This window comes from Streptomyces sp. NPDC047014 (assembly GCF_040644195.1).
GTDB lineage: Bacteria > Actinomycetota > Actinomycetes > Streptomycetales > Streptomycetaceae > Streptomyces.
Genome location: NZ_JBEYVX010000017.1, coordinates 57,672 through 106,540, shown reverse-complemented (window position 1 = coordinate 106,540; position 48,869 = coordinate 57,672). Strand labels below are relative to the sequence as shown.

Sequence of the window (48,869 nt, the reverse complement as noted above, 5' to 3'; positions counted from 1 at the left end):
CCGGCCTGCTTCACCTCGCCGCCCAGCGTCGTCCAGGCGACCCGCTCGTCGGGGATCTGCTCGGTGATCTCCGCCTCGAACTCCTTGGTCACGCCGCCGATCTTCGCCACCCAGTGCGTCATGGTGTCGGTGCGCTGCTCGATGCGCTCCACACCGTCCATGAAGTGCGGGAACGACTCGAACTGCGTCCACTGGTTGTAGACCGTGCGCACCGGAACGTCGACCTCGACGGACTCTTCGACCTGCGACATGCTGGCACCCTTCCTCTGCGCCGGCGAGGCCCTGTGCCCGGCCGTGCGGGAAATCCCTTCCCCTGCCCGCCCCTGTGCCCGCGATCTTCCGCCCGATGCCCCCGAACAGACGCAGCGGCCAGGACGTGAGCGCCGACCGCTTGGGTCAGGCTCTCCCCGCTTTGGGCACCGGTACCAGGGCAACCACCAGCTCTGTCGTACTCGCGTGCGAGGGTTGCTCACTACCCTGCCCGTATAGCCACCCGGGAGAACAGACGGCAGACGCCTTGGAAGAGCTCAAGAAACTGCTTGGCGAGCCGAATTGCTGGGGCTGGGCGCGCCCGCGTCTCTGGGACGCCGCCGAGAGGCACCTCGGCATCAGTCTGCCCACCGACTACAAAGCGTTCCTCGACCTGTACGGGCCTGGTGCCTTTGACGGCTTCCTCCACATGGACCGGCCAGTCGACGGCACGGCGGACGAGCTGGAACGGCTCTGGCCCTCGGCGGGTGGAAAGTGCGGCCTGCACCTCACCGATCCGGGCCGGTACCCCTTTCCCTTCCACCCCGATCCGGGCGGACTGATCGAGTGGGGCGGGGTCGAGGGCGGCCCCGTCTACTACTTCCTTCCCGAGGAACCGGACCCGGCCGACTGGCGAGTGGTGGTCGAAACAGAGGACGGAGACTGGCACGAGGCCCCAGGGCCCGTCACGGAGTTCCTGCTCACCCTCGCCCAGGGAAGCCACAGCCCCACCGGTCTGGGGCGCTATCGTCCCGGCCCGAACGTCCGCTACCACCAGACCCTGTGAGCGGCGTCGCGGGGCAGCTCTGCCTGTTCGAGGCACACGCCGGACGGAGCGGGAACCTCCACGGGCTGGCCGGTGCGCATGCCACGGGCGTGTGCGGCGAGGTCCTCCAGCGCGGTCAGCAGGGTGCCCGCGCTCTTGGCGTCGTCGGCGTGGGTCAGCTGGGCGCTGATGCGGCGGTGGTCGGCGAGGTGGAGATTTGATGCAGTGGTGCTCGCGCAGCCAGTCCGCCGCACGGTAGCCGGTGACCTGCCGGTCGCTGATGTCGACGATGATCTGGAGGGGGCCATGTCGTTGGCCTTGCCGGGGCCGCAGAAGTCCTCGCCGCCGTGGACCCGCATGCCGTCGATGGCGGAGATCCTGGTGCGCACCCGCTCGGCGAGGGCGAGCGCGTCGTCGTAGAGGGCGCGACCGTGCTCGACCATCTGGCGGCGCCAGCCGTCGAGGGCCGCGTAGACGAGGACCGAGGGCTGGTGGTGCCGAGGAGGTCCTCCCGGCTCTTGAGGACCTCGGGCGCGACGAGGTCGCCCTGCAGGTGGATGACCGAGCTCTGCTCCAGGCCGGAGCCCATCTTGTGCACGGAGGTCACGCATACGTCCGCCCCCGCGGGCGTCGGGATGCGCCGCGAAGGCCGCCTCGAAGGCTTCCGCCGTGGGCGGGTGGGCGAGGTGCCGCTCGGCGTCCCACTGCGGGTCGACCCAGACCGGCTGGATGCCGCACAGGACAGACGGGCACGACCTCGTCCACGTACGCCGTGTCGAGCAGCTGCGGACGGATGCCGGAGCCTCGCCGTCGGCAAGCACGTCCACGACGAGATCCACCCCGCCGGCGGGCTCCACGTGATCGAGGACTTCCTCCACGAACGCCACCGGTGAAGCCCCCGGCCGCAGGCCCGCCGCCCGTGCTCAGAACGTCAGCCGGAACAGCGCGCCCCCGCCCGGGGCCGCCTCCGCCGTCAGCTCGGCCGCGTGTGCCCGCGCGATCTGACGGGCCATGGCCAGACCCAGCCCCGAGCCCGGCAGGGCGCGCGCCGCCCCGGCCCGGTAGAAGCGGTCGAAGACGTACGGAAGATCCTCCCGCGCGATCCCCGGACCGTGGTCCCGCACGGTCAACTCCGGCCCCCGGCCCGGCACGTCCGCCGCCAGTTCCACCTCCACGGGCAGGCCGCCGCTCCCGCTGAACTTCGCCGCGTTGTCCAGCAGATTGCCCACCAGCCGGCTGAGCCGTGCCGGCACCCCCGCCACCACCACGGGCTCCGCCGGCACCCGTACATGGAAGGGCACGGCCGGCCAGTGCGTGCGCGCCGCCTGTACGCAGTGCTCCACCAGCGCGTCCAGCCGTACCTGCTCCACCAGCGGCTGCGGCTCCTCGTCCCGCGCGAGCTCGATCAGGTCGTTGACCAGCCCCGTCACCTCCCGCAGCTGCCGGCCCAGCGCAACCGTGGCCCGCCCACGCTGCTCCGGAGTGAGCCGGTCGGCCCGCGCCAGCAGCTCGGCATTCGTACGCAACGCCGTGAGCGGGGTGCGCAGTTCGTGCGAGGCGTCCGCGACCAGGCGGCGCTGCGCGGTGACGGACTGCTCCAGCTCGCCCAGCATGGTGTTGAAGCTCGTTGCCAGCCGCGTGATCTCGTCCTCCCGCCCCGGAGGCGGCAGTTCGATGCGGTGCCGGGCGTCACGGGTCGCGGCGATCCGCTCGGCGGTCGCGGTGAGCCGGGCCACCGGTGCCAGACCCGTACGCGAGACCCCGTAGCCGAGGAGGGCGGCCAGCAGTACACCGGTCGCCGCCGTCAGGACCAGCCATCCCGTGGCCTCCGCGATCCCGTCCTGCACGGTGTCCGAGCGCAGCGCGACCTGCAGCGCGCGCCCCTTCGCGTAGTCGGTGGTGAGCATCCGGGCGGGATGCCCGGCCACCGTGATGTTCGTGTAGTACGGCGCCCGCTCGCCCGCCGCCACCTCCCGCGCGGCCGGAGCCACCGGCAGCAGCCCCGGCGTCCCCGGGTCCTTCGCCGGGTCGGCGGACACCACCTCCGCGCACGCCGGAGCCGCCAGGAACCGGCACTCGCCCGCCAGGGTGCCGGGCGCGGCCCCCGGATTGCGCTGCGCCGCGAGCCGCGCCGACTGGGTGAGGCTGAGGTCCAGCTGCTCGTACAGCGCGGACCGGACCACCAGGAACGCCGCCCCGCACACCCCCAGTGCTACGAGCGCCACCGCGGCGGTGACCGACAGCGCCAGCCTGGTCCGCAGCGGGCCGCGCCGTCGCCAGACCCTGCCGAGCCGCCGGCGGCCGCCGCTCACGCCGCGTCCAGCCGGTAGCCGACCCCGTGGACCGTGTGCACCAGCCGGGGCTCGCCCGCGGCCTCCAGCTTCCGGCGCAGGTAACCGACGTACACCGCGAGGGAGTTGGAGTCCGGCCCGAAGTCCCGCCCCCACACCAGCTCCAGGATCAGCTCGCGGGGGAGCACCTGCCGGGGATGGCGCAGCAGCAGCTCCAGCAGAGCCGCTTCCGTGCGGCTGAACTCCAGCGGGCGCGCACCCCGGCGCCCGGTCCGGGTCGCGGGATCGAGCACGAGGTCCGCGAAGCCGAGCGGGACCGCGCCCGCCGGTCCGGGCGCGGCCCGGCGCAGCAGCGCGCGCACGCGCGCGACCAGCTCGTCCAGGGCGAAGGGCTTGACGAGGTAGTCGTCCGCGCCCGCCTCCAGCCCGTCGACCCGCTCGCTGACGGAGTCCAGCGCGGTCAGGACGAGCACGGGCGTACGGTCGCCCAGCGCGCGGAGCTGCCGGCACACGCCGAGCCCGTCCAGCACCGGCATCATCACGTCGAGCACGACCGCGTCGGGCTCCCAGGCGGCGATCTGCGAGAGCGCCGCGAGCCCGTCCGGGGCGCCCCGCACCTCGTACCCCTCGACCGCGAGCCCGTCCTCGACGGCCGCCCGCACCTCGGGCTCGTCGTCCACGACGAGGATGCGCCGCCGGTCCGCGCCGCCCCCGCCGCCGGGGTCACCGCCGTCACCCGTGCCGTCCGTACCGCTCATGCCGCCGCTGTTCCTGGAGCTCATGGGACAAAGCCTGCCAAAGGCTTCTGAGAGAACCTCTTAGAACGTTCTTAGGGCGCACCGGGAGTGTGCCGCACATGACCACCACCACACCCCACACGTCCGCGGCACTCTCCGTCGTGATCGGTGCGGGCGGCACCGGCGGGCACATCTATCCCGGTCTCGCCCTCGCGGAGGCGCTGCGCGCCGCCGTGCCCACCGCCGTGGTCTCGTTCATCGGGACCGAGCGGGGCCTGGAGACCGAGCTGATCCCCGGCGCGGGCCACCGCCTCCACACCGTCGACATGATCCCCTTCGATCCCGCACTGGGCGCGAAACGCTACTTGCTGCCCGCGGCGCTGCTGCGCTCCGCGCACCAGGCGCGCGCGGTGATCCGGGCGCAGGGAGCGCACGTCGTCGTGGGCATGGGCGGCTACCCGAGCGCGCCCGCCGTGCTCGGGGCCCGGCTGGCCGGGCTGCCCGCCGTGATCCACGAGTCGAACGCCGTCCCCGGCCGCGCCAACCAGTTCGCGGCCCGGCTCACCCCGCACATCGCGGTGGCCTTCGACCGCAGCCGCCCCCACCTGGCCGGCGGCGACCGGGCGCTCACCACCGGAATGCCGATCTCCGCGGCCTTGTCCGGCCTCGCCGAGCTGCCCGGACCGGACCGGGCCGCGCTGCGCGCCGAGGCCCGGCGCGCGCTCGGTGTGCCCGCGGGGCGCCGCCTGATCGTCTTCAACGGCGGCAGCCTGGGCGCCGTACGCCTCACCCGGGCGGCCGCCGCGCTGGCCGGCCTCTGGCAGTACCGGGACGACGTACAGCTCCTCGTCAAGACCGGTCCCGCCGCGCTGCCCGACACCGTGGCCGACCTGGCGGCCTCCGGCGGCGGGCGGATCGCGCGGGCCCTGCCCTACCTGGACCGCATGGACCTCGTCTACGCGGCGGCCGACCTCGTGGTGTGCCGCGCGGGCTCCGCCACCGTCGCGGAACTGGCCGCGACCGGGGTACCGGCGGTCCTCGTGCCCTACCCCTACGCCCCCGGCGACCACCAGACCCACAACGCGCGGGTGCTGTCCGACGCGGGCGCCGGACTGCTGCTGCCCGACGCCGAGACCACCGCCGAACGCCTCGCCGGTCTCATCGGACCGCTGCTGGCCGACCCCGCCCGGCTCGCCGCCATGGCCGGCGCCGCCGACCCCGGGCCGCACGCGCGGGCCGCCGAACTGCTGGCCGCGCAGGTCCTCCGCGTCGCCGGTGTCACCCCGACCACCCGTCCCACCCCTCGCCTGGAGCGCATATGAACAGCTGGACCGACCGCACCGTCCTCGTCACCGGAGCGGAGGGCTTCATCGGCTCCACCGTGGTCGACCTGCTCGTGGCGCGCGGCGCCCGCGTCCGCGCCTTCGTCCACTACAAGCCGTACGCCGAGAAGGGGAACCTGGCCCGCTACCTCGCCGACCCGGACGGCCCGGTGGAGATGTGGGCGGGCGACGTCCGCGACGCGGGCCGGGTCAGCGACGCGGTGGCGGGCTGCGACACCGTCCTGCACCTCGCGGCGCTGATCGGCATCCCGTACAGCTACGACTCGCCGGGCGCGTACGTCCAGACCAACGTCACCGGTACGCAGAACATCGCGGAGGCATGCCGGAGGCACGCCGTCCGCCGCCTCGTGCACACCTCCACCAGCGAGGTCTACGGAACCGCGCTGACCGCCCCGATCTCCGAGAGCCACCCGCTCCAGCCGCAGTCCCCGTACTCCGCCTCGAAGATCGGCGCCGACATGATGGCGCTCTCCTTCCACCACGCCTTCGAACTCCCGGTGACGGTGGTGCGCCCCTTCAACACCTACGGGCCGCGCCAGTCGGCCCGCGCGGTCATCCCGACGATCCTGGCCCAACTGCACGCCGGATCCCGGGAGATCCGCCTGGGCTCGCTCACGCCGACGCGCGACTTCACGTACGTCACGGACACCGCGGAGGGCTTCCTCGCGGTGGCGGAGTGCGAGCGGGCGGTGGGCGAGGTGGTCAACCTCGGCACGGGTGAGGAGATCTCGGTCGGGGAGCTGGCCCGCGCCCTGATCACGGCCTCCGGCCGGGAGGCGGAGGTGGTGGTGGACCCGACGCGGCTCCGCCCGGCGGGCAGCGAAGTGCAGCGGCTGCTGTCGGACAACTCCCGGGCCCGTGAATGGGCCGGCTGGCGGCCCCGGGTGGGGCTGGAGGAGGGCCTGCGCCGGACCTCGGAGTGGATCGCGGCGAATCCGGCGCTGTTCGCGCCGGAGCGGTACGCGGTCTGAGGGATGCCGCGGCTACCGCGTTGTCCTGTTCTGCGTGGTCCTGTCCCGCGCGGTCAGGCCAGGCCCGCCGCTATGGCGAGACGGGCCGCTTCCACGCGGTCGCGGAGGCCCGCCTTCGCGAACAGGTTGTTGATGTGGGTCTTCACGGTGGCCTCGCTGATGAACAGCCGTTCCGCGATCGCCCGGTTGGGCAGCCCCTGCCCGATCAGCGACAGCACCTCGCGCTCCCGCTGGGTGAGATCGGCCGGCAGGGCCTGCGCCCGCGGCGGCTCCTCCTCGGGGGCCGGGGCCGCCGCCGTGCGCGGGGCCCGGGCAGCCGCCAGCAGCCGGGCCTGGACCTCGCGGTCCAGCACCGACTGGCCCGCCGCGGCGGCGCGGATGGCCCGCGCGATGTCCTGGCGGCCCGCGTTCTTCGTGAGGTAGCCGCGGGCCCCGGCGGTCAGCGCGGCCATCACCGAGTCGTCGTCCGCGAAGGTGGTCAGCACCACCACCGCGACCTCGGGATGCTCCGCGCTCAGCCGGCGGGTGGCCTCGGTGCCGTCCATGCCGGGCATCCGCAGGTCCATCAGGACCACGTCCACGGGGCCCGCGGCGACGGCGGCCAGCACCTCGTGCCCGTCGGCGGCCGCCGCGACGACCTCCAGGTCCGGCAGGAGTTCCAGGACGGCCGCGAGGGGTTCGCGTACGGCGGCCTGGTCGTCGGCGACGACGACCCTGACGGGCCGCGTCCCCTCGGTCGGTTCGTTCATCGGGGTACCTCCGCCCGTACCTGCCAGCCGCCCCGGTGCGGCCCCTCCAGCAGGGGGCCGGTGGCGACGGTTCCGCCCAGGAGCGCGATGCGCTCGCGCATGCCGATCAGCCCCAGCCCACTGCCGGGGGCCGCCGCGACCGGCCGGGTGGGCGGGCCGTTGGTGACGGTCAGGACGGTCTGCTCGCCGGCACAGTCCAGCCGGACGGCCACGGAGGCCCCCGGGGCATACCGGGCGGCGTTGGTCAGGGCCTCCTGGGCGACCCGTAGCAGCCCCTGGGTCACCCGGACGGGCAGCGTGCCGGCCTCGCCCTCGACGGTGAGGGCGTCGCGGTGGCCCGAGGACTCCAGCATGGCCGTCAGGCTTTCCAGCAGCGGAAGGGAGTCCTCGCGCAGGGAGTGCACGGTCCACTGGGCCTGTTTCAGGCTCTCGCGGACCAGGTCGTGGGCCTTGGCGTTGGCCGCCCTGACCTTGTCCAGGTCACCGGTGTCGATGAGCGCGTCGACCAGTTCCAGCTGCATGTTGATCCCGGCCAGCGAGTGGGCGAGGACGTCGTGCACGTCCCGGGCGATACGGGTGCGCTCCGCGAGCACGGCCGTACGGGCCTCCGCGCGCGCCGCCTTCCCGGCGGACTCCGCGGCTTCGATCGCGGCCCGGGTGGCCTCGGCGCGGCTGCGGCCCGCCATACCGGCCAGGACCGCGGCGCCGGTGGCGAGGCCGAGCAGCAGGGCCGCGGTCCGCTCGTCGGGTTCGGCCCGCAGCAGGAGGGCGGCCGCGCAGAGCAGGCTGCTGAGCGCGGCGAGGGCGAGCGCGGGGCGGGTGTCGAGGCGGCTGCCGATGAGGGCGACGAGGAAGAAGGCGAAGAGGTACGAGGAACCGGAGTCCGCGGCGGCGATCAGGGCCGCCGCCGCGAGGATCCCGAGGGCCGGCCAGACCAGCCGGAACCGGTGCTGCAGGAGGCGTGCGGGCAGCCGGTCCTCGGGCACCACCCGGAAGGCCAGCACCGCGCAGTTGAGGACGAAGAGCAGGGCGACGAGGAGCCCTTGGCCGCTGAGCCCCATCGGACGGATGGTCGCGATGCCCACGGCGGTCACGACGACGGTGACCACCCACTGGGTCCGCGTACCGCGGCCCCCGGCCGCCGGATGTACGGGGGGACGCGCGGCTGTTCCCGCGGTCCCTACCGCGTCCGGTTCTGGCATGGCGCGACCATAACCCATGATCAGCTCGCCCCGCCGACGGCCACGGGCTTCGGGGCGGTGCCGGGCAGCGCGGCGCCGGGCACCCTGCGGCTGCGGACGTAGATGGTGGCCAGCCGCGTCACGACCTCGGTCAGCGCCATCAGGACCAGCGCGGCCACCCAGGCGTCGGAGGTCGTGATCCGGTGATCCATGCTGAACCGCGCGACGGCCTCGGCGCCGCCGTGGTCGACCCACACCTCGAAGCCGAGCCGGGCCCCCATACCGAGCACCCACAGGGCCGCGGAGACCGCCCCGGCCTTGATCAGGATCTGCCCCTCGGAGCGCCGCATACGGGTGAACACGCCACCGGCGATCCCGAGGGCCGCGCCGACGCCGACGAGGGCGCCGATGAGCACGAGGTCGTTGCCGCCGGTGGGGACGGTGTCGAGGTAGCTGAATCCGACGACGGTGACGATGCCGAGGGGCAGCAGGTAGGACCGGGGTCCGAGGGGGCCTTCGCGCAGCTGGCGGAAGACGATCAGGATGAGGGCGATGTCGGTGATCCAGGCGGTGATGTCCATGCCCCAAGCCTGCTGTGACCAGGCACGGAACGCCTGCACCCAGGGGTGGAGACGGGGGTGGAGATCACCCGGTCCCGCTCGGCGGGTCCCTCCCTTTTCGGGCGAGGGGTCGTTCAGCGGGTGGTGTAGCCGCCGTTGAGGAAGAGGGTCTGGCCGTTGGCCCACCAGCCGTCCGTGAGGAGGTGGCGGATCCAGGGGGCGATGTCCTCGATCTTGGTGAGGTCCCCGTTCATGGCGGAGGACTTGTGGTAGGCGACGGAGTCGTCGTCCTCGGCGGGGTAGAAGAACGAGGTGTCCATGGGGCCGGGGGCGATGGTGTTGACGGAGATGTTGCGGCCGAAGAGCTCCTTGGACAGGGCGCGCGTGAAGTGCTCGACCGGGGCCTTGCTGCCGGCGTAGGAGGAGTAGAGGCCCGTGTAGGCGGCGAGGAGGGAGGTGACGATGGTGATGATCTTTCCTCCGTCCTCGATGCGGCGGGCGGCCTCGCGCATCACGAAGAACGCGGCCTTGGAGTTGACCGCGAACATGCGGTCGTACTCCTCCTCGGTGATCTCGGTGAGGGGCTTCTTCAGCACCATGCCGGCGGTGTTGACGCTGTAGTCCAGCCGGCCGTAGCGGGAGAGGACCTCGTCGAAGGCGCGTTCCACCTCCGCGACCCGGGTGAGGTCGGCCTGCAGGATGAAGGCTTCGCCGGGGCCGGTGTTGATCTGCGCGGCGACGTCCTCGGCCTTGGCGCGCGAGGAGTCGCTGTTGTAGTGGACGGCGACCTTCGCGCCCTCGGCGCCGAGGGTGGTGCTGATCAGGCCGCCGAGGTTGCGGGAGGCGCCGCCGACAAAAGCGACCTTGCCGGCGAGAGTCCTGTCCGGGGTGTTCACCATGACTGTCTCCTTGGAGGGGAAGGGAACGGCGCACGCGCCTTCCGGCGGCCGGCGCCTTCCGGCAGCATGCGATGCGGCCGCGGGCGGCTTCTAGGACGATCCGTGCGGGCGCGTTGGACGATCCGCGCATCGCCCCAGCAACGTAACCCGCCGGAGCCATCCGCGCGCGTACGGTGACTTCGCTCGCAAGGGCGACGGGCGCCGGGCAGAATCACAAGCGTGGTCGGTTCCTACGTCAAACCAGGTCTGCGCTGTCTCAGCAGCAGCGCCCAGGACATGCGGCACGCCGTGGTCGAACGCACGGTGGAGCGCCCCGCGGACCGGCTCGGCACCCCGGGCACGCACGTACTCGTGGTGCACACCGGCGCCTCCGCGCGCCTGTCCTGGAACGCGGACGGGACGGCCCGCCGGGCCCGCTTCCACTCCGGGGAAGCCCTGGTCAATCCCGCGGGCTACGCCTCTCTGCCCCGCTGGGAGGACGACGTCGAGCTGATGCTGCTCTCCATGGACCCGCGCTGGCTCGACGAGCAGGCCCAGGGCAGCGGGGTCCGGGTGCGCGGTGAGCTGGAGCTCGCGCCGGACTTCCACTTCACCGACCCGCTGCTGACCCTGCTCGTGCAACGCCTGGTCGCGGAGTACGAGGCTCCGGGCCCGGTCGACTCGCTGTACACGGAGTCCCTGGTGCAGACGGCCGCCGCGCTCGTACTGCGGCGCTGTGCCGGTGCGGGCGGTCCGCGCCCGAGGGGTGGCGGTATGCCCGCGCGTCGGCTCGCGGAGCTGCGGGACTACATCCATCTGAACCTCGGCCGGCGCATCACCCTCGCCGAGCTGTCCGCCGTCGCCGGGATCAGCGCCGCGCACCTGAACCGCCAGTTCCGGGCCTCGCTGGGGGAGAGCCCGCACCAGTACGTGCTGCGGCAGCGGGTCGAGCGGGCCCAGAACGCCCTGCTCCACACGGACGACGCCATCGCCGATATCGCGGTGGCACACGGCTTCGCCGACCAGAGCCACCTGACGCGCGTGCTGCGCCGGGCCACGGGGCTGACGCCGGGCGTACTGCGCGCGGATGCGGTACGGAGGCCGGCCGACGGCTGAGGCAGCTTCGCTCGCTGCGCCGGCGTGGCGCGGGGGAGTGGGGCGGTCAGAGGTTGAGGGCGATGGCGTGGCGGATCAGGTCGGCGGTGGTGTGCGCGTCGAGCTTGGCGCGGATGCGGCGCAGGTAGGCGTCGACGGTGTGCTTCGAGAGGCCCATGGAGCGGGCGGTCTGGAGGTAGGTGAGGCCCGCCGCGATGTGGCGGAGCGTCTCCTGCTCCCGGGGGGCCAGGGTGACCTGGGCGGACGCGGTGGCGAGGGCGAGACTCATGGGATGTCCTCCGACGTATCGGGTGGGTCATCACTGCTCACGTCCTCGGAAGCAGTAGGAACATCCGGGGGAATGTCCCTTTTGGGTGGTTATTAAGAGCTTGGCCGCGGGACTTCGCGGGGGTGTCCGTCGTCTGTCACAGGCGTGTGACAGACGACGGGGGCGAGGCGGGAAAGCGCCGCAGGCCCCTGGCGCACGGAGCCGGAGCTGCGCGTGCCAGGGGCCTGCGGTTGTGGCGGGAGTGGTGGCTACGGTGTGGGTGCCGCGGCGGGGCCGCGCGTGGCGGCGGAGGCGAAGCCCAGCCAGGTGTGGCGGTTGCCCCACCAGCACCAGCCGACCTTCGGGGCGCCCCGGCGCTCCTTGCCGTCGCGGCCGGTGCCGTTGCTGATCCAGATCGCGGGGGTGCGGGCGTCCAGGGCGCCGTTGTCCTTGCGGAGCCGCGAGCCGATGGTCATGAAGCAGTGATTGCGCTCCAGGACGTCCGGCTGCTGGAGCAGCCAGTGGATGCCCTCGGTGAGCAGCAGCGGGGTGCGGTCCTGCGCGCTGAGCGCGGGCAGGGCCTCTTCGGGGCTCCAGTTCGCCATGTGGTCGCCGCGGTCGACGCCGGTGAGGAGGTACAGCGGCCCGTCCGGCAGCGTATCGGTCTGTGGGGTGAAGCGGTCGACGTCGGGCATGTCCACGACGACGAACCCGGGCCTGCCCTCGCGGCGCAGCAGGGGAGCGAGGGTGGAGGCGGGGACGCGATCGGGATGGACGGCGAGCAGCACGTCACCGCCCCCTTCGCCCCCGGCGGCGAAAGCCCGCAGCTCCGCGGCGGATACTCCGGCGAGCTCGTGCACGCCGAGCTCGATGAGGCGTTCCGCCTGGTCGGCGAGCGCGGGCAGAGAGGGCACGGTGGTGGTCGCGGTCTCGGTCTCGGGCAAGGGCGCTCCTCGGTTCACGGTGCGGGCCAGGCGGGTGATCAACGCGGGGGAGCGCGGGGATGTTCCCGTACCGCCACCCGCATCTGCGGCGGCACCTGAGTACGAACGCGGATGCGGGCCGCTGGGCGGGGAGGGTTCACTGACCGGCATGGAGAGTTCTGCCGTGCCGCCCGCCGAGTCCGACCTGTACGCCGAGCCGGACCTCAAGGTGCCCGCGCGGGCACCGCGTACGGGAGCGCTCGCGCTGCTGCTGGGGATCCTGGCGGTGGCCATGGGTGCATGCCCCTGGCTGCCGGAGAGCTTTCCGCCGGGGGTGCGCTTCTTCCCGCTCTACCTGGTCGTGCCGGTGGGCATCTGCGCGGTGGTCGCCGGCTTCGGCGCCCTGCGCGACCTGCGGCGCGTCCCGGAGGCGGGGCGCGGCCGGGCGCGGGCCGCGATCGCCCTCGGGGCGGTGGCCGTCGTGGTGCCGGTCGGCCTGGCCGTCTGGGGGATCTCCGTACTCGGCCCCTGACCGCAGGCGGCCCTAGGCCGTCTCTTCCGGATCTTGCCGGGCCCGCGCTGCCCGGCACCGCACCTCATCCCCCAGACTCCGTCCGGGGGGACCCCCAGGTTGTCGGGGCACCCGAGTGCGTCCAGTACACGGGAGCCCCTCCGCCTTGCGATGCACGGCACCGGACAACGCGGGCCCAACAAGATCCGGAAGAGACGGCCTAGACCTCACGCCGTGCCGTGACGCGGCCTGTGCCGGGAGAGCAGCCGCCCGTGATGGGGATACGGCGGACCCGTTTCGTGGGGGCGTCGGCCTGCGGCTGCTGGGCGGTGGGGCCCTGGCCGCACCGGAGCCTGCTGAGCGGCCCGGCTCCCGCAGGGACAGCGGCCCGGCGGGAGATACGCCCCCGGCTGGCCCAAGTCAGCAGCAGGACCGCTGCCACCTCACGCGTGGGCGAACCGCCCCCTCGCTGCGGCATGCCCGGCGCCCCAGATCGCGGCGGGCGGCGCCGAAGGCCGGGTAGCGCAAGGGCATGACCGCAAGCTGGCTGCGGGCAGCCCGGTCGGCGGCCCGGCGCCGTCGGCCAAGGTGGGCCGCCGCCCACCTCGCGGCCACGCTCCGCACGCAGACCGCGAACGGCAGGCCCCTCTGTCCGCAAACCCGCTTGCCTTCCTAGGAGCCCTAGTTTAGAACTAGGACTCCTAGGAAATGGGAGGGCGCATGGCGCGAGCAGGGCTGACCACCGAGCGAGTGACCGTCGCAGGCGCCGAGCTGGCCGACGAGGTCGGGCTCGACAAGGTGACCATGGCCCTGGTCGCGCGGCGGCTCGGGGTGAAGGACGCGAGCCTCTACGCCCACGTCCGCAACCTGGAGGATCTGCGCGGCCGGATCGCCCTGCTCGCGGCGGACGAGAAGACCATCCGCATCGCGGAGGCGACCTCCGGGCGGGCCGGCAAGGAGGCGCTGGTCGCCTACGCCGACGCCTGGCGGGAGTACGCCCACGCGCACCCCGGGCGCTACGCGGCCACACAGTCCCGGATCCGGATCGACCCCGACCTCGCCGCGCAAGCCCCCGGGCCGCGCCGCGCCGTCGAGCTGACCTACGCCATGCTGCGCGGCTACGGCCTGGCCGAGCCCGACCTCACCGACGCGGTCCGGCTGCTCCGCAGCACCTTCCACGGCTTCGTCGCCCTGGAGGCCGCGGGCGGATTCGCGCACGAGCGCTCGCCGCAGCAGTCCTGGGTCCGCGCCCTCGACGCCCTCCACGCCCTGCTGGAGCACTGGCCTCCGGCCCGAGAAGGAGTCCCCGCATGACCGCACCGACCGCACCGACCGCTCCGACCGCACCGACCGCTCCGACCCCCGGCAGCCTGCGCGTGAACGGCGCGACCCTGCACTACGAAGTACGCGGCCGGGGCCCGCTCCTGCTGCTCATCCCCGGCGGGACGGGCGGCGCGGCCTCCTTCGACGACATCGCCGACGGCCTGGCCGCCCACTACACCGTCGCGACCTACGACCCGCGCGGCATGTCACGCAGCACCCTGGAGGATCCCGAGGCCGAGCAGCGGGTCTCCGAGCACGCAGACGACGCCTTCCGCCTCCTGGAGGCGCTGTCGCCCGGGGAGCCCGCGCGCGTCTTCGGTTCCAGCTCGGGCGCGATCGCGGGTCTGCACCTGCTCGCCACCCGCCCCGAGCGCGTCGAACTCCTCGTGGCGCACGAGCCGCCGCTGGTGGAGGTGCTGCCCGACGCCCTCGAACACCGCGCGCTCATCGGGCGCGTACGGGCGACGTTCGAGACCGAGGGGCTGATGCCGGCCATGGCCGTGTTCGCCGAGGGTGTGAAGCAGGCCGACGAGAGCGCCGGCCCGCGGCCGGAACCCCAGCTTCCGCCACAGGCGGTGGAGCGGATCCGGCGGACGACGGGCAATCTGCCGCTCTTCGTCGGGCGCATCGTGCCGAGCTTCATGTCCTACGCCCCGGACCTCCACCGGCTGCGGGAGTTGTCGGACCGGCTCGTCCTCGCCGCCGGGCAGGACTCGCGCGGCGAACTGCTCCACCGCCCGGCCGCCTTGCTGGCCAAACGGCTCGGCACGGAACTGCGGCAGTTCCCCGGCGGGCACACCGGCCTTACCACGCACCCCGCACAGTTCGGTGAATTCCTCCAGGAAACACTCCAGGAACCACTCCGGGCCGGGGCGGGGCAGAGGATTCCCCGGGCCGGAGGCGGGAGCGGTCCGTCCGGCTCGTAGGATGAGCTTCTGATCATTGCATTCGCAGATTGTTACGGGGGCCCGATGAGCAGCACTTCCTTCGACGCGGAATGGGCCGGTCTCAAGGAGGGGACGGCGGCCGCGGCGCAGATGCGCCTCGCCTCCGCCGCCCCCGACGGCGGGGGAGGCGGAGGCGGCGAGGACCTCAAGTCCGACCAAGTGGTGTGGAACAACGCCAGCAACGACGTCGGCCAGCTGGTCTCGGGGATCAAGAAGGCCCAGACCGAGTTCGAGACGGGCCAGAAGGGCGCCACCCTCACCGGCGTGGAGAGCGCCGCCGCGCAGCGCGAGCTCTACCAGTCCTGGAAGACGTACCTCGACGGCCTGTCCGGCAAATGCGGCGCGCTCCAGGGGCCGATGGTCCAGGCGGGCAAGGGCCAGGTCGCGAACGACGAGGCGCTGCGCGCCGAGTTCGCCCGTATGAACGACCAGTACAAGGACACCCCCGCCACCGGCGGCAGCACCGGGGGCCGGTGAGGGCGGGGATGGACTACGCGGTACTGAAAGCGCTCAAGCCCTCGGAGTTCACCGAGGCGGCGGACGGCTACCGGTCGGTCAGCAGCATGGCCGACCACGCCTACGCCAGCGCCGAGACGCAGATCACCACGCGGCTGAGGGCCGGGCTGAGCGGCAAGGCCGTGGAGGCCGCCATCGGCCAACTCCACCTGCTGGCGCAGAACTTCCACTACACGCAGGTCGAGTGCGGGCTCGCCGCGACCTCGCTGAACGCCCTCGCGGCCGCGCTGACCACCGCCAAGTCCAAGCTGGACGCCGCTCTCGCGGACGCGGAGGCCGCCAAGTTCACGGTGGGGCCCGACGGTTCGGTGACGTACCCGCCCGCCGGTGAGGAGAAGGACGGCAAACTCCCCGACGGCGGCACCGTCTCCGGCAGCGCCAAGGGCAAGCCGTCCGGCAACGTCATCGACCCCGCCAAGGACGCCGGCGACCTCTCCTCCGCTCTGCGGCGGCAGGCCGCGAACATCCACCCGAACCCTCACTTCGGCAAGGCGGTGGACATAGCCGACCGCATCGCCCAGGCCGTCGCCGAGGCCACCGAGGCCGACACCCAGTGGGCCCCCAGGCTCCGCAAGCTCAAGGCCGACGACGACCTCGTCGTCACCGACCGGGACTGGGCCGACGTGCAGGCCGACACGGGCGAGGTGCGCGGCGCCGCCAAGGACTACCTCAGCCACATCACGCCCCCGCCCGCGGGCGGCGACCCCAAGGCCAACGCCGAGTGGTGGAAGGGCCTGAGCGCCGACGAGCAGGACGCGTACCTCTCGCTGAACGCCGCACAGGTCGGCGCCCTGGACGGGCTGCCCTCCGTCACCCGCGACGAGGCCAACCGGACCGTGCTGGCCGAGCGCAGGGCCGAGTTCCAGATCCGGCTGGACGGCATCCCTCCGCAGCCGCAGAAGTACGTACCCTCCGGACGCGACTACCCGGCCGTCACGCTCAACCCCGCCTGGTCGGAGTGGGACCGGAAGTACAGCGACGAGAAGGCGGACCTGGAGAAGAACCTCAAGGGCATGAACGCCATCCAGTCCCGCTTCGACGCCACCGGCAAGGAAGGGCTCCCCGAGGCGTTCCTGCTCGGCTTCGACACCAAGGACGGCGGCCGGGCCATCGTCGCCAACGGCAATCCCGACACCGCCGCGCACACCGCGGTCTTCGTCCCCGGCACCTACACCAGCATCGCCAAGTCCGAGGACTACATCCACCACATGAGCGAGCTGTGGAAGGAGACCACGGCCCAGTCCGAGGGCCAGTCGGTCTCCACCGTCACCTGGATCGGCTACGAGGCCCCGCAGAGCATCGTCCCGGAGGCGATGAAGAAGCACTACGCCGAGGACGCCGCCCCCGACCTGAACCGGTTCATGGCCGGGCTCGAAAACCTCCAGGGCGGCGACGACAAGAGCCACACCACGATCATCGGCCACAGCTACGGTTCCACCGTCCTGGGCGCCGCGTCCAACGCGGGCGACCTGCGCGCGGACGACATGATCGCCGTCGGCAGCCCCGGCATGATCGTCGGCCATGCCCGGGAGCTCGACGCCGGCGAAGGCCACGTATGGTCCCAGGCCGCGGGCACCCTCGACGACCAGGTACCCGCGGGCGGCAAGGTCGCGGGTCTCGGCGGCGGCAACAAGTGGTGGAAGGAAATGCTCCCGTTCGGCAGCGTCTGGGGCCAGAACGTGCCCTCCGACGAGGATTTCGGAGCGAATATCATGGCAAACGACTCGAACAGCCACACCGACTACTGGAGAGACCACTCCTTGAGCATCCGCAACCAGGCGAGCGTGGTCGCCGGCAAGTACGACGACGTCCAGCGTGGCTGATCCGTCCCGCTCGGCCCGACACCGAGCCCGCGCCGCCGTCAGGGCCCTCGCCCTGGCCGCCGCCCTAGCGTCCCTGTCCGTGCTGTCCGTGGGGTGTTCGAACGTGAAGGAACTCAGCTACACGCCGGTCCGGATGGACCCCGAGCCGGCCCGCACCAAGACCAAGGAGGTCTCCTCCAGCCTCCTGGTGATGACCGGCGTCCAGGGCAAGGTCACCGAGCCCGGCCCCACCGTCACCCGCTGCCGCGAGTACGGCGACGACCTGTTCTCGCTCTCCCACCCGTGGTCCGTGTACGGGATCACCGACGAGCAGGTCGACACGGGCCTGGCGGGTCTGCGCACGCAGCTGGCGGCGCAGGGCTGGAAGATCACCAAGGACGGCAAGGCCGACAGCACGGCCCAGAGCCCGGAGATCTACGCCGAGAACGACAGCCAGGGCTTCGCCATGGTCGTCACCGGCCGCAAGCAGTCCGCCACCGGCGGCCCGATGCTCCTGTTCAAGGTGATCTCCCACTGCTACCGCGCGGAATCGGCCGCCGCCCTGGACGGCGAGTACTGAGTCCAGCGCGGCCCGACGGCGACTTCGGGTTCGCGAAGGCGCTCCGCGGCTGCGGCCGTGGCCGGACCACAGCCAAGGCCCCGGCCCCGGCCACGGCCGCAGCCCGGTCAGGCCGGGGCGGGGAGGCGTTCCCACACGCGGTGGGCCGCCAGCAGCTCCAGCAGCCGCGGCACCGCCTGCGCCCCGTCCGTCAGGACCACGCCCCGGTGCACGGCCGTCTGATGGAGGCCGTCCCCGGCACCGGGCGGACGCACTATGGAGGTGGCGAGGGGCCGGCCGGAGAGCCCGTCGGGCGAAGCGGCGGCAGGAGAGGAACGGTAGTGAACGAGCCGGATGCGGGACCCCAGGTGGTGTTCGCGAACTTCCTCTCGGACCTGGCGGTCGACCTGGCGGAGGGCCAGGTACTGGCGCAGTGGGCCCAGCAGGCCCCGCGCGAGGCATGGCTGCTGCGGGACGGCGACGCCCTGGTCATGCCCGGCTCGCTGAGCGAGGAGTTCCGGCGGTACGTGACCGACCTGACCGGGGTACCGCGCGAGCGGACGGCGGTCGTCGAGGTACCGCCGGCCGGGGCGGTCCCGCTGGCTCAGGCGGTTCGTACGGCCGGGCTGATGGAGCGGGTCGCGGCTCACGCACGCAGGTCCGGCGGGGCCCTGCTGCCGACCGCCGCCGACGCGTCCGCCGTCGGTTTCGCCCGCGAGCTCGGACTGACCGTCCACCCCTACGCGACGGTCGACGAGGCCGCCGCCGCCCTGCCCGTGACGATGCTGCTGAACACGAAGGCCGGGTTCCGCCGGGCGGCGGAACTCCTGGGCATGCGGCTGCCCGGGGGACAGGTGTGCGGCCGGTCCGAGGTCGACGGAGTCGTACGCGACCTGCTCGCGCGGTACGAGGAGGTCGTGGTCAAGCCCGATCGCTCCGCAGGCGGCCACGGGATGCGCTTCCTCTCGCGGAAGGACATGGCCGGGGCGGACCTGGCGCTGGCGACGGTCGGCGGCCCGCAGGGGACGTGGGTGGTGGAGCAGCGCGTGGCCGTGGCCGAATCGGTGAGCATCCAGATGGAGAACACGGCCTCGGGGACGCGGGCCCTGTTCAGCGGGCTGATGCGGACGGAGGAAGGCTCCTTCACGGGATACGTGTCCCCCCTGCCGATGTCCTGCGCGCATGTGGCCGAAGAGCTGGAGGAATGGGGTCTGCGACTGGGCCGCCACCTGGCCGCCCACGGCTTCCTCGGCCCGTTCGGGCTCGACGCGCTCGTCGACACCGACGGGGTGCCGTACGCCAGCGAGAGCAATGTCCGCAGGACCGCCACCACCACACCCCACGCCATGGTCACCCGGCTCACGGCCCCGTCCGGCACGGCGCACCCGGCGTGGACGGTGGCGAAGGGACACACCGGGACCGCCTTCGGCCTGGCGGAAGCCCTGGAGCGGCTGCGTGCCCACCGGCTCGCGTTCGACCCGGCGCGCGGCGAGGGCGTGGTCCTGTACGCGGACGTCCCACCGGACGGCCGCGCATGGCGCTACGCGGTCATCGCCGCCCACGCGGACGGGCTGGGGGAGTGGGAAGGCGGCCTGGCAGAGGCTTTCGGCCTCGTGTGAGCACGGCGGCGCCGGGCCGGGCGGGAGCGCTCACGGGCGTGCCGCGCCGCGCGGTGTGCTTGGCGCGGGACCGGAGGGGCACACGCGCAGAGAAGCCCTGTGCCGGGTGCCGCCGGCAGGTCGCCCGTCGAGGCGAGGAGCGCCATCCGGCGCGCGCGGCGGCACCGTACCGTTTCCGGAGGTTCTTCATGTCTGTTTCCGCCGCGTCCGATCCGCTCGCCGCACTGTCCGCCGCCGGAGTGTCCGTCTGGCTGGACGACCTGTCCCGCGAGCTGTTGGCCGGAGGGGAGCTCCAGCGGCTGATCGCGGACAAGCACGTGGTGGGGGTGACCACGAACCCGACGATCTTCGCCTCCGCCGTGTCCAAGGGGGACCGCTACGACGACCAGCTCCGGCGTCTCGGCAACGCGGGCGCGGGCGTCGACGATGCCGTCTTCGCCCTCACCACCGACGACGTACGGGACGCCTGCGACGTCCTCCGCCCGGTGTACGACCGCACCGACGGCGTCGACGGCAGGGTCTCCATCGAGGTCGACCCCCGCCTGGCACAGGACGCCGACGCCACCACCGTCCTCGCCCGCAGGCTGTGGGAGGCGGTCGACCGCCCGAACCTGCTCATCAAGATCCCGGCCACCCGCAGGGGACTGCGGGCGATCACCGCCGCCCTCGCCGAGGGCATCAGCGTCAACGTCACGCTGATCTTCTCCCTGGAGCGCTACCGCGAGGTCATGGACGCCCACCAGAGCGGCCTGGAACAGGCCCTGGCCGCGGGGCACGACCTGTCGGGCATCCACTCGGTCGCCTCGTTCTTCGTCTCCCGCGTCGACACCGAGGCCGACCGCCGCCTCGACGCCCTCGGCACCCCCGAGGCCCGCGCGCTCAAGGGCAAGGCCGCCCTCGCCAACGCCCGGCTCGCCCACCACGCGTACGAGGAGACCGTCGCGGCGCCCCGATGGCAGCGCCTGGCCGCCGCCGGAGCCCGCGTACAGCGCCCGCTGTGGGCCTCCACCGGCGTCAAGGACCCGTCCTACCCCGACACGATGTACGTGAGCGAGCTCGTCGTCGCCGGCACCGTGAACACCATGCCGGGGGCCACCCTGGCCGCGTTCGCCGACCACGGCACCCTTCCGGCCGGCTCCCCGGAGACGGACCTGCACGCGGCGGCCGCCGCCCACCTCGACGCACTGGAACGCGCCGGGATCGACTTCGAGGACGTCACCGACACCCTGGAACGCGAGGGCCTGGCCAAGTTCGAGGCCAGCTGGAAGGAACTCGGCGAAACGGTGGAGCGCGAGATGCGCTCCGAAACCACCGCCTCCGCCGCACCCGGCGCGACCGGGGACGGCGGCTCCGAGGACGCCGACCTGCTGGCGATCTACCTCAACGACCACTACTCCGGCGCCACCGGCGGCCTGGAGCTCTTCCGGCGGGCCGCGCAGGCGCAGCAGGGCACGGAAGCCGGCGAGGCCCTGTCGGGGCTGGCCCGCGAGATCGAAGAGGACCGCGACGCACTGGCCCGGATCATGAGCGACCTCGGGATCGACATCCGCCAGTCCAAGGTCGCCATGGGCTGGCTCGCGGAGAAGGCGGGCCGCCTCAAGCCCAACGGGCACCTCTTCTCCCGCTCCCCGCTCAGCGACGTCCTGGAGACGGAATCGATGCTCCTGGGCGTCCAGGGAAAGACGGCCTGCTGGCGCGCCCTGCGCACCCTGGCCGACACCGACGGGCGCCTCTCCGCCGACCATCTGGACGCCCTCACGGAGCGCGCCGGCCGGCAGAGCACCACCCTGGAGGAGTTGCGCCTCGCAGCGGTCACCCGCGTACTGCGCGCGAGCCGTCCGCAGACTCCGACCTCGGCCTGAGAAGGAAGCAGCACATGACGAACGAACAGCCCCCTCAGGACGCACGACGCGAGCGGTCCGTGACGAGGCCGGTGGCGGACCGCACGGGATGGGACGAGGTGGACGTACGCGCGGTCGACACCGCGCGGCTCCTGGCGGCCGACGCCGTGCAGAAGGTCGGCAACGGCCACCCCGGAACGGCGATGAGCCTGGCCCCGCTCGCGTACCTGCTGTTCCAGCACGTCATGCGGCACGACCCGGCCGACGACACCTGGCTGGGACGGGACCGCTTCGTCCTCTCCTGCGGGCACTCCAGCCTCACCCTCTACATCCAGCTCTACTTGGCCGGCTACGGCCTGGAGCTCGCGGACCTGGAGGCGTACCGGACGTGGGACTCGGCCACCCCCGGGCACCCCGAGCACCGGCACACCCCCGGAGTGGAGATCACCACCGGCCCCCTCGGGCAGGGCCTGGCCAGCGCGGTCGGGATGGCGATGGCCGCCCGCCGCGAACGCGGCCTGCTCGATCCCGACGCCGAACCGGGCACCAGCCCCTTCGACCACCAGGTCTACGTGATCGCCTCCGACGGCGACATGATGGAAGGCGTCACCTCCGAGGCCGCCTCCCTGGCGGGCCACCAGGAACTCGGCAATCTGACCGTGGTCTACGACTCCAACCACATCTCCATCGAGGACGACACCGACGTCGCCTTCAGCGAGGACGTCCCGGCCCGCTACGCCGCCTACGGCTGGCACGTGCAGACCGTCGACTGGACGGCCACCGGCGAGTACGTCGAGGACGTCGACGCCCTCCTGGCCGCCGTCCGCGCCGCCCGGGAGGAGACCGGCCGCCCCTCCCTCATCATGCTGCGCACCCTCATCGGCTGGCCCGCGCCCACCAAGCAGAACACCGGCAAGGCACACGGCTCCGCCCTGGGCGAGGAGGAGGTCGCCGCCACCAAGGAGCTGCTGGGCTTCGACCCCTCCGCCCACTTCACCGTCGAGGACGACGTCCTCGCCAGGACCCGTGCGGCACGCGACCGCGGGCGCGAGGAACGCGCCGCCTGGGACGAGGCGTTCACGGCCTGGCGCGGCGCGAACCCGGAGCGCGCCGCGCTCCTCGACCGCCTGCGGGACCAGCGGCTGCCCGAGGGCTGGGCGGACGCGCTGCCCTCCTTCCCCGCCGACGCCAAGGGAATGGCCACCCGCGCCGCCTCGGGCAAGGTGCTCAGCGCGCTGGCGCCCGTCCTGCCGGAGCTGTGGGGCGGCTCGGCCGACCTCGCCGGGAGCAACAACACCACCATGGACGGGGAGCCGTCCTTCGTACCGGCCGACCGCCAGACCAAGGAGTGGAAGGGCGGCCCCTACGGGCGCACCCTGCACTTCGGCATCCGCGAGCACGCCATGGGCGCGATCCTCAACGGCATCGCCCTCCAGAGCCTCACCCGCCCATACGGCGGCACCTTCCTCACCTTCTCCGACTACATGCGCCCCGCGGTACGCCTGGCCGCGCTGATGCGGCTCCCGGCCACCTACGTATGGACCCACGACTCCATCGGCCTGGGCGAGGACGGCCCCACCCACCAGCCCGTCGAACACCTGGCCGCGCTGCGGGCCATCCCCGGCCTGGACGTGGTACGCCCGGCCGACGCCAACGAGACCGCCGCGTGCTGGCGCGCCATCCTCGAACACGACGACCGCCCGGCCGGACTGGTCCTGAGCCGTCAGAACCTGCCCGTCCTCGACCGCGACAGCGGGGAGTACGCCCCGGCACGGGAAGCGGGCAGGGGCGGCTACGTCCTGGCCGACGGGGGCGCGACGCCGGATGTCATCCTGGTCGCGACCGGCTCCGAGGTGCACATCGCCCTCGAAGCCCGCGCCCTGCTGGCGGCCGACGGGCTCGCGGTGCGGGTGGTGTCGATGCCGTGCCGCGAGTGGTTCGCCGCCCAGCCGCAGGACTACCAGGACCGGGTCCTGCCACCCTCGGTACGGGCCCGGGTCAGCGTCGAGGCGGCCGTCGGACAGGGCTGGCGCGATGTGGTCGGTGACGCCGGCCGGATCGTCAGCCTGGAGCATTACGGCGCCTCCGCGGACTACCAGCGCCTGTACGACGAGTTCGGCATCACGCCGAGCGCCGTCGCCGCGGCGGCCCGCGACAGCATCAACGACACCCGGCAGCCACCCCGCCCCGGCGGCCATCAGCCGACCTCCGCTCCCACGAGCGGTGGCACAGGCGACCGCCCCTGAACCCGACCGCGGCCGCCGGGGGCGGGCAGCGTCACAGCAGTGCGGCGATGCCCTCCCGGTTCTCCGGCAGCCCGGCCGCGCGGAACCACAGGGCGTTGCCGCCGATGGCGCCCGTCGACTCGTCGGCGTCCACGAAGACCCGCAGCAGGTCGCGCTGCGCGGGGGCCAGCGGGCGGGCCGGGTCGTAGCCACCGGGGAAGGCCCGGTGCAGGATCGGCCCGCGCTCGAAGTCGACGAGCGACCCGCCGGTGGCCACGATGGCCATGGCCACCGGCGCCACCTCCTCGAACGACGAGGCCAGGGCGAGCGCGGAACGCAGCACGGTGAACCGGAACCACCCGTCGAGCCCGGCCAGCGGCTCGGGGAACCAGCCGTCCGTCGTACGCGGGTCGCGCAGCGCGTCGAGGAGCACGGAGAGCGCGCGCGGCCGGTCGACGGGGGCGGGACCGAGCGCTGCACAGACCCGCACGGCGGGGTCGGCATCGGCGAGCAGGTCGGAGGTGTCGGTTCCCCACAGGCTGAGCGCCCGCGCCACGCCCGCTCGCTCGCGCCGCGTTCCCGCCCCGCCGAGCTGGGCCCGCAGTATGGCGGCGGCCTGCGGCACCCGGCCGGCGAGCCCCGGGGCGCGGAGCAGCGACACCACGACGCCGACCGCGGCCTCCCGAACGTGGGGATCGGGAGAGGAAAGATACGGCTCGGCGGCCTCGTAGAGGGCGGGGCGTACGTCCCGGCACGCGCGGAGCGCGGCAATCTCGTCCGCGGTGGCCTCGCCATGCTCCCCCTCGTGCCAGGGCTCCCACTGCCAGTCGTGGCGATCCCGCACCGGATCCTCCCCGTACGCGGCCGACTCGGCCACCTGGCCCAGCCACGCGAGCAGCGCGGCCCGCAGACTGCGGGGCGGCCCGTCGTCCCAGGGGAAGTACCCGTCATGCTCGGAGAGTCCCATCGGGTGGTCGAGTATCGCGGCGACGCACAGCGCGGCGGGCGCGGTGACGCTGTACACCGAGCCCTGGTGCAGCACGGCCATGTCCAACGCGGCCAACGCCTCGGCCCGCACCTCGGGCTCCTCGTCCACGAGGCCGCAGAGCGAGACGGGTATGTCCCCGGCGGGACCGTAGGCATGAAGAAGCGACTCCCAGTCCGTCCCCCACAACACCTCCCGTGCCGCTGCCGGTAGCCCGCTCACCATCCGCGTCGTACGCGCCGTCTCACTCTCTGTCACCCCCTCAGCCTGCCAGCCGCCACTGACAACGGCCGCCGCCCTGTCGAGATGCTGCCCGCACCGCATGTTGCCCAGAACAAGGTGCGCTTGACTGCCAGCATGAACATCAACTCGACGGAAGCGAGTCCGTCTGCGACCGCGCAGGTCAGGCGTTTCCACAACGGCGATTCGGTGGAGCAGCTCACGCGCCTGCTCCACCGCGCCTACGCCGACCACGCCGCAGCCGGACGGGTCTTCTTCGCCTCCTACCAATCTCCGCAGGACACGGAGCACCGCCTGAGCAAGGGGGAGTGCTGGGTCGCGATGCACGGAGACGTACTGGTCGGCACCGTCACCGTGTCAGCTCCACACACCACTCCGGCCGGATACCCGGCGCCGGCGGGCGGTGGCTCGTTCTGGCAACTGGCCGTCGAGCCGTCGCAAAGAGGCACCGGCCTCGGACAACGACTGCTGGCCTTGGCGGAGTCCCGCATTGCAGCCCTCGGCTCGACCCAGGTCGTCATCGACACCTCCTCGCAGGCAACCGACCTCGTCGACTGGTACCGCCGACGAGGCTACGAGCCGATCGGCACGTGGCGCTGGGACGTCACCAATTACGACAGCGTCGTCCTCAGGAAGAACCTGCCGCCGACAACTTCCTGATCGGCCTCCGACGAGGACGACCACGGCTACGGTGCACTCCGTGCGGACCCGCATCGACGCCCGGAGTGCTGTCCGAGCAGGGCGTGATGGTCCTCTTCCAGGCGGATGCCGAGCGCATACGCGACGGGAACAGACCGTGGACCTTCGTTGCCGGCGGGGCTCCGTTCCGGGAGTGATCTCGGCTGGCCGACACCGGCGGGTGTCCCAGACGGTCATCGTTGTCTTGACAACATTTGTCGCGGCACGCAACCTGGACAGGTGACAGCTTCCAGCAGCAGCGGCCTGCGCGATCATCTCGGCTACTGGCTCCGCCGACTCTCCGACGAGGTCCACAGCCGGTTCGAGCGCGAGCTCGCCCAGCACGACGTGACCGTTTCCCAGTGGGCGGTCCTGATCACCGTCCACCGAGGCGACGCCACCACCACCCGCGAGGTGGCCCGGTACATCGACATCGATGCCGGGGCCGTCTCCCGCCTGGTCGACCGCCTGGCTGCCAAGGGGCTGATGACCCGCGAGCCGGACCCCGCCTCCCGCCGCACCCTGCGGCTGGCGCTGACCGACGCCGGACGCGACCTGACCCCCCGCCTGGCCGCGATCGCCGACCGCAACGACGCCCACTTCTTCGGCGGTCTCGACCCGGCTCAGCGCCACCAGCTGGAGGAGTGGATCCGCCGCCTCGTCGGCGAGACCCACCCGCAGTCCACCCCACCGCCGACCTCCTGAAAGGCGCCACCATGAGCACCGCCCCCACCCCCGCCCGCTCGGTCACCAAGACCGTCACCATCGATCGCCCCGTCGCCGACGTCTTCGCCTTCCTCGACGACGCCGCCAACTGGCCCGCCTGGGCGATCGTCAACGTCAAGGCGATCGAGCCCACCGACGAGCCGGACTGGTGGCTGATGACCACCCCGCGCGGTACGGCCCGGCTCCGCATCCGCAGCAACGCCGTACTCGGCACCCTCGACCACGACTACGTCGAGGACCAGGCGTCCTGGGAGGTCCCGGCCCGCGTGGTGGCCAACGGCACCGGCACCGAGTTCATGATCACCTTCTTCCAGCCCCCGGCCTTCACCGACGCCTTCTTCGACGACCAGATCGCCCTGGTCGACACCGAACTCGCCACGCTCAAGCGCATCCTCGAATCAGCGGCCTGAGCGGCCGAGCCCGCCGCGCCCCATTCACTGAGGGGCAAGTCGGGGTTCGCTGCCGCGGCGGCCGCGACCGACTCCGCCGGATCGACCAGCAGCCGCACCAACTCCTCGACCGGAAGCCGCGGATGGCCCGCGATGGTGCGACGCACCTTGTGTGTGGGAGAGGGAGGGCAGCGCCCAGGCCGCCCCCGGCCCCCCTCAGCCGCCCCCCGTCAGCGCCCCCACGACGCCCGCCGCCGCGAGCAAGGCCGCGGTGAGAGCGGAAGCCGACGGGGCGAAGACCGGTGGGGTGGACACGGCCGGGGTCGGGGCAGGGTCCGGGGCCGTGGCGTGGTGGGGGAGGATGCCGCGGTGCCAGAACAGGCAGAGGCGTTCCCAGTGGGTGCGTTCCTCCTCGCCGTCCGCGACGGGGCGGTCCACTGCGGCCAGTAGTAGCCCCCGGTACAGGTCGAACGCGACCCGCAGGTGCTGCCCGTAGATCAGAGCCCTCAGCAGCGCACCCCGGTAGCAGAGCCAGGCGACCAGCCCGCCGCCCCACAGGCACAGCAGGAAGGGCGCCGCCGACGCGTGCACCGCCCACAGGTACGCGGCCCCGCCGATCGCGAGGACGGCGGACAGGAAGGCCGATCCGAGGAGCGCCGTCAGGCCCGTCCGGGCGCCGCCGAGCACGAGCAGGAAGGGCTCCGGCAGGACCGGGTACAGGCGCGGCCACACCAGGACGGCATCGATGCCGTAGCGGAGCCGGGGATAGAGCTCGGCGGCCTTCAGTACGTTGCCCAGCCGGGTCGGCATGACCTCGTGCGGGCGGGTACGCGGAGGGTAGCCGTCGTGCGTGGCGGCGTCGTCCGACCGCGCGAGCAGGCGCCGGTGGTGGCCGCGGCCGAGCCGGCCGAGCGTACGGTTCCCCAGTGGGCCCCACCGGCCGGCGGCCAGCCGGAGCAGGGAGGTCTGGGCGCTGCCGAGCGCCGTCGCCACGCACACCAGCGCGAGGACGAACCCCGCCACCACGAGCACCTTGAACTCCCACGAGCCGCCGCGCCATGCCCGCAACGCCTCGTGCACGGAGCCCCGGCCGGCCACGAGGACCAGCCCGGCCAGGCAGCAGAACACAAAACTCGGCAGCAGCACGCCGCGGACCGACCGCCGGCCCGCCACAAGTGCCAGTTCGCCCAGCGTGGTGCTGAACACCGCTCACCGCTCCCGCGGTTCGAGCGGATGGGCGCCGGTGTCGGCGCCATCACCCGTACACGTCGGCGGGTAGTCCGGGTCGTACAGGGTGATCTGGTTCAACTGGCCGCACCGGCAAAGGAGTCTGGCGACGGGCACGCCGACCGCACCCACCAGGACCCCGTCCTCGGGGTGCGCGAGATCCGACCGGGTCCGGCCCAGAGGTACGTCGTCCGCCTCCGCGGAGTGGCGTGCGATCGTCGGATGTTCCAGAACGCCCAGGATGCCGGACGGCCCGATTACGACGGCGCCGAAAGGGTTCAGCGCGAGCAGGGTGACCCCTTCGCCCGTGAGGAGTTCGTGCAGGGTGAGGTGGGCGGGGACGAGCACGACCGGCGCCAGGTCCGCGCCACCAGCGACCCCCAGTCCGGCAGGGACACCGGCGGCATCCAGCGCCACCACGTACCCGTCCGTTGCCTCATCGGGCCGGGTACTGACGGGGGCCAAGGGCAGTTGATTGAGCGCCAGTTGGGCGAGGGTCATCGCCAGTCTCCTACGAGTGTGAACGGAGCCCAGTAGTACGGGTGGTCGAAGGCGGGCCGGTCGTGATCGGGGCGGGCGGAGGCGTACCGCGCCCGGTTGCGCAGCACCAGGAGCCGGCGCCGGTCCGGGGAGCCGTCGGGCGTCCCCGCGAGCAGGGCGTCGATCTCGGCGAGGGCGCCGCCGCCGTCGCCCGCGCGCAGCCGGAGGCGTGCGATGTCGTGGCTCAGGGAGCGTACGGAGTCCCGGTCGCCGGCGCCCAGCCGCTCCCGCTCCCGCTCCCGCTCGCAGTGTTCCAGGGCCTGCCCCAGACTCACCGTCCGCAGCCGGTGCCGGGCGGCGGACAGCGCGGCCCCCACCGCGCTCCCGTCCCTCAGCCGCCGGTAGAAGTCCTCCATCAGCAGGGCGGTGGAGACGTCGTCCACCTGCCACCGGGTCACCAGGACCGACCGTGCGCCCGCGTGCAGGAACTGCCGTGTCAGACCCATGAGTTCGTTCCCCGCGCGCTGCTCCTGCACGCCGGTGTCGCAGCCGCTGAGCACCACCAGGCGGACGTCGAGTCGTACGGTGACCAGGTCCTCGGCCGTGAGCTCCCCGTCGGCCAGGAGAATGCCCGAGCGGGAGGGCCGTTCGCGGTCGAGGCGGCAGTGACAGGCCAGGTGTACCACGTCGAAGCGGTCGCGCGAGACCCGCTCCCGCAAGGTCTCCAGGGTGGCCGACGGCCCCGTATGGACCTCGGCGGAGGGAAGGACCGCGCGGATCGCACGGGCCTCGGCCCTCGCGTGGGTCAGGTCGCCCCGGGAGTCGGCCAGGACCAGCGCCGTACGGGTCGCGGCGCGCTCGGGGGCCGGGGTGCCGAGCCTGTACCGCATGAGCGACGCACTCGGCGTACAGCTCATCGGATTGCGTTCGCCCCATGGAGCGCCCGCCACGGTGACGGCGTGCAGCGGCAGATCGTGCAGTGGGCCGTCCGGCACCAGCCAGAGGACTTCGCCGGGGCTCGTGTGCTCGGCGACGGCCCGCGCCAGCGCCGCCAGGCCGGTGGCCCACGCCGGTTCCGGCCGACCGACGTCCGGCCTCGTCGGCGTCAGCGCGTCCGCCTCCAGCGGCAGATCCAGGACCACCGGCTCGGCCCGCTCCGCCCGCACCAACAGGACGATGGTGCGGGCCCCGATGCGTACGAACTCGACCAGGACCTCACCCGGTTGCAGCATCGCCCGCAGTTCCGCGTACTGCGCCGGAGCGCCGCGTCGCCCGCTCACGTACGTGGCGCCGACCGCTCCGGTGGCCTCCATCGCGCGCCAGATCTCTTCCAGCTTCGCGCGCTCCACCTGCCCCCAGTAGGGGTTCAGGACCGCGAATCCGTACGGACCTCGGGAGCCGATCCGGTCACTGCTGCGGACGCTCTGCAGCAGCGCCTTTTCCTTCTGCTGCAACTCACTTAGTGCAGAAGGCAGTTCGACGTCATGGCTGCCGCCCAGCGTCTCCAGCATCAGCCGGGACCGGCCGCGCTCCGCCAGCTCCACCGCCGTCGCCAACGGCACCTCGGGCACGCGTCCGTCGACGACGAGGGCGACCAGCTCGGCGCACGGCCCGGCCAGGTCGAGATCGATGCGCAGGTCGGCGTCCGCGACCCGGTCGCGCGCGGTCTCGATCGAGGCGACGAGCGCGATCAGGTGGTCGTACTGCTCACGCCAGTTGCGGGCGCGGCCCGCGTTTGCGGCCAGCAGCCGGTGGGCAGCGGTCTGCTGCGCCAGGTCGTCCGCCGAACGGGCGACCTCCAGTACGTCCATGGCCGCCAGCCGGGCGGCGTCGAAGGATCCGTGGGCGTACGACCGCTGCGCCTCGGCCATGACCTGCCGAAGGCCCTGGCCGACCACCGGCGGGTACATATCGGCGAAGCTCCGGTGCTGCCCGGGCAGCACCACCCCGGGTTGTCGGCCGTCCCGCCGTTCCGCGGTCTGGGCAACACGCTGCTCCACGTGCCGTACGAAGGCCAGCGCGCGGTGGTGGACGGAGAGGAAGGGGAGCCGGGTGGGCAGCTCCTCGAACAGGGCGTGGGCATCGCGTAGCGGAAGGGCCGACGGCGTGAGGCGGCCGCCGCGACCGGCGGCGCACTCCACGGCTTCGGCGAGGCAGCGTAGGGCGGACGGCAGCGTGGAGCGCTTGCCCATCTCGTCCAGCGCGGCCAACGCCTCCTCCGGGCGGTTCAGCTCGAAGGCGAGGGCGTCGGCGGTGAGGCAGTGGGCGGCTGCCGCGTTCAACGGGAGACCGGCGGCGGTGAACAGCTCGGCCGCGTAGCGCCGGTTGCGCACGGCATTGTCCAAGAGGCCCGTAGTCAGGCTGACTTCGGCCCGTGCCATGGCTGTCATGGCGGCCACGATCTGCCAGGTGGTGAACAGCTGCCGGCGCTCGTGCTCCGGGATCTCCGTACCGGCCTGGTACTGGAAGAGGCCCTTGAGGGAGTCGGCGTACGCCTCGGCCGTGCTCACCCAGGGCTCGGCGTCCGCCGTGGGCGTGGTGGCGCTCGCCCGCCAGCTGCTGACGACGAAGTCGTAACCGGGGGAGCCCGCCAGGACTTCGTCATGGCGGAGCGTCAACTCCCAGGCTGTCAGGTCCGGTCGGGCCGGGCGACGGATCACCGCATCGTAGGCCCACGCGCCGAGGATGCTCCCCTGCATCCACGGGACGCGGAACGCGGGCTGGAGGGGGAGGCGCAAGGCGTTCAGGACCCGGAGCTGCCAGTCCCCGGTACGGGCGGCGCGCGCGGAAAAGGCCAGTTCAGCGGCTGTGGCGGTGACGGCCGGTAGGAGCAGGCCGGGTGCGGTGGAGTGGGTGACCGCCAGGAGCGCGGGACCCCAGCCGCGTCCGAGTAACTGGCGCAGTGCGAGGAAGGGTTGGAGCCCGCGCGAGGGGACACCCCTGACATCCGGCCACGCGCGCCACTCCTGCAAACAGCCGAGCACCGTCACGACAAGGAGGAGCAGCGCCCAGCCCGCCGAGTTCCAGGAGACCGCGCCTTCCGGCGGGCCGAGCCGCCCGAGCCAGGCGTCGGGCCAGAGCGCCAGCACCCCGCCCGCCACCAGGAGGGTCAGCGCTCGTTTCAGTCGCTCCCGTCCCTGCAACAGCCGTACGAACACGCGTAGGCGCAGGTCGTGGAGGAGCACCCGGCCGAAGAGCAGCAGGGCCAGTACCGCGCCCAGGGTTCCCGAAGCGGTCGGATCGAGGGACCAGAGCAGTGGCGGGAGCGCGCCGACCACGAGATGCAGCAGCCGGCACAGGTGGTCGCTGATGTACGGCGGCTGGATCGCGCCCGCCCGGGTCCCCCAGACGCCTCGTCCCCCGAGCTGCAATCCCCACTCCCAGTGCGCGATCGTGAACGGACCGTGTGCGCAGGAGCTTAGCCGGGCGGGCGGGGCAAGGGCGCTTGCCGCGAGCCGAGTTCACCCGGCGCGGTGGCGGACGCCGGGCATCGGGCGCGGGCCCCCCAGCCGTTCCCCGCGCGGCCGGGAGCGTGCGCATCCGTCGTACGGCCGGTGGCCCAGCCGTACACCCCCGAGGCGGTCAGTCCAGGTACCCCGTCACCAGCTCCGCAAAGGCTTCCGGCGTGAGAACCTCCACGCCCAGCTCCGCCGCCTTGGCCGCCTTCGTGCTGGGCTTGCCGCCCGCCGCCGGGGCGCTCACCAGCAGGGAGGTCTTGGAATTCACGCTGCTGCCCGCCCGGCCTCCCGCCTTCTCGATCAGCGCGTTCATCTCCGTACGGCTCAGGCCCTCCAACGGCCCGGACATCTTCCCGGTGACCACCACGACCTTGCCCTCCAGAACCCCCGGAACGGCGGCGTTCTCGCCGTCCCCCTGCGGCTCGGCGGCCGTGCCGCCCACCCACCCCGGCTCGCTCATGTTCACGCCCGCCGCGATCAGCTTCTCGATGACCGGCCCGAGCGCCGCCACCTGCGCGACGATGACCGGCGCCTTCTCCGGCCCGATGCCCTCCACCTCCTGCATCGCCACCGCGTCGGCCGCCCGGATCGCCTCCATCGTGCCGAAATGCCGGGCGATGCGCCGCGACATGCTCCGCCCCGTCCCCAGTACTCCCAGCGCGCAGAACACCCGGCTCAGCGGACGCCCCCGCGCCGCGTCGATCTGCTCGGCCAGCCGCACACCCCGGCGTGCGCTGCCCGCGGCCACCGACAGCTCCTCGACCCCCAGGGTGAAGAGGTCCGCGACATCGCCGACGGCGCCCGAGGTGACCAGGGCCGCCACGTACTTCGGGCCCAGACCGTCGATGTCCAGCATCTCCCGCCCGGCCGCGTACTGGATCAGCGCCGGCAGCCCGCACGCCGTGCCGCGCCCGCAGCGCCAGCGCTCCTGCGTGGTGTCGATGTCCCCGCCGCAGCGCGGGCACGCCTGCGGCAGCGGCACCTCGACCGCGCCCGCCGGGCGCAGACCCGTCACTGCCGCCCGTACGCGCGGAATGATGTCCCCGGCCTTGTACACCGTCACCGTGTCGCCCAGGTGGAGGTCGCGGCGGCGGATGTCGGCGGGGTTGTGCAGCGTGGCCCGCGTGATCACCGAGCCGTCGATCTCCACCGGCTCCAGCACCGCGGTCGGCGCCAGCACCCCGGTCCGGCCGACCTCCCACAGCACCTCCCGCAGCACCGTCTGCCGCTCCACCGCCGCGAGCTTCACCGCGACCGCCCAGTACGGGAACCGGCTCCCGCACCCGGCCGCCGCACGCTCCGCCGCCGCGTCCAGCTTGACCACCACGCCGTCGATGCCGACATCCAGCCCCGCCCGCAGTGCCGCGATCCGGTCGACGTGCTCCTGCACCCCGGCCAGGTCCGCCGCCACAGCGCACCCGGCGACCGTGCCCGCGGTGGTGCCTATGCCCAGCTCCGCCACGGCGGCCAGCACCTCGGCGTGCGAGGTGTCCGCAGGCAGGAACGATTCGCCGTCCAGGTCCACCGCGCCGTACGCCCAGAACGTCATCCGCAGCCGGTACGGCCGGTCCTTCGCCCGCAGCGTGCCCGCCGCGCCGTTGCGGGGATTGGCGAAGACCGGCGCGCCGTGGGCCGCCCGGACGGTGTTCGCCGTCTCGAACTGCTCCTGGGTGAAGGCGACTTCACCTCGCACCTCGACGGTCACCGGCCGCTCCAGCGCCTCCGGCAGCCCGTCGATCTGCCCGATGACATGACGTACGTCCTCACCGTGGCTGCCGTCGCCGCGCGTGACGATCTGCACCAGGCGGCCCTGCCGGTAGCGCGCGGCCACGGCCGCCCCGTCGATCTTCGGCTCCACGGTGTACCCGCCCTGCGGGGCGTGCCCCAGCCGGCGCTCCAGGGAGGCACCCCAGGCCACCAGCCCGTCGGCGTCGAAGACGTTGTCCAGGCTCAGCAGCGGGGAGGTGTGCGCGATGTCCCCGGTCGGGGCCGCGCCGTCGGCGACCAGGGCGGTGGGGGAGCCGGCGGCCACCTCGGCCGGGTGCGCCTCCTCCCAGGCCAGGGCCGCCAGCCGCAGCCGGTCGTAGGAGACGTCGTCCAGCTCGCTGTCACCGCCGCCGTAGTACGCCCGCGAGGCCGCGCGCAGCTGGTCCAGTACGGCCTCGTACGCGGCACGCTCGGAGCCGACGGAGAGGACGGGGGCGGCGGGCTCCGCGGCGGTGGTGGGGGCGGAAGCGGGCAGGGCGGAGTACGCCTCATCGGCGGCGAGAATCGTCATGTCGAAGATCTTCTCCCCGACCACTGACAACGGCCCTGGAGCGAGGACGGCCAGGGGCCGGAGCCGGGTAGTCATGGGGGGGGGAAGGTGGTCGTGGGGCGCGGGCTCACCCCTGTTCGCGCATGCCCCACGGCGAACCGTAGGCCGTCAGCAGCTCCAGGAAGGGGCGCGGATCCAGCGCCTCCGGCCCCAGCACCCCCGACCCCGCCCACTCGCCCCGCGCCATGAGCTCCAGCGCCACCACCGGGTTGACCGCGGTCTGCCACACCACGGCCTGCGAGCCGTACTCGCGCATGGACCACTGGTTGTCCACCACGTGGTACAGGTACACCTCGCGCGGCCGGCCGTCCCGGACGCCCTTGACCCACGTACCGGCACAAGTCTTCCCGGTCATCCGCTCGCCCAGCGTCGCCGGGTCCGGCAGGCAGGCCGCCACCACGTCGCGCGGGGACACCCGTACGGTCTCCCCGTCCGCGCTCCGCACCGTGACCGGAGCGGTCGAGTCCAGCCCGAGCGCGTGCAGGGTCCGCAGCTTGCCGATGAAGTCCTCGCCCAGCCCGTACTTGAAGGTCACGCGCCGGGCGTCCACCCAGCGCGGCACGAGCAGCACCTCCTCGTGCTCGACGTTGACGCACTCCACCGGCCCGATCCCGTCGGGGAACTCGAACACCTCCGGCTCGCTGAACGGCTCAGTCGTGAACCACCCGCGCTCGCGCTCGTACACCACGGGCGGGTTCAGGCACTCCTCGATCGTCGTCCAGATGTTGAAGGAGGGGGCGAAGTCGTACCCCTCCACCATGAGGTTCGCCCCGTCCCGGATGCCGATCTCCTCGATCTCGTCGAACAGCTCCTCGGCCGCGTAGCGGGCGAAGACGTCCGACAGCCCCGGCTCCACCCCCATCCCGACCAGCGCCAGCCGCCCCGACTTCTCCCACTCCCGCTCCCGCGCGAACTGCTCGTCGCCGAGCTTGACCCCGCAGGTGTCGTACGGGCGCTCCGCATGCGGCCGTGACAGGGACATGGCCATGTCCAGGTAGTGGCTGCCCGCGGCCAGCGCCGCTTCGAACAGCGGCATCACGAAGCGGGGGTCGGTGGCGTTCAGCAGTACGTCACAGCCCTCCGCCTCCAGCAGTCCGGTGACGGCCGCGGTGTCGGAGGCGTCCACGCGCCGCGCGGTGAACCTTCCGCGGGCCGCCTCCCCGAGGGCGGCCACGGCGGCCTCGGCGCGGGCCGGGTCGTAGTCGGCGACGACGAACCCGTCGAAGAAGTCGCGGCGGGCGGCGATCCGGGTGATCGCGGTCCCCACACCACCGGCACCCACGAGCAGAACACGCATGACAAACCCTCTCTGCCTCGGCGGGGACGCGGCCGTCCGCACCCCCATGGCAGGGGATGAAAGCCGTCCGCCGAAGTTAAGGTCAATGGTGTTGGCATAAGTGTTGCCGCAAGACCCCACGGACAGACGCACCGGACACACCCGACAGGAGGACAGCACGATGGCCAAGAAGGTGGTCCCGGAGGAGGCCCGCAGACGCCGCCGCCCCACCCGCCAGGGCACGGTCCTGTCGGAACGACTGATCGTCGACACCGCCCTGCGCATGCTGCGCGAACACGGCAGCGCGGGCCTGTCCGCCCGCCGCCTCGGCGCCGCCCTGGGCGCGGACCCGAGCACCCTCTACCGCTACTTCGACGGCATGGACGGCCTCACCCTCGCCATCGGCGAGGAGCTGATCGGCCGCGCCCTGGACGCCTTCACCGCCACCGGCGACTGGCGCCCCGACCTGCGCGCGCTCGGCCTCGGCATCCACGGCGCCTACCTCGCCCACCCCCAGGCCGCGGTCCTGACCGCGAGCCGCGTGACCGGCCGCCCGCGGGAGATCGCCACGGACGAGACGGTCCTGGGCATCCTGCGCACCGCGGGCTTCCCAGACCCGGAGGCGGTCGCGATCTACCACGCGTTCATCGACCAGTCCCTGGCTTTCGCCGCCCTGGACGCGGGCGCCCTCGCCCTGGCGGAGACCTCCCGCAGCTCGGACGAACGCCAGTGGGAGTCCACGTACGCCCGCCTGCCGGCGGAGGAGTACCCCCATATCGCGGCTACGGCAGGGCTGCTGGCGGCCCGCATGAACCGCAGCGCGTACCCGCTGGCACTGGACATGCTGCTGGCGAGCGCGGAGGCGCGGCTGCGAGGGATCTCGAACTCGGGCTGATCAGTTCTTAGTTGCCCTGCACCTTGTTGCCTTTGGTGTTTTTGGTGTGTCTGGGTTTATCGGGTGGTCCATCCGCCGTCGATGGTGAGGGTGGTGCCGATGATGTAGGTGGATTGGTGGGTGGTGAGGAAGAGGGCGGCTTGGGCGATTTCGTGGGGGGTGGCCATGCGGGGGAGGGGGTTGTTGGTGAGGAGGGTGTGTTTGATGTGGGGGTTGTTGTTGAGCCAGGGGGTGGTCATGGGGGTGTGGGTGGTGCCGGGGGCGATGGCGTTGATGCGGATGTTGTGTTGGGCGTATTCGTTGGCGGCGGCTTTGGTGAGGCCGATGATGGCGTGTTTGGAGGCGATGTAGGGGGCGGAGACGGGGGTGGCGACGAGGCCGGCGGTGCTGCTGGTGTTGACGATGGTGCCGTGGCCGTGGGTGAGCATGGCGGGTATTTCGTGGCGCATGGCGTTCCAGGTGCCGCGGAGGTTGGTGTCCATGATGGTGTCGTAGGTGTGTTCGTCGAGGAGGTGGAGGGGTTTGGGGGTGGTGCCGGTGCCGGCGTTGTTGAAGGCGGCGTCGAGGTGGCCGTAGGTGGTGATGGCGGCTTGGACGGCTTTGGCGATGTCGTGGGGGTTGCGGACGTCGGCGGTGATGTATTGGGCGTGGTGGCCTTGGTCGGTGAGTTCTTTGGTGAGGGCTGCGAGTTGGGGTTCGTTGCGGGCGATGAGGGTGAGGGCGGCGCCTTCTTGGGCGAAGAGGCGTGCGGTGGCGGCGCCGATTCCGGTGCTGGCGCCGGTGATGAGTGCGGATCTGTTGTGGAGGAGGGGTGTGGTGTGGGTGGGTGGGGTCATGGCGTGACGGTAACAGGGTGGGGTGGGGTGGTGGCGGTGGGTGTGGGTGGGGTGGTGTTGGTGACGGGTGGGGGTGGTTTTGTGGGGTCGCGGGTGGTGGCGGGGTTGGTGGGTCGGGGTGTGCGGGTGCGGGTGTTGGTGCGTCGTCGGGGGGCGGTGGAGGGGGTGTTGGCGGGGGTGGCTGCTCTGGTGGGGGCGGGTGTGGGGGCGGGGTCCGTGGCGGGTGGGGGTGTGGTGCCGGGTGTGGGTGCCCCGTTGGGTGTGGGTGGGGGTGTCGTGCCGGGTGTGGCGAGTGTGGGTGGTGTGGCGGGGTCGGGTGCGGGCTCTGTGGTGGGTGCGGGTGGTGGTGCGGGTACGGGTGTTGGGTCTGTGGTGGGTGCTGGTGGGTTTGAGGGCGTGAGTGGTGGTGCGGGTCTGTCGGTGGGCGGGGCTGGGGTTGCGGGTGCGGGTGCGGGGGTTGGTGTGAGCGCGGGTGTGGGTGCTGGTGCCGGTGGGGGTGTTGCGCCCGTGGTGGGGGTTGGTGGTGTGGAGGTGGTGGTGGGGGATTTGGGGCGGGTGGGGTCGTTGCGGGGTGTGTGTGAGGGGGTGGGGGTGGTGTTGCATTTGGCGTCGTGTGTGGGGGGTTCGGTGGGGGAGTGTCGGGTGGTGAATGTGGAGGGGACGCGGGGGTTGTTGGGGGAGGCGGGGCGTGCGGGTGTGGGGCGGGTGGTGCAGTTGGGGACGGCTGCGGTGTATGGGGTGGGTCCGCATGGTGGGGTGGTGGAGGGTGGGGTGGGGGAGTTTCCGGGGTCGGTGCGGAGTGTGACGCGGCTTGCGGGGGAGCGGTTGGTGGTGGCTGCGGGGGGTGTGGTGGTGCGGCCGCATTTGGTGTTCGGGGCGGGGGATCGGTGGGTGGTGCCTTCGTTGGTGGGGTTGTTGGGGCGGTTGCCGGTGTGGGTGGGGGGTGGTGGGGCGCGGGTGTCGTGGGTGTCGGTGGATGTGTTGGCGGGGGTGTTGGTGGATCTGGCGTTGATGGGGGGTGTTGGGGTGCGGGGGGTGTTGCATGCGGGGCATCCGGTGCCGGTGGGGGCGCGGGAGTTGGTGGAGGTGGTGTGTGGGGGTCTGGGGTTGCCGTTGCCGGTGGGGGAGGTGGGTGTGGAGGATGCGTTGCGGCGGTTGGAGGCGGGTGGGGTTCCGGCCGGTGTGGTGCGGCGGCAGTTGGATCTGTTGACGGTGGATCATTTCTTCAACAGTGATCGGTTGTGGGGTGTGGTGGGGACGTCGCCGGGTCCGGTGTTCGGGGAGGCGTTCGGGGAGTTCGCGGGTTGGTATCGGGAGTATCTGGGGTTGTAGGGCGTTGCGCGAGGTTGGTGTGGTGGGTTGAGTCGGGGGCGGGGGCGGGGGCGGGGGCGGGGGCGGGGGCGGGGGCGTGAGGGTGTGGGGGGCCTGTGTGTTCGGGCAGGTCCCTTATGGGGTGCTGGAGGGCTCGCCGCCGAGGCTGTGTGCTGGTGTCGGTCTTGGTGTGTGTGTAGTTCGAGTCGGCGTGGGGCTTGGGCTGCGGGGTGGGTGTGTCCGGGTCGGGTTGCAGGGGCCGGGTGTCGTCCGGGGCGGTCTTGCGGGGTTGTGGGTGGCAGTCCTGTCCGGTCGAGGGCGTTGATGTCGGGTCGGCTCGCTGAACGGACTGTTGATGATCTTGATGCGGGCGTTGTCGGGGCGGCGTGGTGCTGCAGCTGCGGCCCGGGTACGTGCTCCGGTGAAGGGTGACTGCGTCGGCGGGTCGTGGGGCCGGTTGGCGGTGTGAGTCGCTTCCGTGGCCGGTCGTCGTTGAAGCCCGTGATCATCTCCAGTGGAGGCGATCGCCTCCCTTGCCTCTTGATGGCATGCAGTGTGCGGGGCATCGAGCGGTGCCGTCCGCGATGGTGACCGCGTCCTCGGTGTGGTTGTTGCCTCGCCCGGGGAGAGGCCGGGGATCGGCCTTGTCGTCAGCCGGGGCAGCCTCTGTCACCGGCGGCCGCCCAGGTGGCAGGGTCCTGGTCGAGGCTGGCTGATGGGCCCCACGACCGGCACCGTTGGGTGCTTGGCCTGCAGCTTCGCGGCGTGTTCGTGGAGCTGGGGTTCGTGTGGGGACGGCGTTCGTCGAAGGCGTTCCTGGCAACCGGTGTGGCGGCGGTGGCGTCGTGTTCGCTCTCGCCGGCGTCCAGGCCGAAGGAGACATGGATGTCGCGGGTGTGGATCACGTGCGGGCCCCAGCCGCGCTTTCGTCCGGCCTTGCCAGGGCATCGAGCTGCCGCGTCGCCGTTGCGGAGAGCTTTCCCGGCTCGGGTCGAGCCGCTGCTCAAGTCTCTCCTCAGCGGTTCCTCGATACCTCCGGGCCCGGTGACACGAGCCCTCAGGCCGTCCACCGCAACAAGGGGGAGGCCGTGCCGGTTCCGAAGGCCGTCAGGCCCAGTGTGGAGCCATGGAAGCGGCAACGAGGGCGTGGTTTGTCGCTGTGGGCGGTGGGCCGGTGTCGGCGGGGCCCGCCGGAGGGCCGGCCGGTGGTGGCAGGGTCTGCCGGAGTCGGCTGACGGTGGTGGGGCTGGCTGGTGTTCGCCGGTGCTGCGGGGGCCTGGGCCGGGCTGGCGGCCGGCGGGGGCGGGGTGCCGCCGGAGCCGGCTGGGGTCTGTGGGTGCTGGGTGACTTGCCGGGTGCCGGCCGCGGTCGGGGCTTGTCGGGGTCGGTGGGGCGGCTTGTGCCGGCGGGACGTGTCGGAGTGCCGGGGCCGGCAGGTGCCGGCGAGGTCGGCCGGATGCTGTTCTGCCTCGGGTGGGGCTGAGGGTGTGTCCTGCCGCGCCTCGCCCCGTTCTGTGGGGGCTTCCGCGGCTGGTTGCGGGCATGCCCCGGCGGGGTCCGGACGGGGCTGCGCCCCTGCCAGGGGTCGTCAGGTTTGCCTTGTGCGGGGCCTGCGCCGTATTACCGGTGCTGCTCGGGGCGCTGGTGCGGTCGGTCGGCGGGGTGGTCACGCTGGATGGGCGTGGGCGGGAGCCCGCGGGGGAGGTCATCGGGTGGGCGGGGCCGGGGCCGCGGTGCCCTGGGCGGGAATGCGCTCGACGGGGTCGTGGTGTGCGGGCGATCATGTAGGCATGTCCGCGATTGATGCTGTTGCCGATGACCTGCAGGATCTTGCCGTTTTGTGGAGTGTCGGTGAGGTGGGTGCGCAGGATGTCGTGGAGGTCGCGTGTTCGGCGCTGGTGGCCGGGCTGGACAGTCCCGGGCTGAGGATTCTGGCCGGGTACAGCCGGGGTGAGGCGGAGTACGAGGTGCCGGACGTGCTTCCTGGCGTGCTCGATGAGCTGGGCCTGGTGTTCTACCCGCGTGAGAGTGAGGCCGGGCGGGACGCCTGCGTGCGGGCGCTCGCGCACCAGCATCTCGCGGGCCGGCTGACGCCGCGCGAGCTGGCTTTTCGTGTCCATCGGCGGTTCGGTCATCAGCTGCCGCCGGCGGAACGGCTGGCCGAGCTGGACGACGAGTACGACATCGTCGAGTACGGGAACCGCACGGTGGCCCAGCTCGACGCCGAGGTCACGGCCGAGGCCCGGCGTCTGACAGATGGCTGGCCTGAGCGTCACCGGCGTACGTAGCGGCCGATCCCTGCGCGAGTGGCTGACCCGGGTCGCGGGGCCGGACGTCCGGCGGCTGCCTGTCGTCGTGCGGCGGCCTTTGACCTGCCGGGTGCTTGCTGCGCCCCGGGCTGAGGGGGCGGGCTGCCGCGTAGGTGTGTGGGACCGGCCGGATCCGAGCGACAGTTGACGTGGTTGGTTGTCGGGCGCGATGGATTCGCCGTCGTCGAAGTCGTTCTTGAACAGCAGCTGGGGGACGGTTCTCAGCCCGGCCGGGGGTGGGAGGTGGTGCGGTCCCGCATCGCGACCCCGGCCGTGTGGAGGGAGCTGTGCGGCGGGAAGGTCAGCGCCTCATCGCCGCCGTGGGGTGGGCTACCGGACCGGTTCCGTCCCGTGGGGCTGGCAGCGTGTCCCAACCACAGTGGTGTTGGGACAGCGATGCCGTGCTGCGTGCAGGCGGTCTTCCTGCGGGGGTGGCTCGCGGCGCGGTTCGGGTCCGCAGCCGTGCATGCCGCCATCACCTGCCGTGAGACGGGTGCTGGCCGGATGGGTCGCCGGCGCGTGCTGGGTTCTGGGATCCGTGCGGGCGGTCACCTGTTGGGCCGTGACCGGCCCGGGTGGATCGCTGTATGTGGCCGTCGTCCTCTTGTGGTCCGTTCAGCGCCGGAGCTGCTTCGCCGTGCGGCTGGCCGCTCTGCGCTCTGGCCGCTGGGGGAGGTGCTACGGCGGGCCTGGTGCGGTCATCTGCTCTGCCGTGACCGGCCGGCCGTACGCGCTGTTCCTGTGCCGGGCCCGCTGCTGCGCGACCGTGGTGGGCCTCGCCGGCTTGTTCTGCGTACGGGTGTCCGTACGGACTGCGCCCGCGGGCCGTGACCAGCCGGACGAGCCGTGCACGTGCATGCTGTTTGCTGCCCGGCTTTTGGAGCTCTGCCCGCCGCGGACCTGCGGCGGTGGACTCCCGCTGTCCGTCTGCCATCTGGGCCGGAGGCGCTCCAGGGTTCCTGCAATGGCGGGTTCGCCCCATGGGCCTGCGGGTGTTGGGGTGGTCGTAGCGGGTCCGGCGTGGTGGAGCTGCTCGTGCGGGGATGCGGGCTGCCGTAGCTGCGCCGTGGGCACGTCGTATGCCGTCCGTCGTCGTTTGACCGTGGGTGCTGCTGATGGAGTCTGGGCGGTGGGCGCTTGTGCTGCCGTGGCTTCTGCCGTGTACGTGATCGTTGCCCGTCCGCCCGTCCGCCCGTCCGCCCGCCCGTCCGCCCGTCCGCCCGCCCGTCCGCCCGTCCGCCCGCCCGCCCGTCCGCCCGCCCGTCCGCCCGTCCGGTGTGTGCGTGTCGGATGGGGGTCCGTTGAGCGTGCTCCTTGCGCGGGCGTGTGGTGCTGTCGGGGGTGGTCGCTCGTCCGCTTCGTCGCAGCGGCGTGGGGTGGCGCCCGGGGGGCCTGGTGGGTGGGGGTGTCTGGGGGTGGGAGTGTCTGTCTGCCTGGCCGCCGGGGTGGGTGGGGGCGGCCAGGCGGGGGGGTCAGGTGGTGGTGACGGTGGAGTGGAAGACGGGGTGGTTTTCCTGGTGGCCGGTGACGGTGACGTGGCCGGGGGCGGTGAGGGTGGCGTCGATCCAGCAGGGGGCGTCGAGTTCGGCGTAGTGGTGGAAGGTGGTGGCGATGGCGGTGGGGGTGAAGGTGCCCGGGGGGTGGAGGCCGCAGGCGGCCTGGCGGGCGGCTTCGACGAGGACCATGCCGGGGTGGTGGTCGCCGGTGTGCTCGAAGAGGATGGGGTGGCCGAGGTCGGGGCTGAGTTCGAAGCGGCCGGGCCGGCCGGTGGGGGCGAGGACGACGTCGAAGTCCAGGAGGCGGCCGGCGGCCGCGGCGGGCAGGGGGGTGCGGCGGGGCAGGGGGCGGGAGGGGGCGAGGATGCCGCGTTCGCCGCGCAGGCGGCGGTAGGTGGCGTTGGTGACGCAGGAGAAGCGGGCGGTGCCGGTGCCGGTGAGGTGGCCGTCGCGGTGGATGTCGACCTGCAGGTGTCCGGAGAACCGGCTGCCTTTCCACGCGAAGTCGGTGCAGGTGGCGGTTAGTTCGAGGTCGCTGGGGGTGCGGCCGATCCGCAGCCGGCCGGGGCGGGAGGTGAAGTCCAGGCTCCACAGCAGGACGTTGTGGTCCAGGGGGACGCCGTAGGCGGCGTGGCAGAGGTAGAGGCCGACCTGGCGGACGGTCTCGCCGACCTGGACGGGGTCGTGGCTGGTGCCGTCGGCGCTGGTGAAGAAGGTGTGGGCGCGGGGCCACTGGCCGGTGAGGGAGAAGGTGTCGGCGCCGGTGCGTTCGCAGCCGGTGAGGAACACCTCCGCCAGGGAGCGGCGGTGGACGTACTCCCGGGGCACGGTGGTGGTCAGCGCGCGGGCGTCGTTGCAGCGCATCCACGGCTGCTCCTGCTTCTGCCCCGTGCCGGGGGCGGGCAGGGGGAGGGGCAGGGGCAGGACGGGCGCGTTCTGGGCAATCGTCAGCATGGTCATGGACCTTCTCCCGCAGAGCCGTTCGACAGATGGGACGGGACGGGTAGCGCTCGCGACACGCAAGATACGTACTCTCCGGTTTTGTTTGCAAGGTCCTCAGCCGGTACGGATGTCGAAGCCCCCGCTCCGTTCGTGGTCCGGCGCGGCCCATTTGCGGGGGGCGGTGTGACGTCGACCAGCGGATACCGCGGCCGGCCGGCTGCGGCGGGCGGCGGGCCGCGGGCTGTGTGTGGTGGGGGAGTTCTTCGGGTCGAATGCGCTGGTCCGCAAGGGAGTTGGCATCTGCTGTTCAGTCGTCCCGCCCTGGACAGGCCCCGGCCCGGGCGGGGCCGGCGTCCGGTTGGGGGGTGTGGGGGCGGTGGGGTGCGGGGCGGGGGCCGGAAACCATTGGCATGCGGGGCGGGGCGTGCCAGACTCGGGGCCGCCGCCGGTGAATCAAGAACCGGATGGGCGGTTTGGAAATGCGGGGTGTGGACCACCGGTCGCGCCCTGTCGCCGTCATAACCGCCGCCTGTCTGGAGAGCTGTGAGATGAACCCTCGTCAGTGCCCTGTCGATGAGCCTGAGATGGTCCCGTGCGCTGAGGCCCCGGAGGGGGGCGGTCTCGTCCCTGAGGTGGTCGGCCTGCCCGGGGTGGTCGGCTTCGCTGAGGTGGTCGGCCTCTCTGGGGCCGGCGGTGGCGCCGGGCTGGCCGGCAGTCCCGAGAGCGTCGATGGCGGCGAGCCGGCCGCCGTGCCCGAGCTGGCCGGCGTCGCCGGGCTGGCCGCCGTCGTCGGGATGCCTGACGGCGCCGGGCTGACTGACGGCGTTCAGTCGACCGGGGGCGCGGGGCCGGCCGGGGTCGGCGGGCCAGCTGACGTCGCTGGCTTGGCCGGGGCTGCTGAGATCCCTGACGTTGCCACGATGCCTGGGCTGGCCGTGGGTGCTGAGGTCGCCGCGAGCGCTGGGACGGCGGGCGTTGCCCAGGTCGCCGGCACTGCCGGGACACCCGACGTTCCCGAGGCTGCTGGGCGGGCCGAGGTCGCCCACAGCGCAGGGGCTGTCGAGATGCCCGCGCTGGCCGTGGATGCTGGGATCGCCCGGGCTGCCGGGGTTGTTGAGATTGATGCTGCCGGTGGGGATGTGCATGGTGAGGCGGCGCGGATCCGGGAAGGGGGGCCTGCGGTGGCGGTGGTGCTGCCGGGGGGTGTGCGGGCGTGGGCGGTGAACCGGCAGGCCGACATACGGCGGCTGCTGGTGGACCCGCGGGTCTCGAAGGACGCCTACCGGCACTGGCCGGCCTGGATCGACGGTGAGGTCGGCGCGCAGTGGCCGCTGGCGATCTGGGTGTCGGTGCAGAACATGATCACCGCCTACGGTCACGAACACGCCCGGCTGCGCCGCCCCGTGGCGGGCGCGTTCACCGCCCGCCGGGTGGCCGCGATGAGACCCAGGATCGAGGAGATCACGGAGGGTCTGCTGGACCGGCTGGAGGCGGCCGAGCCGGGCGGGGCGGTGGACCTGCGCGCGGAGTTCGCCCATGAGCTGCCCACCCGGATCGTCTTCGAGCTGTTCGGGATCCCGGAGCGTTCCTGGGCCCCCCTCCACAAGATCATCAAGGGGTTCTTCGACACCGGTATCAGCGCCGAGGACGCCCGGCAGAACGCCGCCGACCTCGATGTGACCATGGCCGACCTCGTCGCCCACCGCCGCGCACACCCCGGCGACGACCTCACCAGCGCCCTGATCGCCGCCCGCGACCACCCCACCGGCGCCGACCCCGGCACCCGGCCGGATACGGACCCCGGCGCGCATGCGGCTGCCGGTGCGGCGCCGGGTGCGGGTACCGGCGCGGATGCGGCTGCGGGCCTGGGTGCGGGTCTGGGTGCGGGTGGCTGCCCCGTCACCGCCGCGGCCGCGGCCTCGGCCGCCACCGGGCCCCGTATGGACCTGGGTTCGGGCGACGGTGTGGCTGCGGGTGTCGGCCCGGAGGCGGGTATCCGCACCGCCGCCGCCACTGGGCCCCGTACGGGTGCGGCTGCGGCTGCGGCCAACGGTGTGGGTGTGGAAGCCGGTTCGGGTGCGGGTGCCGGTCCCGTCACCGCCGCTGCCACCGCTTCTGGTTCCCGTATCGACGCGGGCGCGGGGATCGGCGTACCGGCGGGCGTGGGTGCGGGTGCCGGTCCGGAGGCGGGTGGCTGCCCCGTCACCGACACTGCCGCCGCCAGTGGCTCCCGTACGGGATCGGGCGCGGGCGACGCCGTGGATGCGGGCCCGGGTGCGGACCCCGGTGCGGGCACCGGCGTAGCCGCGGAGGCGGGCCCGGAGGCGGGAGCCTGCCCCGCCACTGCCACCGCCACTGCCGACGCCTCCGCCGTCTCTGCTCCCCGTACGGGTGAGGGCGCGGGCTACGGCGTGGGGGTCTGCCCTGTCAGCGGTGGTGTTTCTGGTTCGGGTGGGGGTGGGGAGGTGCGGCTCAGTGAGAAGGAGTTGGTCGACAATCTGATTCTGCTGTTCACCGCCGGTTATGAGACCTCCGCGAATCTGATCTGCACCGCGCTGTATGAACTGCTGGCGCATCCGGAACAGTTGGCGCTGGTGCGGGAGGGGCTGGCGTCGTGGGAGGACGTGGTGGAGGAGGCGTTGCGGGTGCAGGCGCCGGCGTTCTACGGGCTGCTGCGGTTCGCGGTGGAGGACATCGACATGGGGGAGGGGGTGGTGATCGGGCGCGGGGATCCGATCATCGTGTCCTTCGGGGCGGCCGGCCGGGACCCGGCCGTGCACGGCGCGGACGCGGCCCGCTTCGACGTGACGCGCTCCACGCGCGGGCAGCATCTGTCGTTCGGGTTCGGCACGCACCACTGCCTGGGCGCGACGCTGGCGCGGGCGGAGTGCGCGATCGCGCTGCGCCGGTTCTTCGAGCGGTTCCCGCGGGCGGTCCTCCAGGAGCGGTGCGGGGCGGGGGAGTTGGCACGGGTGGAGTCGTTCATCTCCAACGGGCTGCGGGAGTTGCCGGTGCTCCTCGCCCCGGAAGGCGGTACTCCGGTGGCGGGATGAGCGGGTGGGCGGCCCGCGCCCGGCGTGCTTGAAAACAATCGGACCTTCTGGTTGGTTTTAATGGGGGTGGCGGATCCGGCTCGCGCGGATCCGCCAGGCAACGGCCCATGGACAACGGAGGCACCCGTGGCACGGCAGGAGCGTGCGGTACGTACGCGACGCGCGATCTTGGAAGCGGCGGCGGCGGTCTTCGACGAGCGCGGTTACGACGCCGCCACCATCGCGGACATCCTCGCCCGGGCGGGCGTCACCAAGGGGGCCCTGTACTTCCACTTCGCCTCCAAGCTGGAACTGGCCCAGGGGGTCCTGGACGAGCAGTTCGCCGAGGGCGGGGTGCCCGAGCGGGAGAGCAAGCTGCAGGAACTGGTGGACGTGGCGATGGTTTTGGCGTTCCGGATGAAACGCGACCCGATGCTGAGCGCGGGTGCGCGGCTCTCGCTGGGGCCGGGGATGCGTGACATCTTCGGCGGGGGATCGGTGCCGGGCTGGATCGAGTTCACGCGCGGGCTGCTGGCCAGGGCCAAGGAGCAGGGCGAACTGCTGCCGCACGTCGACCCGGCCGAGACGGCGTGGATCCTGTCGGCGTGCTGGACCGGGGCGCAGATCTTCTCCCAGACCCTCAGCGACCGGGAGGACATCGAGCAGCGGGTCGCCGCCGTCTATCAGCACATCTATCCCTCGATCGCGACGCCGGCGGTCCTGGCCAGACTCGACATGGCCACCGACCGGGGGGAGCGGGTGGGGGCGGAGATGGGCATCTCCGTCCTGCCCGGGGCCGGGCAGGGGCCGGGGGCCGGGGTTGGTGCCCGGCCGCAGCCGGCCCTGTCCTGAGGCCGCCCCCGGCCGCTCCGGGCCGCCCCGGGCCGCCGGGTTCGGGGCTTCCGCTGCCGGCCGGGCCGCCGGACGCGCGTGGGCTCGTACCCGGGTGGTACGCCGGGACGTACGGGGCGTGCGGCGGGCACCGGCCCCGTACGGCGCGGGCGGACGGCCTCAAGGCTGGTGAGCGGGGCGGGTGTTCGGGGTATACGGCCTGAACGGCCGGGCAGGAGAGCCCCGGAGGGCCCGCTGCCGGCGGCGGCCGGCGCGGACACCGGGCCCGCTGCCGCAGGGGCGGGCTGCGCGGGCGGCGGCCCGGCGCTCCGGGGCCGGCGCTCCGGGGCCGGGGCTTCGGTCCTGGGTTCCGGTGCGGCTCCAGCGGGACGCGAGCGGGACTCCGGTGGTCCGGCCGAGCGTGGACCGCGAAGATCTTCTATCCCACAGGTGCAAACCGCGTTGGCGGTTTGTGGAGACTCCATGGCCAAGCAGGAGCGCGGCGAGCGGACGCGTGAAGCCCTCGTGCGCGCGGCGGCGGAGGTGTTCGCCGGGCAGGGGTACGTCGCCACCTCGATCGCGGCGGTCAGCCGGCAGGCCGGGATCAGCGCGGGCGGGCTGCACTTCCACTTCGCGAGCAAGCCCGCGCTCGCGCAGGCCGTCCAGGACCGGGCCGGGCACGCGCTGCGGGCGGTCACGGCCGTCGCGGGCGAGGCCGCGGCGGGGCGTGGTGCGGACCGGCTGCAGGTGCTGGTCGACGCCTCCCACGCGCTGGCGGCGCTGCTCGCCGGGGATGTGGTGGTGCGGGCCGGGTTCGGGCTGTGCGCGGATCCCGCCTTCGCGGGTGAGGTCGACCTGCGCCGCCAGTGGCGGCGGTGGGTGGAGCAGACGGTGGCGGCCGCGGCCCGGGAGGGCTCCCTCGCGCCGGGCCTGCTGCCCGCGGACGCCGCCCGCCTGGTGGTGGCCGCCACGGTCGGCCTGGAAGTCCTGGCCGCCGGCGAGCAGGAGTGGGTCGCCCCCCGCACCCTGACCCGCCTGTGGGCCCTGATCCTGCCCCGCCTGGCGGCGGATACGGTCCTGGACGCGCTGATGCCGCAGGGGTCGGGGGTGGGTGGGGCGGTGGGGAAGGGTGCGGGCCCAGGTGTGCGTGAGGGTCTAGGCGTCGGGCCGGGCGCGGGGGCGGGAACGGGCACCGGTACGTGCGTAGGCGCAGGCGCGGGGGCAAGTACGTGCCCTGGTGCGGGCAGCGGAGCGGGCCCGGGCGCGGAGTTGGGCGGCCCGGGTACAGGAGGGAGCCCTGGTACGGGCGTAGGCGCCGGCCCGACCTCAGGAGTGCAGGCGGGGCCCGGCACAGCCGCAGCCACAGGCACGGGTGCCGGCCTGAGCGCGCGCCCAGGCGCAGGGGCGGGGGCTGGGGCGGGCTCCGGAACGGGCCAAGGCTCAGGGACGGGGGGCCCAGACACAGTTGAGGGAACGGGCACAGCCCCGGATACACGCACAGGCGCGGGCGCGGCCAGCGGGGCGGGCCCGTGCGCGGAGCCTGGCGGCCCGGTCGCAGGGGCGGGCTCTGGAACGCGCGCAGGTGCTGGCTCCGGCGTAGGAGCGGAGGCAGGTACGGCCACAGCCGCTGGTGCGGGCGCGGGCGCAGGTATGTGCACGGGCGCGGGCGCCGGAACGGGCCCGGAGGCAGAGGCAGGCAGCCCAGGTGCAGGCCCGGGTACGCGCACAGGCGCCGGCCCGACCCCGGAAGTGCAGGCGGGGCCGGGCACAGCCGCCACCACAGGCGCGGGTGCGGGCCTGAGCACGCGCCCAGGCGCAGGCGCAAGGGCTGGGGCGGGCACCGGAACGGGTCAAGGCCCAGGGACGGGCGTCCCGGGCACAGTTGAGGGAACGGGCACCGGCACCGGTGCGGGCCCGGACACACGCACAGGCGCGGGGGCGGGCGCAGGTAGGTGCACGGGCGCGGACAGCGTGGCTGGCCCGTGCGCGGAGACGGGCGGTCCGGGCGCAGGAGCGGGCCCTGCAACGCGCGCAGGTGCTGGCCCAGGCACAGGAGCGGAGGCAGCCGCAGCCGCAGCCGCAGGCGC

The 48,869-nt window shown here is 73.0% G+C and carries 39 protein-coding genes and 3 pseudogenes (1 of these 42 only partly in view); 23 read left to right on the top strand and 19 right to left on the bottom strand.

Annotated features, from left to right (window positions below):
- A partial coding sequence (locus ABZ873_RS13540; RefSeq protein WP_360869881.1) for an SRPBCC family protein occupies positions 1–251 on the bottom strand: 251 nt, incomplete at its 3' end.
- Between the two features lie 266 nt (positions 252–517).
- Here ABZ873_RS13540 and ABZ873_RS13535 point away from each other — a divergent pair.
- Positions 518–1,036 carry a hypothetical protein gene (locus ABZ873_RS13535; RefSeq protein ID WP_360869878.1) on the top strand — a complete coding sequence of 173 codons (519 nt, stop codon included), beginning with the start codon at positions 518–520 and terminating at the stop codon, positions 1,034–1,036.
- Between the two features lie 2 nt (positions 1,037–1,038).
- Here ABZ873_RS13535 and ABZ873_RS13530 read toward each other — a convergent pair.
- The 3 genes and pseudogenes from ABZ873_RS13530 to ABZ873_RS13520 form a co-directional block, all read right to left on the bottom strand.
- Positions 1,039–1,758 (bottom strand): annotated as a pseudogene (locus tag ABZ873_RS13530) (ornithine decarboxylase); the annotation flags it as partial.
- Between the two features lie 180 nt (positions 1,759–1,938).
- The gene (locus tag ABZ873_RS13525) at positions 1,939–3,327 is read right to left on the bottom strand and encodes an ATP-binding protein (protein ID WP_360869875.1); all 1,389 of its coding nucleotides are present in this window, start codon (positions 3,325–3,327) and stop codon (positions 1,939–1,941) included.
- Positions 3,324–4,088 (bottom strand): response regulator transcription factor, encoded by a 765-nt coding sequence (locus ABZ873_RS13520; RefSeq protein WP_360869872.1) that lies wholly within the window; start codon positions 4,086–4,088, stop codon positions 3,324–3,326. The genes ABZ873_RS13525 and ABZ873_RS13520 overlap by 4 nt, the downstream gene beginning before the upstream one ends.
- A 74-nt stretch (positions 4,089–4,162) precedes the next feature.
- Here ABZ873_RS13520 and ABZ873_RS13515 point away from each other — a divergent pair, with 74 nt between their 5' ends.
- Both ABZ873_RS13515 and ABZ873_RS13510 read left to right on the top strand, forming a co-directional pair.
- On the top strand, positions 4,163–5,365 hold the full coding sequence (locus tag ABZ873_RS13515) for a UDP-N-acetylglucosamine--N-acetylmuramyl-(pentapeptide) pyrophosphoryl-undecaprenol N-acetylglucosamine transferase (protein WP_360869869.1): 1,203 nt from the start codon (positions 4,163–4,165) through the stop codon (positions 5,363–5,365).
- Positions 5,362–6,357, top strand: coding sequence for an SDR family NAD(P)-dependent oxidoreductase (locus ABZ873_RS13510; RefSeq protein WP_360869866.1), 996 nt, complete (start codon positions 5,362–5,364; stop codon positions 6,355–6,357). The genes ABZ873_RS13515 and ABZ873_RS13510 overlap by 4 nt, the downstream gene beginning before the upstream one ends.
- A 53-nt stretch (positions 6,358–6,410) precedes the next feature.
- Here the strand turns inward: ABZ873_RS13510 and ABZ873_RS13505 are convergent, their stop codons facing one another.
- From ABZ873_RS13505 to ABZ873_RS13490, 4 genes are all read right to left on the bottom strand, one after another.
- Positions 6,411–7,106 (bottom strand): response regulator transcription factor, encoded by a 696-nt coding sequence (locus tag ABZ873_RS13505; protein ID WP_360869864.1) that lies wholly within the window; start codon positions 7,104–7,106, stop codon positions 6,411–6,413.
- A complete protein-coding gene (locus ABZ873_RS13500) occupies positions 7,103–8,167 on the bottom strand; it encodes a histidine kinase (RefSeq protein ID WP_360869887.1) in 1,065 nt (354 codons plus the stop codon). Before ABZ873_RS13500 ends, ABZ873_RS13505 begins: the two co-directional genes overlap by 4 nt.
- Positions 8,168–8,328: 161 nt before the next feature.
- Positions 8,329–8,868 (bottom strand): hypothetical protein, encoded by a 540-nt coding sequence (locus ABZ873_RS13495; protein ID WP_360869861.1) that lies wholly within the window; start codon positions 8,866–8,868, stop codon positions 8,329–8,331.
- Positions 8,869–8,981: 113 nt separating this feature from the next.
- Positions 8,982–9,746 (bottom strand): SDR family oxidoreductase, encoded by a 765-nt coding sequence (locus ABZ873_RS13490; RefSeq protein WP_360869858.1) that lies wholly within the window; start codon positions 9,744–9,746, stop codon positions 8,982–8,984.
- A 219-nt stretch (positions 9,747–9,965) separates the two neighbouring features.
- Between ABZ873_RS13490 and ABZ873_RS13485 the strand changes: the two genes are divergently transcribed.
- Positions 9,966–10,841 carry an AraC family transcriptional regulator gene (locus ABZ873_RS13485; protein WP_360869855.1) on the top strand — a complete coding sequence of 292 codons (876 nt, stop codon included), beginning with the start codon at positions 9,966–9,968 and terminating at the stop codon, positions 10,839–10,841.
- Positions 10,842–10,887: 46 nt separating this feature from the next.
- Here ABZ873_RS13485 and ABZ873_RS13480 read toward each other — a convergent pair whose 3' ends face one another.
- Positions 10,888–11,109: a helix-turn-helix transcriptional regulator gene (locus ABZ873_RS13480; protein ID WP_360869853.1), complete on the bottom strand. Its 222-nt coding sequence runs from the start codon at positions 11,107–11,109 to the stop codon at positions 10,888–10,890.
- 248 nt (positions 11,110–11,357) lie between these two features.
- Positions 11,358–12,032, bottom strand: a complete 675-nt coding sequence (locus tag ABZ873_RS13475; protein WP_360869851.1) for a DUF5701 family protein — start codon at positions 12,030–12,032, stop codon at positions 11,358–11,360.
- Between the two features lie 148 nt (positions 12,033–12,180).
- On the opposite strand from ABZ873_RS13475, the gene ABZ873_RS13470 reads away from it, so the two are divergent.
- The 9 genes from ABZ873_RS13470 to tkt all read left to right on the top strand — a co-directional run bounded on the left by ABZ873_RS13470 (position 12,181) and on the right by tkt (position 23,375).
- Positions 12,181–12,543 carry a hypothetical protein gene (locus tag ABZ873_RS13470; protein WP_360869848.1) on the top strand — a complete coding sequence of 121 codons (363 nt, stop codon included), beginning with the start codon at positions 12,181–12,183 and terminating at the stop codon, positions 12,541–12,543.
- Positions 12,544–13,242: 699 nt separating this feature from the next.
- On the top strand, positions 13,243–13,836 hold the full coding sequence (locus ABZ873_RS13465; protein ID WP_360869845.1) for a WHG domain-containing protein: 594 nt from the start codon (positions 13,243–13,245) through the stop codon (positions 13,834–13,836).
- Entirely contained in the window at positions 13,833–14,771 is a 939-nt protein-coding gene (locus ABZ873_RS13460) for an alpha/beta hydrolase (RefSeq protein ID WP_360869842.1), read from the top strand. The genes ABZ873_RS13465 and ABZ873_RS13460 overlap by 4 nt, the downstream gene beginning before the upstream one ends.
- A gap of 45 nt (positions 14,772–14,816) precedes the next feature.
- The gene (locus ABZ873_RS13455; protein ID WP_360869839.1) at positions 14,817–15,269 is read left to right on the top strand and encodes a hypothetical protein; all 453 of its coding nucleotides are present in this window, start codon (positions 14,817–14,819) and stop codon (positions 15,267–15,269) included.
- Positions 15,270–15,277: 8 nt separating this feature from the next.
- Positions 15,278–17,131, top strand: a complete 1,854-nt coding sequence (locus tag ABZ873_RS13450; protein ID WP_360869837.1) for an alpha/beta hydrolase — start codon at positions 15,278–15,280, stop codon at positions 17,129–17,131.
- Positions 17,132–17,234: 103 nt separating this feature from the next.
- A complete protein-coding gene (locus tag ABZ873_RS13445) occupies positions 17,235–17,690 on the top strand; it encodes a hypothetical protein (protein WP_360869834.1) in 456 nt (151 codons plus the stop codon).
- A 320-nt stretch (positions 17,691–18,010) separates the two neighbouring features.
- The gene (locus ABZ873_RS13440) at positions 18,011–19,288 is read left to right on the top strand and encodes a peptide ligase PGM1-related protein (RefSeq protein ID WP_360869831.1); all 1,278 of its coding nucleotides are present in this window, start codon (positions 18,011–18,013) and stop codon (positions 19,286–19,288) included.
- Positions 19,289–19,476: 188 nt separating this feature from the next.
- Positions 19,477–21,150, top strand: a complete 1,674-nt coding sequence (gene tal, locus ABZ873_RS13435; RefSeq protein ID WP_360869828.1) for a transaldolase — start codon at positions 19,477–19,479, stop codon at positions 21,148–21,150.
- Between the two features lie 14 nt (positions 21,151–21,164).
- A complete protein-coding gene (gene tkt / locus ABZ873_RS13430) occupies positions 21,165–23,375 on the top strand; it encodes a transketolase (protein WP_360869825.1) in 2,211 nt (736 codons plus the stop codon).
- A gap of 31 nt (positions 23,376–23,406) precedes the next feature.
- On the opposite strand, the gene ABZ873_RS13425 is transcribed toward tkt, so the two are convergent.
- Entirely contained in the window at positions 23,407–24,597 is a 1,191-nt protein-coding gene (locus ABZ873_RS13425; RefSeq protein WP_360869823.1) for a hypothetical protein, read from the bottom strand.
- Between the two features lie 99 nt (positions 24,598–24,696).
- On the opposite strand from ABZ873_RS13425, the gene ABZ873_RS13420 reads away from it, so the two are divergent.
- The 3 genes from ABZ873_RS13420 (at position 24,697) to ABZ873_RS13410 (ending at position 26,393) form a co-directional block, all read left to right on the top strand.
- A complete protein-coding gene (locus ABZ873_RS13420) occupies positions 24,697–25,239 on the top strand; it encodes a GNAT family N-acetyltransferase (RefSeq protein WP_360869820.1) in 543 nt (180 codons plus the stop codon).
- Between the two features lie 258 nt (positions 25,240–25,497).
- Positions 25,498–25,962 carry a MarR family transcriptional regulator gene (locus tag ABZ873_RS13415; protein WP_360869817.1) on the top strand — a complete coding sequence of 155 codons (465 nt, stop codon included), beginning with the start codon at positions 25,498–25,500 and terminating at the stop codon, positions 25,960–25,962.
- An 11-nt stretch (positions 25,963–25,973) separates the two neighbouring features.
- Positions 25,974–26,393, top strand: coding sequence for an SRPBCC family protein (locus ABZ873_RS13410; RefSeq protein WP_360869814.1), 420 nt, complete (start codon positions 25,974–25,976; stop codon positions 26,391–26,393).
- A gap of 86 nt (positions 26,394–26,479) precedes the next feature.
- Here the strand turns inward: ABZ873_RS13410 and ABZ873_RS13405 are convergent.
- The 6 genes and pseudogenes from ABZ873_RS13405 to ABZ873_RS13380 all read right to left on the bottom strand — a co-directional run.
- Positions 26,480–26,539, bottom strand: a pseudogene (locus ABZ873_RS13405) (hypothetical protein); the annotation flags it as partial.
- Between the two features lie 49 nt (positions 26,540–26,588).
- The gene (locus ABZ873_RS13400) at positions 26,589–27,578 is read right to left on the bottom strand and encodes a hypothetical protein (RefSeq protein ID WP_360869812.1); all 990 of its coding nucleotides are present in this window, start codon (positions 27,576–27,578) and stop codon (positions 26,589–26,591) included.
- Between the two features lie 3 nt (positions 27,579–27,581).
- Positions 27,582–28,100 carry a hypothetical protein gene (locus ABZ873_RS13395; RefSeq protein ID WP_360869809.1) on the bottom strand — a complete coding sequence of 173 codons (519 nt, stop codon included), beginning with the start codon at positions 28,098–28,100 and terminating at the stop codon, positions 27,582–27,584.
- On the bottom strand, positions 28,097–31,450 hold the full coding sequence (locus ABZ873_RS13390; RefSeq protein WP_360869806.1) for a CHAT domain-containing protein: 3,354 nt from the start codon (positions 31,448–31,450) through the stop codon (positions 28,097–28,099). The genes ABZ873_RS13395 and ABZ873_RS13390 overlap by 4 nt, the downstream gene beginning before the upstream one ends.
- Before the next feature lie 211 nt (positions 31,451–31,661).
- Positions 31,662–33,815, bottom strand: a complete 2,154-nt coding sequence (gene ligA, locus ABZ873_RS13385) for an NAD-dependent DNA ligase LigA (protein WP_360869803.1) — start codon at positions 33,813–33,815, stop codon at positions 31,662–31,664.
- A 106-nt stretch (positions 33,816–33,921) separates the two neighbouring features.
- A complete protein-coding gene (locus ABZ873_RS13380; RefSeq protein WP_360869800.1) occupies positions 33,922–35,151 on the bottom strand; it encodes a saccharopine dehydrogenase C-terminal domain-containing protein in 1,230 nt (409 codons plus the stop codon).
- Positions 35,152–35,311: 160 nt separating this feature from the next.
- Between ABZ873_RS13380 and ABZ873_RS13375 the strand changes: the two genes are divergently transcribed.
- Positions 35,312–36,025 carry a TetR/AcrR family transcriptional regulator gene (locus tag ABZ873_RS13375; protein ID WP_360869797.1) on the top strand — a complete coding sequence of 238 codons (714 nt, stop codon included), beginning with the start codon at positions 35,312–35,314 and terminating at the stop codon, positions 36,023–36,025.
- Between the two features lie 56 nt (positions 36,026–36,081).
- Here the strand turns inward: ABZ873_RS13375 and ABZ873_RS13370 are convergent, their stop codons facing one another.
- Positions 36,082–36,861, bottom strand: coding sequence for an SDR family NAD(P)-dependent oxidoreductase (locus ABZ873_RS13370; protein WP_360869794.1), 780 nt, complete (start codon positions 36,859–36,861; stop codon positions 36,082–36,084).
- On the opposite strand from ABZ873_RS13370, the pseudogene ABZ873_RS13365 reads away from it, so the two are divergent.
- From ABZ873_RS13365 to ABZ873_RS13355, 3 genes and pseudogenes are all read left to right on the top strand, one after another.
- A pseudogene (locus ABZ873_RS13365) lies at positions 36,826–37,827 on the top strand (NAD-dependent epimerase/dehydratase family protein); the annotation flags it as partial. The gene ABZ873_RS13370 and the pseudogene ABZ873_RS13365 sit on opposite strands and share 36 nt — an antisense overlap.
- Positions 37,828–38,193 carry a hypothetical protein gene (locus tag ABZ873_RS13360; protein WP_360869890.1) on the top strand — a complete coding sequence of 122 codons (366 nt, stop codon included), beginning with the start codon at positions 37,828–37,830 and terminating at the stop codon, positions 38,191–38,193.
- Positions 38,194–39,962: 1,769 nt separating this feature from the next.
- On the top strand, positions 39,963–40,460 hold the full coding sequence (locus ABZ873_RS13355; RefSeq protein WP_360869792.1) for a hypothetical protein: 498 nt from the start codon (positions 39,963–39,965) through the stop codon (positions 40,458–40,460).
- A 1,493-nt stretch (positions 40,461–41,953) separates the two neighbouring features.
- Here the strand turns inward: ABZ873_RS13355 and ABZ873_RS13350 are convergent.
- A complete protein-coding gene (locus ABZ873_RS13350; protein WP_360869789.1) occupies positions 41,954–42,937 on the bottom strand; it encodes a ScbA/BarX family gamma-butyrolactone biosynthesis protein in 984 nt (327 codons plus the stop codon).
- A gap of 1,163 nt (positions 42,938–44,100) precedes the next feature.
- Between ABZ873_RS13350 and ABZ873_RS13345 the strand changes: the two genes are divergently transcribed.
- The 3 genes from ABZ873_RS13345 to ABZ873_RS13335 form a co-directional block, all read left to right on the top strand.
- Positions 44,101–45,972: a cytochrome P450 gene (locus tag ABZ873_RS13345; RefSeq protein ID WP_360869786.1), complete on the top strand. Its 1,872-nt coding sequence runs from the start codon at positions 44,101–44,103 to the stop codon at positions 45,970–45,972.
- Between the two features lie 126 nt (positions 45,973–46,098).
- Positions 46,099–46,803, top strand: coding sequence for a ScbR family autoregulator-binding transcription factor (locus tag ABZ873_RS13340; protein WP_360869783.1), 705 nt, complete (start codon positions 46,099–46,101; stop codon positions 46,801–46,803).
- Positions 46,804–47,265: 462 nt separating this feature from the next.
- A protein-coding gene (locus ABZ873_RS13335) for a ScbR family autoregulator-binding transcription factor (protein ID WP_360869781.1) crosses the window boundary here: on the top strand, positions 47,266–48,869 show its 5' portion. It continues 157 nt past the right edge of the window; 1,604 of the gene's 1,761 nt are visible here — the first part of the coding sequence; its start codon is at positions 47,266–47,268; its stop codon lies beyond the right edge, outside the window.

Excerpts from the sequence above, each read along its gene's own strand:
- ABZ873_RS13520 (WP_360869872.1), bottom strand. The coding sequence starts at position 4,088 with ATGAGCTCCAGGAACAGCGGCGGCATGAGCGGTACGGACGGCACGGGT.
- ABZ873_RS13515 (WP_360869869.1), top strand. The coding sequence starts at position 4,163 with ATGACCACCACCACACCCCACACGTCCGCGGCACTCTCCGTCGTGATC.
- ABZ873_RS13510 (WP_360869866.1), top strand. The coding sequence starts at position 5,362 with ATGAACAGCTGGACCGACCGCACCGTCCTCGTCACCGGAGCGGAGGGC.
- ABZ873_RS13505 (WP_360869864.1), bottom strand. The coding sequence starts at position 7,106 with ATGAACGAACCGACCGAGGGGACGCGGCCCGTCAGGGTCGTCGTCGCC.
- ABZ873_RS13500 (WP_360869887.1), bottom strand. The coding sequence starts at position 8,167 with ATGGGGCTCAGCGGCCAAGGGCTCCTCGTCGCCCTGCTCTTCGTCCTC.
- ABZ873_RS13495 (WP_360869861.1), bottom strand. The coding sequence starts at position 8,868 with ATGGACATCACCGCCTGGATCACCGACATCGCCCTCATCCTGATCGTC.
- ABZ873_RS13490 (WP_360869858.1), bottom strand. The coding sequence starts at position 9,746 with ATGGTGAACACCCCGGACAGGACTCTCGCCGGCAAGGTCGCTTTTGTC.
- ABZ873_RS13480 (WP_360869853.1), bottom strand. The coding sequence starts at position 11,109 with ATGAGTCTCGCCCTCGCCACCGCGTCCGCCCAGGTCACCCTGGCCCCC.
- ABZ873_RS13470 (WP_360869848.1), top strand. The coding sequence starts at position 12,181 with ATGGAGAGTTCTGCCGTGCCGCCCGCCGAGTCCGACCTGTACGCCGAG.
- ABZ873_RS13465 (WP_360869845.1), top strand. The coding sequence starts at position 13,243 with ATGGCGCGAGCAGGGCTGACCACCGAGCGAGTGACCGTCGCAGGCGCC.
- ABZ873_RS13460 (WP_360869842.1), top strand. The coding sequence starts at position 13,833 with ATGACCGCACCGACCGCACCGACCGCTCCGACCGCACCGACCGCTCCG.
- ABZ873_RS13455 (WP_360869839.1), top strand. The coding sequence starts at position 14,817 with ATGAGCAGCACTTCCTTCGACGCGGAATGGGCCGGTCTCAAGGAGGGG.
- ABZ873_RS13450 (WP_360869837.1), top strand. The coding sequence starts at position 15,278 with ATGGACTACGCGGTACTGAAAGCGCTCAAGCCCTCGGAGTTCACCGAG.
- tal (WP_360869828.1), top strand. The coding sequence starts at position 19,477 with ATGTCTGTTTCCGCCGCGTCCGATCCGCTCGCCGCACTGTCCGCCGCC.
- tkt (WP_360869825.1), top strand. The coding sequence starts at position 21,165 with ATGACGAACGAACAGCCCCCTCAGGACGCACGACGCGAGCGGTCCGTG.
- ABZ873_RS13420 (WP_360869820.1), top strand. The coding sequence starts at position 24,697 with ATGAACATCAACTCGACGGAAGCGAGTCCGTCTGCGACCGCGCAGGTC.
- ABZ873_RS13410 (WP_360869814.1), top strand. The coding sequence starts at position 25,974 with ATGAGCACCGCCCCCACCCCCGCCCGCTCGGTCACCAAGACCGTCACC.
- ABZ873_RS13395 (WP_360869809.1), bottom strand. The coding sequence starts at position 28,100 with ATGACCCTCGCCCAACTGGCGCTCAATCAACTGCCCTTGGCCCCCGTC.
- ligA (WP_360869803.1), bottom strand. The coding sequence starts at position 33,815 with ATGACGATTCTCGCCGCCGATGAGGCGTACTCCGCCCTGCCCGCTTCC.
- ABZ873_RS13380 (WP_360869800.1), bottom strand. The coding sequence starts at position 35,151 with ATGCGTGTTCTGCTCGTGGGTGCCGGTGGTGTGGGGACCGCGATCACC.
- ABZ873_RS13375 (WP_360869797.1), top strand. The coding sequence starts at position 35,312 with ATGGCCAAGAAGGTGGTCCCGGAGGAGGCCCGCAGACGCCGCCGCCCC.
- ABZ873_RS13370 (WP_360869794.1), bottom strand. The coding sequence starts at position 36,861 with ATGACCCCACCCACCCACACCACACCCCTCCTCCACAACAGATCCGCA.
- ABZ873_RS13355 (WP_360869792.1), top strand. The coding sequence starts at position 39,963 with ATGTCCGCGATTGATGCTGTTGCCGATGACCTGCAGGATCTTGCCGTT.
- ABZ873_RS13350 (WP_360869789.1), bottom strand. The coding sequence starts at position 42,937 with ATGACCATGCTGACGATTGCCCAGAACGCGCCCGTCCTGCCCCTGCCC.